The organism is Streptomyces sp. H39-S7, assembly GCF_027158205.1.
Classification (GTDB): Bacteria; Actinomycetota; Actinomycetes; order Streptomycetales; family Streptomycetaceae; genus Actinacidiphila.
The window spans coordinates 1-57671 of record NZ_JAPVLU010000040.1; the positions used below are offsets into that span (position 1 = coordinate 1).

Below are 57671 nucleotides of genomic sequence, written 5' to 3' on the forward strand. Positions count from 1 at the left end.
AGCAGGGCCTGGGCGGCCGGACCTGCCGCCACCTCGCCGTCCGCCCAGTCCACGCGGGCGACGACGACCTGCCAGTGCGGCGCGGAGTTGAGGCCGGGGACCAGGACGGGGGCGGCGACCCGCAGCCGGGCGGCGATCTCGGCCGGCGGTGAGCCGGCCTGGACCAGTTCCAGCACCTCGTGGGCGAGGCGGCGGCGCACGGTGCGCGCGGCGTCGTGCCGGTCGCGCTCGACGGCGATCAGCTGGGTGACGCCCTGGAGGAGGTCCAGCCGCTCCGCGGCCCAGTCCCCGGCGTCGGCGTCGACGGTGAGGAACCAGTCGGAGAGCAGGGTGGCCCGCACATCGGCCCCGGGGACGCCGCCGCCGGTGCGGATCGGGAAGAGCGAGTACGTGTTGCTCGCGCCGCCGGCCGTGATCGTGGTGCGGTGCGGGGAGGGCCGGGCGGTGCGCATGGCGGCCAGATGGGCGCCGGCCAGCTCGGCGCGGACGGCGGTCGGCAGCGGGTGCTCGGATCCGGCGATCTGCCGCCCGGTGGCGGACAGCACCCAGGCGCGCAGGTCCAGGTCGGTGCCGAGCAGGTCGAGCACGGCGTCGGGGCCGCCGCCCGCGGGGCCCGACGACATCAGCCGCCGGTGCCGGTCGACGACCGCGGCCAGGTCGCCGGCCCGCTCCGTGGACACCTGCCGGACGACGTGCTCGGTGATCGACGCGAAGGCGACGTTCTCGTCCACGGCGAACAGCGGCAGCCGGTGCCGGAAGCACGCGGCCACCAGATCGTCCGGGATGGAGCCCAGCTCCGCTTCCCCCGCCGCGAGTCCCGCCACACCGGCGGAGGCGAGGATTCGTACGAATCGCTCGGAGTCCTCCGCTTCGTGTCGCCAGGCGAGTCCTGTGAGCACCAGCTCACCGCCCGTGAGATAACGGCTCGGATCGCGAAGATCCGTGGTCATCACGCCACGGACCGTGCGATCGAGCTCGTCGTCACCGCCGAGCAGCCGCAGCCCCAGAACGTCGGTGTCCAGCAGTGCGCGCAGCCGCATCGTCAATCGCCTTGTCTCGAACGCTTGCCTGGTCAGAGAGCTACCAGGATGGCGCGTGGTTCGTTCCACCGGTGTTGCCGGTCCGATGCCGCGAGGTTTCGGACGGCGGCCTTTCATAGGAATCTACAAGACATGAGTACTGGCCAGCCAAGTCCTTCATGTTTTCAGTGACTGCACCCGGAAGGGTGGTGGGCCGTGTACTGGGCCCCACGCAGCGTTAACAACACGTGAACAGCCCCGCTCGAGATTCGAGAAGAGAACCCCCATGGACTTCCTGCGCCCCGCAAGCTGGGAGGAGGCGCTCGCCGCAAAGGCCGAGCACCCCACAGCTGTGCCCATCGCGGGCGGCACCGACGTGATGGTCGAGATCAACTTCGACCACCGCCGGCCCGACGTGATGCTGGACCTGAACCGGATCGGTGAGCTGCAGGAGTGGGAGGTGACCGAGGAGACCGTCCGCCTGGGTGCCTCGGTCCCGTACACCCGGATCATGGAGCACCTGCGCGCCGAACTGCCCGGTCTCGCGCTCGCCGCCCACACCGTCGGCTCCCCGCAGATCCGCAACCGCGGCAGCGTCGGCGGCAACCTCGGCGCCGCCTCCCCGGCCGGCGACTCGCACCCGGCCCTGCTGGCCGCGGGAGCCGAGGTCGAGGCCGTCTCCGTCCGCGGCACCCGGCTGATCCCCGTCGAGGAGTTCTACACCGGCGTGAAGCGGAACTCGCTCGCCGCCGATGAGCTGATCCGCGCCGTGCACATCAAGAAGGCCGACGGGCCGCAGCAGTTCTCCAAGGTCGGCACCCGCAACGCGATGGTCATCGCGGTCTGCGCGTTCGGCCTGGCGCTGCACCCCGAGACCAGGACGGTCAAGACCGGCATCGGCTCGGCCGCGCCCACCCCGCTCCGGGCCCGCGCCGCCGAGGACTTCCTCACGGCCGCGCTCGACGAGGGCGGTTTCTGGGAGAACGGCAAGATCATCACCCCGTCCATCGCCCAGCAGTTCGCCGAGCTGGTCTCCGGGGCCGCCAACCCCATCGACGACGTACGCGGCACCGCCTCGTACCGCCGTCACGCGCTGGGCGTCATGGCCCGCCGCACGCTCGGCTGGACCTGGGACGAGTACCGTGGGAACGAGAGGACGCAGTCATGCGCGTGACCTTCAATGTCAACGGCCGCCCGCAGGAGGCCGACGACGTATGGGAAGGCGAGAGCCTTCTGTACGTGCTGCGCGAGCGCATGGGTCTTCCGGGCTCCAAGAACGCTTGTGAGCAGGGCGAGTGCGGTTCCTGCACGGTCCGCCTCGACGGTGTTCCGGTGTGTGCGTGCCTGGTGGCCGCCGCCCAGGTCCAGGACCGCGACGTGGTGACCGTGGAGGGCCTGGCGGACTTCGCCAAGGACCGCGCGGCCGGCCGCTGCGGGACCGGCGCCTGCGGCACTCCGCTCGGCGAGGCCCAGAAGTGGGCCGCCAAGCCGGCCGACGGGCAGACCGGTGAGAGCACCGAGGCCGGGGACCTGTCCCCGATCCAGGAGGCGTTCATCGACGCCGGCGCCGTGCAGTGCGGTTTCTGCACCCCCGGCCTCCTCGTCGCGGCCGACGAGCTGCTGGAGCGCAACCCGTCCCCGTCCGACCAGGACATCCGCGAGGCGCTCTCGGGCAACCTGTGTCGCTGCACCGGCTACGAGAAGATCCTCGACGCAGTCCGCCTCGCGGCGGCACGCGGCGAGTCCGCCACTGCCGGAGAGGGCGTCTGACATGGGCGTTACGCGCAATCCCACCAACATCACGCAGGGCAGCAAGACCAAGGGCGGCCTCGGCGAGTCCACGCTGCGCCCGGACGGCACCCTCAAGGTCACCGGTGAGTTCGCGTACTCCTCGGACATGTGGCACGAGGACATGCTGTGGGGCTTCACGCTCCGCAGCCCGCACGCCCACGCGAAGATCCTGTCGATCGACACCGGCGAGGCGCTCAAGACGGCCGGCGTCTACGCCGTCATGACCCATGACGACCTGCCCGCCTTCACCAAGTACGGGCTGGAGTACAAGGACACCCCGGTCCTGGCCGACGGCGTCGTGCGCTACCACGGTGAGCCGGTCGCCCTCGTGGCCGCCGACCACCCGGAGACCGCGCGCCGCGCGGCCGCCAAGATCAAGGTCGAGTACGAGCTGCTGCCGCTGGTCATCGACGAGGAGACGGCGCTCGCCGACGGTGCGCCGATCCTGCACCCCCACCGCGACGACCACCACGCGGGCCACGTCACGCACCCCAACATCGTGCACCGCCAGCCGATCATCCGCGGCGACGCGAACGAGGCCGCCAAGCGCGCCGACATCGTCATCAGCGGCGAGTACGAGGTCGGGATGCAGGACCAGGCCTTCCTCGGCCCGGAGTCCGGCCTGGCCGTGCCCGCCGAGGACGGCGGCGTCGACCTCTACATCGCCACCCAGTGGCTGCACTCCGACCTCGGCCAGCTCTCCCCGGTCCTCGGCCTGCCCGAGGAGAAGATCCGGATGACGCTCTCCGGCGTCGGCGGCGCGTTCGGCGGCCGCGAGGACCTGTCGATGCAGGCCCACGCCTGCCTGCTGGCGCTCCGCACCGGCAAGCCGGTCAAGATCGTCTACAACCGCTTCGAGTCGTTCTTCGGCCATGTGCACCGGCACCCGGCGAAGCTCTGGTATGAGCACGGCGTCACCAACGAAGGCAAGATCACGCACATGAGGTGCCGGATCGTGCTGGACGGCGGCGCCTACGCCTCGGCCTCCCCGGCCGTCGTCGGCAACGCCTCCTCGCTGTCCGTCGGCCCGTACGTGATCGACGACGTCGAGATCGAGGCCGTCGCGCTCTACACCAACAACCCGCCCTGCGGCGCGATGCGCGGCTTCGGCGCGGTCCAGGCGTGCTTCGCCTACGAGGCGCAGATGGACAAGCTCGCCGCCGCGCTCGACATGGACCCGGTCGAGTTCCGCCAGCTCAACGCGATGACCCAGGGCACGATCATGCCGACGGGCCAGCCCGTCGACTCCCCGGCCCCGGTCGCCGAACTGCTGCGCCGCGTCAAGGCGCTGCCGATGCCGCCCGAGCAGCAGTGGCTGGCCGGCGACTCCGCCGGCCGCAGCACCGACGTCCGCGCGCTGCCCGGCGGTCTGTCCAACACCACCCACGGCGAAGGTGTCGTGCGCGGGGTCGGCTACGCGGTCGGCATCAAGAACGTCGGCTTCTCCGAGGGCTTCGACGACTACTCCACCGCCCGCGTGCGGCTGGAGGTCATCAACGGCGAGCCCGTCGCCATGGTGCACACCGCGATGGCCGAGGTCGGTCAGGGCGGCGTCACCGTGCACGCCCAGATCGCCCGCACCGAGCTGGGCGTCGCGCAGGTGACGATCCGCCCCGCCGACACGCAGGTCGGCTCCGCCGGCTCCACGTCCGCCTCCCGGCAGACGTACGTGACCGGCGGTGCGGTGAAGAACTCCTGCGAGGCCGTCCGCGAGAAGGTCCTGGAGCTCGGCCGCGCCCGGTTCGGCAGCTACCACCCCGCGTGGGCCACCGCCGAACTCCTCCTGGAGGGCGGCAAGGTCGTCACCGACGGCGGCGAGGTGCTCGCCGACCTGGTGGACGTCATCGAGGGCGAGGCCATCGACGTCGAGCTGGAGTGGCGGCACCGCCCGACCCAGGCGTTCGACCTGGTCACCGGACAGGGCCACGGCCACGTCCAGTACTCCTTCTGCGCCCACCGCGCGGTCGTCGAGGTCGACACCGAGCTGGGCCTGGTCAAGGTCATCGAACTGGCCGCGGCCCAGGACGTCGGCAAGGCGCTCAACCCGCTGTCGGTCGTCGGCCAGATCCAGGGCGGCACCACCCAGGGCCTCGGCCTGGCCGTCATGGAAGAGATCATCGTCGACAAGAACGCGAAGGTGCGGAACCCGTCCTTCACCGACTACCTGATCCCCACCATCCTCGACACGCCGACCATCCCGGTCGACGTGCTGGAACTCGCCGACGAGCACGCCCCGTACGGGCTGCGCGGCATCGGTGAGGCCCCGACGCTCTCCTCCACGCCCGCCGTCGTGGCCGCCATCCGCGCGGCCACCGGTCTGGCACTCAAGCGCGTACCGGTCAGGCCCGAACACCTCACCGGCACGTGATGACCTCCGGGCGGGGCGGGAAATGACGATCCCCACCCCGTCCGGGGCCACCAGGCGCCACCACCGGCCTGCGTGGCAACGGCACCCGCCCGGACCGGCCGCACCCGCGGCCGCCGACCGGTCGCCGTCCCGGCCCGTGCCCGGCTCCCGCCGCGCACCGGCCAACCGCTCCACCCCGTTCGCCTCGGGCCGTCCCCCGGGTCGTGCAGCCCACGCACCATCCCAAAACTCGCGCACCACGTGCGGGTGTCCCATTGAACCTTGGGAGTCGGCACCATGACCCAAACCCCTGTAGAGCTGAAGACCACGGCGGAGGACGCGGGCGCGGGCTCGCGCCCGCCGGCCGGCCGTTCCTGGCTCGACCGGTACTTCCACATCTCCGAAAGAGAGTCGACGATTCCCCGCGAGGTCCGCGGCGGCATCACGACCTTCATGGCGATGTGCTACATCCTGCTGCTCAACCCGCTCCTGCTGTCAGGGCCGGACGCCGCCGGGCACAAGCTCAGCCACGCGGGACTGATCACCGCCACCGCCCTCGCCGCGGCGGTCTCCACCCTGCTGATGGGATTCCTCGGCAAGGTACCGCTCGCACTCGCCGCGGGACTGAGCGTCTCCGGCGTGCTGGCCACCCAGGTGGCCCCCAACATGACGTGGCCGCAGGCCATGGGCATGTGCGTGATCTACGGCGCCATCATCGTGCTGCTGGTGGTGACCGGGCTCCGTGAGATCGTCATGAACGCGATACCGCTGGCCCTCAAGCACGGCATCACCATCGGCATCGGGATGTTCATCGCCCTCATCGGCCTGGTGAACGCCGGGTTCGTGGGCAAGGGCGACGCCAAGGGCACCGCCCCGGTCACCCTCGGCATCGGCGGACAGCTCTCCGGCTGGCCGGTCCTGCTCTTCTGCGTCACGCTGCTGCTGATCTTCATGCTGCAGGCCCGCAACATCCCCGGCGCGATCCTCATCGGCATCGTCGTCGGCACGGTCCTGGCGGTCATCGTGAACTCCGTCGGCGGCCTGACCGACAAGGACTGGGGCGGTGCGTCCCCGGAGCTGAACGGCAGCGCGGTCTCCATGCCCGACTTCGGACTCTTCGGGCACGTCGAGTTCGGCGGCTGGGGCTCCATCGGCGGTATGACCGTCGGCGTCATCGTCTTCACCCTGGTGCTGGCCGGCTTCTTCGACGCGATGGCCACCATCATCGGCGTCGGCACCGAGGCCAAGCTCGCCGACGAGCAGGGCCGCATGCCCGGCCTCAGCAAGGCGCTGTTCATCGACGGCGCGGGCGGTGCGATCGGCGGCGTCGCCGGTGCCTCCGGCCAGACGGTCTTCATCGAGTCGGCCACCGGAGTCGGGGAGGGCGCCCGTACGGGTCTGTCCAGCGTCGTCACCGGACTGCTCTTCGCGGCCGGCCTGTTCTTCACCCCGCTGGCCCAGATCGTCCCGGGCCAGGTCGCGGCGGCGGCGCTGGTCGTCATCGGCGCGATGATGATGAGCAACGCCCGGCACGTCGACTGGTCGGACCGCGCGGTCTCGGTCCCGGTCTTCCTGACCGTGGTCCTCATGCCCTTCACGTACTCCATCACCGCAGGTGTCGCCGCGGGCGTCATCTCCTACACCGCCATCAAGGCGGCGCAGGGCAAGTGGCGTGAGCCCGGCATCTTCATGTGGGTCCTCACGGCGGTGTTCTTCGTGTTCTTCGCTCTCCACCCCATCGAGAGCTGGCTCGGCGTCAAGTAGAGGAGCTGTTCACCATGCTGGACATCGCTGACGAGCTGCACCGCTGGTGCCGGCAAGGGCGCCCGTTCGCCGTCGCGACCGTGGTCGCGGTGGGCGGGAGCGCGCCCCGGCAGCCCGGTGCCGCGCTCGCCGTCGACTCCGACGGCACCGCGATCGGCAGCGTGTCCGGAGGGTGCGTCGAAGGAGCCGTCTACGAGCTCTGCAGGGAAGCGCTGGAGTCGGGGGACTCGGCGGAGCCGGTGCTCCAGCGCTTCGGCTACTCGGACGAGGACGCGTTCGCCGTGGGTCTCACCTGCGGCGGCGTCATCGACATCTTCGTCCAGCGCGTGGACCCCGGCGTGCGGCCGGAGTTCACGGCGGCGCTGGCCGCCGCGGCCGCGGGGGAGACGGCCGCGGTGGCCAGGATCGTCGAGGGACCGGCCGAGCTGCTCGGCCGGGCCCTGACCCTGCGGGCCGACGGCGGCCTGGAGGGCGGCCTCGGCGACCCCGGGCGGGACCGCACGGCGGCGGCCGAGGCCCGCGGCCTGCTGGAGACGGGCCGCACCGGCACCGTCTCCGTCGGCGCGGACGGCAGCCGCTGCGGCGAACCGCTGACGCTGCTCGTGGAGTGCAGCGTGCCGGCCCCCCGCATGATCGTCTTCGGTGCGATCGACTTCGCGGGCGCCGTCGTGAAGGTCGGCAAGTTCCTCGGCTACGAGGTGACGCTCTGCGACGCGCGCCCCGTCTTCGCCACCCGCGCGCGCTTCCCGGAGGCCGACGAGGTCATCGTCGACTGGCCGCACCGCTACCTCGACGAGACCACCGCGGCGGGCCGCATCGACGGACGTACGGTGGTCTGCGTACTAACCCACGACGCGAAGTTCGACGTACCGCTGCTGGAGCGGGCGCTGCGGCTTCCCGTCGCCTTCGTCGGCGCCATGGGATCGCGCCGCACCCACCTGGACCGCCTGGAGCGGCTGCGGGAGGTCGGCGTCACCGAACTCGAACTGGCCAGGCTGCGCTCGCCGATCGGCCTGGACCTCGGCGCACGCACCCCCGAGGAGACCGCGCTGTCCATCGCCGCGGAGATCGTCGCCCACCGGCGCGGCGGCAGCGGAGTGCCGCTGACCGGCGCGCACACGCCGATCCACCACGAGGCAGAACCGCCGATAGCCCGGCGGGCCGGCTTCTCGGCCGCGTAGGCCTTTGCGGACCGAAACCGTCCGCGAGGCGTCGTAGCGTAGGCGGTATGCCGACGACGACGCTGGACCGCCGCGCGCTCAACCGCGCTCTGCTGGAACGCCAACTCCTCCTCGAACGGGCGAAGACGCCCGCCATCGAGGTGATCGAGCGCCTGCTCGGCATGCAGTCCCAGGCGTCCAACGCCCCGTACATCGGCCTGTGGACCCGGCTGCGGGACTTCTCCTTCGACGAGCTCGCGCAGTTGATGAAGGACCGGGGCGCGGTGCGGCTGACGCTGATGCGCGGCACCGTGCACCTGGTGAGCGCGGCCGACGCGCTGACGCTGCGGCCCCTGCTGCAGCCGGTGTTCGACCGGATGGTCAGGAGCGCGGCCTGGGGCGGCGCGGCGCTGAACGGCGTGGACCGCGACGAGCTGGTGGCCGCCGGGCGCGAGCTGCTCGCCGAACGCCCGCGCAACCCCCGGGAACTGCGCGAGCTGCTCGCCGTCCGCTGGCCGGACACCACGCCCGAAGCGCTGGAGAAGGCCCTGCGCCTGTGGGCACCGCTGGTGCAACTGCCGCCGCGCGGGCTGTGGGGCGAGAGCGGGCAGCCCATGTACGCCACCGTCGAGGAGTACCTCGGCGCGCCGCTCGCCGCCCCCGACCCCGGGCCGGTCGTCGAGCGCTACCTGGCGGCGTTCGGTCCCGCGAGCGTCGCCGACATCCAGAAGTGGTCGGGTCTGACCGGGCTGCGCTCGGTGGTGGCGGGCCTGGACCTGCGTCCCTACCGCGACGAGGAGGGCCGGGAGCTCTACGACCTGCCCGGCGCGACGCTCCCCGACCGCGACATCCCGGTCCCGGCCCGGTTCGTCGCCGACTTCGACAACCTGCTGCTGTCGCACGCCGACCGGACGCGGATCGTCGCCGACGAGCACCGGAGCCGGGTGATGACCGTCAACGGCATCATCCGCGGCACGATCCTCGTCGACGGCTTCGTCGGCGGCACCTGGCGGTTCGACCGTACGAAGGCCGGCACCGCGGTGAGCGTCACACCCTTCGCGCCGCTGACGGCCGGCGACCGCGACGCCCTCCTGGAGGAGGGCGCGCGGCTGCTGGCCGTCAGCGATCCGGCGGCGGCGAGCCACGAGGTCCGGATCGGACCCGTGGACTGACGCCGCCCCTCCTCAGCTTCCCGGGACGGTGTCCACGTGCGTGGTGTGCGCCGCCCGGTAGGCGGCCACCTGGGCCTGCACCTGGGCCGGGCTCAGCACCTGGTCCTTGGCGAAGTAGACGTAGTCGACCTTCTGGTTGTACGAGCGGGGCGTGCTGCCGGTCTGCCCGGCGAGGTCGATGAGCCAGTGGTTGAAGTCGATGAACATCGGCGTCTCGGGGAGGTACGGCTCGCCGTGCGTCCCGAACAGCTGCCCGTCGATGTAGTACTTGATGCTGGTGCTGTCGACGGTGACGACCAGGTCGTGCCAGCCCTCGTAGCTCTGCCGGCTCTCGGTGTGGGCGTTGACCGCGTTCCAGGGGTCGTTCTGGTAGGTCTCCCACGAGGTGGTGTACATGATGTTGCCGGTCTCGCCCCAGCCGCCGTTGGGCAGGTACTCGAAGTCCAGCTCCCCGTAGTCGGGGTCCATGTCGTGGGCGAGCGGTGTGAAGGCGAAGAACGTCTGGTTGACGTGGTCCCCGTCGGGGCCGCTGGCGGGGGTGTCGTTGAACTTCACGCGCGCCGCGTACGTCCCGTTGCGGAACTTGCGCGCGGTGGTCTGGATCTCCGTCTCCTTGGTGCCGGCGGCCGTCCCGTCGGTGGTGAGCTTGAGGTTCATGATGCTGTTGCCGTTCTCCGGCGCGAACGTGACGTCCTGCGGTGACCAGGTCGCCCCCGGCACACCGGGCCCGCCCTGTCCGGACTTCACCGTCCAGCCGTGCTGCTGCACCAGCGGGTCGCTGCTGCTGGTGTAGTTGAAGTCGTCGAAGAGCGCCGCGCCGTTCGGGTTCGGCGGGGTGGTGGGGGGCGTCGTCGGCGGGTCGGTCGGCGGCTGGGTGGGGTCGTTCCCGGCGGGCGCGGTGCCCCACAGGACCGTCGCGCCCCGCTGCACGGTCACCTTCGACCAGTTGGCGTACGACGTCTGGGCGCCGTTGAACGAGTAGTCGTCGCTCTGCCGCAGCGTCGCCCAGTTGGACCGGTAGAACCGCAGCTGCATGTCGCTGGTGTCGGCGCCGGGGGCGAGCGAGCCGGCGCCCGCGGTGAAGCCGACCTCCAGGTAGCGGTCGGCGGTGGCGGTGGGGTGCGCCAGGGTGCCGAACGTGCCGGTGATGTTGGCGCAGCCCTTCACCGCCCAGGAGCAGGCGAAGCGGTACGAGGAGTCGGCGGTGTCGGCCTTGAAGTAGTAGCGCACTGTCACACCACTGAGCGGCACGGTCGTGCTGCCGGTGTTGGTGACCTTCAGCCACGGCTCCGACTGGTCGGCGGTGGCCCCGGTCGCGCTGGTGCGGTACTGCGCGCTGAGGGAGTCCTGCGCCGCTGAGGCCGGCATCGCCGTCAGCGCGGCACAGGCGAGCCCGGCGGAGGCGCACAGGGCCATCGCCGTACGCACGCGGACGGGTATACGTGATCTTTCGGACACGGTTGATCCCTTTCCAGGTGGGGGGTGACACAGGGGGAGGAGCTGGAAGGAACTACAGGTGGAACATCTGAGGGGCGGGCCCTAGCGGCGGGTGCCGAGTGCCGCGAGGCGGGCCTCGTGGTGGCGCATGGCGGGCAGGAAGTCGGTGCTCCAGTCGCTGCGCGGGTTCCACGCGCTGTCGGCGAGCGCCGACAGCCGGGGGAAGGCCAGGTACTCGATCTGGGCCGGCGTGGCGGCGAACTCCGTCCACAGCTGCCCCTGGGTGCCCAGCACCCGGGCCGCGGCCGCCGGGTCCCACTCCGGCGGCGCCGGATCGTTGCCGTGCACGGCCCGCAGGTCGACCACGGCGCCGGACTGCCCGAGCGGCTCGCCCGGCCGGTCGGTCTGCGGGTAGTCGAGGTACGTGGAGCGGAACGGCGCCATCACGACGTCGTGGCCCCGGCGCGCGGCGGCCAGCCCGTGGCCGGAGTCCCGCCACGGCATGACGGTGAACTCCGGCGGCAGGATCCCGCCGTCCTCCGCCCAGCACAGCGGCTTGCGCCCCTCCCGCAGCAGGAACTCGCCGATCCGTCCGAGGAACCAGCCGTGCAACGCCTTCGGCCCCGCCAGTCCCTCCTCGACGGCCCGCTGCCGGGCCCGGGGGCTGTCCTCCCACTCGACGGTGGGGCACTCGTCGCCGCCGACGTGGATGTACGGGGACGGGAAGACGTCCAGCACCTCGCCGAGCACCGTGCGGCAGAACTCCAGCACCTCGTCGTGCACACCGAGCACGTTCTCGCACACCCCCCACTGGGTCCACACGTCCAGCTGCCGGCCGGGGACGTTGCCCAGGTGCGGGTAGGCGGCGAGCGCTGCCCGTGCGTGGCCCGGCATCTCGATCTCGGGCACGACGGTGACGCCGCGCTCGGCGGCGTACCCGACAAGCGCGCGCAGTTCGGCCGCGGTGTAGGCGCCGCCGTGCGGGGTGTCGTCGTAGCTGGTGCTGCCGGCCCGGCCGGTCATGCTGCGCGCCCGCCGGCCACCGGTCTCCGTCAGCAGGGGGTACCCGGGAACCGGCATCCGCCAGCCCTGGTCGTCCGTGAGGTGCAGGTGCAGGACGTTGAGCTTGTGGAAGGCGAGCAGGTCCACGAAGCGCCGCAGGAACGACACCGGCTGGAAGTGCCGGGCCACGTCGAGCATCGCCCCGCGCCACGGGTACCGCGGCACGTCCGTGGCCTGCACGCACGGCAGCCGCCACGGCACTCCGGCGACCGGCACCGCCGACAGCGCCTCGGGCGGCAGCAGTTGACGGAGCGTCTGCACGCCGTTCAGCAGTCCGGCCGCCGTCCCGGCCCGCAGCAGGATCGCGTCGGGGCCGACGGTCAGCCCGTACCCCTCCGCGCCCAGCCCGCCGAGCTGCGGGTCCAGGGCGAGGATGACGTGGCCGTCGGGTGAGGAGCGCAGCGGGAGCCCGGTGGCGGGGCGCAGCAGGGTGCGCAGCAGCCGGGCGGCGTCCTCCGCGCCCTCGGTGGCGCGGATGGTCGTGTCGTCGGTGAAGGTGAAGTGGCCCGGGATGCGGACCAGATGGCTGGGGTGGGGAATGATCACAGGTCGGCCTCCAGGCCCGTACGGGAATCGGGTCGGTCCGTTCAGCACGCGTCAGCCCTTGACCGCGCCCGCGGTCATCCCGGAGGTGACGCGGTTCTGCAGGGCGAGGAAGACCACCAGGACGGGGAGCATGAAGAGCGAGGAGGCGGCCATGGTGGCGCCCCAGTCGGTACCGAAGACATTGCTGAACGAGGAGAGCCACACCGGCAGCGTCCTGGCGTCCTGGTTCTTGATGATCAGCGTGTTGGCGAACGCGAACTCGTTCCAGGCGGTGATGAACCCGAACAGCGAGGTGGAGAGCAGCCCGGGGGCGAGCAGCGGGAACGTCACCCGGCGGAACGCCTGCGGCCGGGTGCAGCCGTCGACCAGCGCCGCCTCCTCCAGCTCCACCGGGATCGCGGCGAGGAACCCGCGCAGCGTCACGATGGTGAACGGCAGCGTGGTGATGAAGTAGACCAGGGTGAGCATCGACAGCTTGTCGAGCATGTCGGTGTCCCGGGCGATGACGTACATCGGGATCAGCAGCGCCTCCCAGGGCGCCATCTGCGCGGTGAAGACCATCAGGATGAAGGCCCGCCGGCCGCGCCAGCGCATCCGGCCGACCGCGAAGGCGGCCAGCAGCGCGACGATCAGCGAGAGCAGCACCGCGCCGAGGGTGACGGTGAGGCTGTTGCGCCAGAAGGTGCCGAAGCCGTCGGCGTGCACGGCGGCGGAGAAGTGGTCGAGGGTGAGGTGCCGGGGCCAGAACGACGGGGTGTCGGCCTGGATGTCCACGGTCGGCTTGAAGGCGGTCAGCACCATCCAGTAGACGGGGAAGACCGACACCGCCAGGACGAAGAGCGCGGCGAGGTTGAGCGGGATCCTGCGCAGTGACCGGGTCACAGGTTCTCCCCTTCCTGCTGGAACATCCGGCGCAGATTGAAGACGAGGGCCACGAGGAGGATCAGCACGGTGAGCGTGGAGACCGCCGAGCCGACGTCGTACTTGTGCAGTGACTGCGCGATCTGGAAGGCGTAGACGGGCAGGGTGGTGGTCGCCCCGTTCGGGCCGCCGCCGCTGATCACCCAGATCTGGGCGAAGCACTTGAAGCACCAGATCACCTCCAGCGAGGTGATCAGCGCGAACAGCGGCCGGAGCATGGGGAACGTGACGTGGCGGAAGACCTGGAAGCCGCCGGCGCCGTCCAGCCGGGCCGACTCGTACAGCTCGGCGGAGATGGTGGTGAGGCCGCCGTAGAGGGTCAGCGCCGCGAAGGGCACCGACTGCCAGACGATCAGGGTGACCAGGATGAAGAAGGTCGAGTTCCCGTCGGCGAACCAGGAGTAGTCGCGGTAGGACTCGAACCCGAGCTCCACCAGCACCCAGTTGACGACCCCGAAGCGGGACTGGAAGAGCCACTGGAAGACGGTGGTGGCGGCGATCACCGGCGTGGCCCAGGTCAGGACGAGCCCGCTCATCACGGCCAGCCGCATCCGCTTGCCGAGCCGCGCCAGCATCAGGGCGACCAGGGTGCCGATCACCATGATGAGTACGACGTTGAGCGTGGTCCACCACAGGGTGCGGCGCACCACCGTCCAGAACTCGGGGTCGTTCAGCACCTCCGAGTAGTTGTCGAACCCGACGAACGCGGCGCCGCCGCGGATCAGTTCGCCCAGCCGGAAGTGCTGGAAGGACATCACGGTGTTGCGGATGAGCGGGTAGAGCAGGAGGAAGGCCGTGCCCACCACGGTGGGAGCGATCAACAGATACGGCCAGACGGCGCCGAGTACGGGCCGCCGCCGGCGGCGGGGTGCCGGAGGCGGATCCACGAGGGCCTGTTGAGGGGGGCGCCGACGGGCGGCGGGGGGTGCAGCGGGCACGGCACTTCTCCTGTTGTCCTGGTGGTGTCTGTCTCGTCAGGCGGGGGCGGCCACGTGGGCTCGCGCGGACCGGTCCCCGGTTCAGGAAGCGGTGTTGAGGGCCTTGGTGATGGCTTCGGACGCGGTACGGGCGGCCGAGGCCGGGTCGGCTCCGGTGAGGTACTGCGTCATGTACTGCTTGATCGGGTTGTTGGCCTCGACGGCCGCCCAGTTCGGGGAGTTGGGGGTGCCGTGGCCGTTGGCCGCGCCGACCGCCATCACGGCGCCGCCCTCGTTGCCCGCCAGCACGCCGGCCAGCGACGTCCGGTTGGGGACGTAGCTCATCTCCTTGGCCATGTCCGTCTGCCACTTCTCACCGGCCAGCGCCTTGACGACCTCGTAGGCCGCGTCCTGGTGCTGCGAGGCCTCCGGGATGATGAGGTCGGAGCCGCCGGTGAAGACCGCGCCGGGTTTGTCGGCGGTCTTGCCGGGGATCGGGAAGAAGCCGATCTTGTCCTTCATCGCCGGGTTGGCCTTGATGATCGCGGCCGCGCCACCGGGGACGGAGATGATCTGCGCGCTCTTGCCCTTGGCGAAGACCTCGGCCTGGAGCGGCTTGGCCTCGTCGGAGTCCTTCGGGCCCTTGCCCAGTGCCTGGAGCTTCTTGTAGAACGCCATGCCCGCCTGGGCCTGCGGGGTGTCGAGGGTGCCCTTCCACTTGTCGCCGTCCTTGACGGCGAACTCACCGCCCTCGTCCCAGACGAAGCCGGCCAGCGCGTACCAGGTCTGCCCGGTCAGGTAGATCCCGTCGTTGCCGCCGGTGTTGAGCTTGGTGGTGTCGGCGATCCACTCGTCGCGGGTCTTGGGCGGGGTGGTGATGCCGGCCTGGGTGAAGAGGTCCTTGTTGTAGACCACCACGCGGTTGGCGGCGTACCAGGGGATGCCGAACTGCTTGCCGTCGATCTTGCCGGGCTCGGCGAGGCCCGGTATCCAGTCCGTACCCTTGAGGTCGGTGATCTTCGCGGTCAGATCCTTGACCCCGCCGCTGGCGGCGTACTGCGCGACCTGGGTGTTGCCGACCTCGATCACGTCCGGCGCGTCCTTGCTCGCCAGAGCACTGGTGATCTTCGCGCCGATGCCGTCCCACTCCTGGATCTGGATCTTCAGGGTGGTGCCGGAGTGGGTCGTCTCGAAGTCGGTCTTGAACCGCTGGAGGAAGGGGTCGGAGACGCTGCCCTTCATGATCCATACGGTGAGCTCGGCGGGGCTCTTGCCGTCGCCTGCGGTGTCCGACGAGTCGGAGGAGCTACAGGCGCTCAGGCCGGCTACGGCGATCGCGAGTGCCGCGGTGCCTGCAAGGAGTCTGGTTCTCACGGGGTCTGTCACCTCGAATAGGAGCGGCGGAACTTACCACTTCACAACTGGTCTGGTGCTGGTTGGAGAAGGTGGCATAGACCAGTGGAGCCGTCAAGAGGTCGCGCAGGCAAAGGCATGTGGGGCTGTATACGATGGATCCAGCCCACCGGGAAGGGACTGGCCTGGCGTACTGGTCAGGATCTGGATAGCCTCCAGGGGAGGGACTGGACAGGACGGCGGCCCGGACGCGCCGGGGCGAAACCCGGACGGCACGAAGGAGTGAGCATGGGAAGCGAGTCGCCACGGTCGGCGCTCAAGCGAGAACGGGTGCGCGACTACCTGTTGGAGCTCGTCGAATCCCAGCTGCCCGGCGACCCGATCCCCTCGGAGCGGACACTGTGCGAGCAGCTGTCGGTCTCCCGGCCGACGCTGCGCTCCGCGGTCGACGAACTGGTCAACACCGGGCTGATCGTCCGCGAACACGGGCGCGGGATGTTCGTCGCCCCCACCAAGATCACCCAGGAGCTGGTGGCGGACGAGCACTCGTTCTCGGTGCCGAAGGCGGCCGGCGCCTGGTCCAGCCGGGTGCTGGAGCTGACCACCGTGCAGGCGGGGGCACGGGTGGGCCGCAAGCTGCACATCTCACCGGCGGCGGAGATCACCTACATCGCCCGGCTGCGGCTCGTCGACGGCGAGCCGATGGCCATCGAGTACCTGCACGTGCCCGCCGTGCTCGTGCCGGGGCTGCGCCCGGCGGACATGGAGGCCGGGGACTTCTACCAGTTCCTGCGCGACCGGCACCGGGTGCGCATCCACGAGGCGGTCCAGTCCATCGAGCCGACCGTCACCAACGAGGTCGAGGCCCGGCTGCTGGGCGTGCCGCTGCTCTCCCCGGCGCTGCTCTTCGAACGTCTCACCAAGGACGACACCGGCCGCCCGGTCGAGTACGTCCACTCGCTCTACCGCGGCGACCGCTACCGCATCGTCTCCCGGCTCGCCCTCGGCGAGGCCGGAGCCCCGGGCCCGGACGCCGCCGCCCGGCACCACCCCGGCATCCCGCCGGGCGACCTGGCGAGCCGCGGCGACGTCCCTTCCTCGATGGTGGGCGACGTGCAGCCCGCGGTGTGAAAGGGCGTGAACGGGCTTCCCCTCAAAGGTAATTCGGCTCAGCGGTAGTTCAGCTCAGCGGTAGTTCAGCTCGGACAGCTCGGTGGTGAGCCGGGTACGGAAGGCCGGGATCCGGCTGACCACCGGCAGCACCAGATTGCGCACGGTGCGCAGCACGCGGCTGCGGGTGGTGGCGATCCGGGTCATCCGGTCGGTGAACGCCACGACCCGCTCGGCGACCGGGCGGCGCTGCGCCTCGTAGCCGTCCAGCCGGTCCCGTGCGATGGCCCGGCCGAGCGCGAAGGCGTCCTGGATGCCGGTGTTCATCCCCTGGCCGCCGGCCGGGCTGTGCACGTGCGCGGCGTCCCCGGCGAGCAGCAGCCGGCCGTTGCGGTAGGAGTCGGCGATCCGGTGGTGCACCCGGAAGCGTGAACTCCACACCATCCCGGTGATCTTCGCCTGGCCGGGCGCCCGCTCGTCGAGGATGCGCTGGACGTAGTCGGCGTCCGGCTCGCGCGGGGCGTCGTCGACGGTGGCGACGACGCGGTAGCGGTCCTGCGGCAGCGGGGCGATGACGATCAGCCCCGCCGCGTGGAACTGCAGCGACACCGCGTCGCGGCCCGGGGCCCACTCCATCGTCACGTCGGCGAGCACGAACGACTGCTCGTACGCGCTGCCCGAGAACCCGATGCCGGCCGCCTCACGGACGATGCTGTGCATGCCGTCCGCGCCGACCGCGTACTCGGCGCGCAGCGTCTCGCCGGTGGCCATCGTCAGGGTCACCCCGTCGTCGTCCTGCTCGGCCTTGACGACCTCGTAGGGGCGGTGCACGTCACCGCCGAGTTCACGCAGCCGCGCCAGGAGGACGGCCTCGGTGTCGTACTGCGGCACCATCAGGGTGTACGGGTGCGGGGTCGGCAGCCGGCTGAAGTCCAGCGCGGCGAGCTTGCGCGCACCGTCGCGGACACGGAACCGGTCGATGACCAGTCCGCGCTCGATCAGGGCCGCCGAGGCTCCCAGTTCGTCCAGCACCTCGAGCGTCCGGGCGTGCACCACCCCGGCGCGGGAGGTGTTGGCGCCCTCGGCGAGCTTGTCCAGCAGGACAGAGCCGACACCGGCCTCGGCCAGTGCGACGGCCAGTGCGAGCCCGGTCGGCCCGGCGCCCACGATCGCGACCCGGGTGGTGGCGGGGAGTGCGGCGGCGTTCATGTGGAGCCCCCTTCGACTGCGATGCCAACACGCGTTGGCCAACGTCTGTTGACATGATGCGCCGGACGCCGCTGGCTTGTCAACGCTTGTTGGCCTACGCTCGTTGATGTGACCGAACCAGAGAAGCCGCGCCGCTCGGACCAGACGAAATCCGCCATCCTCGCCGCCGCCCGGGATCGCTTCGCCGGCCACGGTTACGAGCGCACCACCATCCGGGCGGTCGCGGCCGACGCGGACATCGACCCATCCATGGTCATGCGCTACTTCGGCAGCAAGGAGGGCCTGTTCGAAGCGGCCCTCGCCATCGACCTGCACCTGCCGGACCTCACGGCCGTTCCCCCCGCCGAGCTGCCGCGGGTGCTGGTCCGCCACTTCCTCGACCGCTGGGAGGGCAACCCCACCGGCGACGCGCTCCTGGTCCTGCTGCGCTCGGCCGTCACCAACGACCAGGCCGCCGCCCGCATGCGCGACATCTTCGCCCGCCAGGTGGCCCCCGCGCTCGTCCCGGCCCTGGCCGCGGCGGGCCCCGGGACCGCCCGCCGGGCGGGTCTGGTCTCCGCCCAGCTCCTCGGCCTCGCCCTCACCCGCTACCTCGTGCGCCTGCCGGCCGTCACCGCCCTCACCCCGGACGAGATCGAGGACTCCTACGCCCCGGCCATCGCGGCCGTGCTGGGCCAGGGGCAGTCCGTCGGATAATCCGTTGCCCCAACGGGCGCCGCCCGGCACAGTGGTGACACCACCGACGAGGCGAGAGGGGAGCGCAGGATGAACATCCAGGCCGGTCTGTCACAGGCGTATCAGCGCTCTTCGAGTACCCGTTCCCAGCAGGGGAGCCCCGGGCAGGCCACGTAGCCGTCGCTGACGGAAGTCGCCGAGCCGCCCGCGGGAAACCCCCGACAGGGCGGCTTTTCTGTCGCCGCCCGACGTCCGTGCCGGATGGTGCAATGGCAGCACGCCTGATTCTGGATCAGGAAGTCGAGGTTCGAGTCCTCGTCCGGCAGCTTGGCCGTGTCCGCCGGGCGCGGCCGAGGAGAGTTGGCCGAGTGGTAAGGCAGCGGCTTGCTAAGCCGTAGTCGGGTGCGAGCCCGCGCGCGTTCGATCCGCGCACTCTCCGCGTATGTCCTGGAGGAGCCAGCCGATAGGTGGCGCCGGCCGCGGTCCCGAAAACCGTTGGGGTGCGTGAGCACCCGTGTGGGTTCGACCCCCACCTCCTCCGCTCCGGGCGAACCGGGAATCGGTGATCCCAAGGGCTTGTAAAGCCCCCGCTTCGGCTGTGGAGGTTCGAATCCTCCTTCGCCCACCCGGAACAGACGGCGCGCCGTCAGCGCTTGATCGTGTGGCCGCCGATGCCCATCAGCCGGCCGGGGCCGCGGACGCCGTCCTCGTACCACCAGAAGCTCAGCCCGACGGCGGCGACGATGAAGCCGCCGACGGAGCCCAGGGCGAGCAGTCCGGTGAGGCTCTCGCCCGGCTCGCCGAGGCGGCCGCCGAGGTGGTGGATCGTGAGCCCCGAGACGAGCATCGAGGCGCTTCCCATCAGCGTGGTCAGCAGCCACGCCCAACGGCGCGCCCTCGTCGCGGGGATGGAGAAGACCGTGTATGTGAGGGATGTCCGGCAGGTCTCGCAGGCGAGGGTGCACGACTGGCACCCTTTGGTGGGCCGTTCGACGGGGATCTCGAAGGTCGCCGGCCGGTGCTCCGTGTAGTTGCCGCTGCGTTCGGAGGAGAGCAGATGTGTGTAGCGGGACTGAGGATATTGTCCTAATTGGCGCTTGCCCACCGCGACTCCTTGGCGTCTGGTGCTGCGGGCAAGAGTAGGCGTCAACATCCCTGTGGCATAGGGAAGTTGAGGATTGAAGTACGCGGCGCGCGAGGTATGGGCGGACACGCGAGGTATCGCCCTGGACGGACCCGGCGCGGGCCGCGGTCAGTCGCTCCGGCCCGTCACCGCGACCGTGACGCCGAGGCCGATCATCGCCAGTCCGCCCGTTCCGCCGATGGCGGCGAGGCGGCGCGGGGAGCGGGCGAACCAGGTGCGGGCGGCGGAGGCGGTGAGCGCCCACAGGCTGTCGAAGACCAGCGCGGTCAGGCTGAACACCATCCCCAGGATGAGCAGTTGCAGGTGCACGCGGCCCGCCGACCGGTCCACGAACTGCGGGAGCACGGCGGCGAAGAACACCATCGTCTTGGGGTTCGTCACGCCCACCACGAACCCCTCCCACAGGGTCCGCAGGCCGCCGCGCGCGGCGCTGCCGGGGACGTCCTGCTCCATGGCCAGGTCGCGGCGGTGCCGCAGCGCCTTCACCCCGAGGAAGACCAGATACGCGGCGCCTCCCAGCTTCAGCGCCAGGAACACCGCCGCGGAGCCTGCCACGAGCGAGCCGAGCCCGAGGGAGACCGCGACGACGAGGACGTAGGAGCCCACCGTGTTGCCGAGCACGCTCTCCAGGGCCGTGCGGCGGCCGTGGGCGAGGGCCCGGCCGAGGACGAACAACACGCTGGGGCCCGGTATCAGGACCAGCAGCAGGGACATCGCGGCGAACGCCAGCAGGCGGTCGGTCGACACCATCACCATCACCTCCGGGACGAGCCGTGCCGGGCTGCAGCGACCCGATCGGGTCGGCCCGATCGGCTCAGCCCGATCGGGTCAGGGCAGCAGCCCCGCCCGGCGCGCGGACACTACCGCCTCCAGCCGGGTGTGGGCACCCAGTTTTCGCATCGCCGAGCGCAGATAGCTCTTGACGGTTTCCGGCCGCAGCCCCAGCCGCCGCCCGGCGGCCGCGTTCGTCGCGCCCGAGGCCACCGCCGCGAGCACGTCGATCTCGCGCGGCGTGAGCGGGGAGACGGGTGCCGTCGGCGGCAGGTACTCGGAGACCTCGGAGACCTGGGCGTCCCGCCCGGCCGCCCCCGACGCGGCGGCGATCCGCCCGCAGGCGGTCAGCAGCGCCTGCCGCAGCCGGGGGTCGGTGATCAGCGGGGCGAGCGCGCGCAGTTCGCCGTGTGCCTCGCGGACCTCCTCCCAGGCCTGCGGGTCGACGGAGACCGGCTGGTGGAAGAGGGCCAGCAGCCGGTGCGCCTCGTCACGGACGGCGAGGGACTGCTCCAGCTCCCGCGCCGCGTCCACGGCGGCGGTCAGCGGCCGGTCCCCGAGCGTCATCGGCTGGCGCAGCGCGCCGTACAGCACGCCCCGGACCCTGCTGCGGACCACCACCGGCACCGCCAGGACGGACCGCAGGCCCTCGGCGGCGACGGCCTGGTCGTACTCGTGGCTGATCACCCGCGACGCGTGGTAGTCGGTCACGGAGAACGGCCGGGACAGGGCGATGGCCTTTCCGCCCAGGCCGTTGCCCGGGGTGATGGCCAGGGTGCGCAGGGCGGAGGTCTCCGTGCCCGCCAGCTCCGAGATCCGCAGTTGGCGCCCGGCCGAGAGCAGGCCGCCGAAGGCGACCGGCAGCCCGCCGGACCGCCGCATGCGCAGCAGGGCCGCCCGTACGTCGACGGCTTCGCCGGATTCGCTCACGTCACTCCTTCAGCCCGACACCCCCGTCCGGGGGTGGTGAGACCCGGGTCACTGGATGGACGATGCTACTCAGCGGTCAAGCACGGAGGAGGGCACATGGCGGCGATCGGTGCGACGACCGGAGGGGCCGAGGGGCCGACGGGGGAGTTCCGGGCGGCCCGGGACTTCCTGCTGCGGCACCGCGAGGAGTACGCGACGGCCTACGCGGGGTTCCGCTGGCCCGAGCCCGAGTACTTCAACTGGGCGCTGGACTGGTTCGACCACATCGCCCGGGACAACGACCGCACGGCGCTGTGGATCGTGGAGGAGGACGGCTCCGAGGGCGTCTACTCCTTCGCGGAGCTGGCCGACCGGTCGAACCGCGTCGCGAACCACCTCAGGGGCCTGGGGGTGCGGGCCGGCGACCGGATCGTCGTCATGCTCGGCAATCAGGTCGAGCTGTGGGAGACCGCGCTCGCCGCGATGAAGCTGCGTGCCGTCGTCATCCCCGCTACCCCGCTGCTCGGTCCTGGCGACCTGCTGGACCGCATCGAGCGCGGCGGCGCCCAGCATGTCGTGGTCAGGGCCGGGGACGCCGCCAAGTTCGACGAGGTGCCGGGGGACTACACCCGCGTGGTCGTCGGCGGCGAGGCCCTGGACTGGCACCCCTACGAGGAGGCGTACGCGAGCCCCGCCTCCTTCGAGCCCGACGGCCCCACCCGGGGCTCCGACCCGCTGATGCTCTACTTCACCTCCGGCACCACCGCCCGGCCCAAGCTCGTCGAGCAGACCCACCTCTCGTACCCCGCCGGGCATCTGGCCACCATGTACTGGATCGGCCTCCAGCCCGGGGACGTCCACCTCAACATCTCCTCGCCCGGGTGGGCCAAGCACGCCTGGAGCAACCTCTTCGCGCCGTGGAACGCCGAGGCGACGGTCTTCATCCACAACTACACCCGCTTCGACGCGGCCCGGCTGATGGCGGAGATGGACCGCTGCGAGGTGACCAGCTTCTGCGCCCCGCCGACCGTGTGGCGGATGCTGATCCAGGCGGACCTGAGCGCGCTGCGCACCCCGCCGCGCGAGGTGGTCGCGGCGGGTGAGCCGCTGAACCCCGAGGTCATCGAGCACGTCCGCAGGTCCTGGGGCGTCACCATCCGGGACGGTTTCGGCCAGACGGAGACGGCGGTGCAGGTCGCCAACAGCCCCGGCCAGCCGCTGAAGACCGGCTCGATGGGCCGCCCGAGCCCCGGTTACGTGGTCGCGCTCGTCGACCCCGTCACCGGAGAGCCGGGCGACGAGGGCGAGATCTGCCTGGACCTCACCCAGCGCCCGGTGGGGCTGATGACCGGCTACGCGGGCGACCCCGATCGCACCGCGGCGGCGATGGCGGACGGCTACTACCGCACGGGCGACATCGGTTCGCGCGACGCCGACGGCTACATCACCTACGTCGGCCGCTCCGACGACGTGTTCAAGGCGTCGGACTACAAGATCTCCCCGTTCGAGCTGGAGAGCGTGCTGCTGGAGCACGAGGCGGTCGCCGAGGCCGCCGTCGTCCCGGCGCCCGACCCGCTGCGGCTGGCCGTGCCGAAGGCGTACGTCGTGCTCGCGGCGGGCTGGGAGCCGGGCGCGGAGACCGCGAAGGCGATCTTCGCGCACTCCCGCGCGGCGCTCGCCCCGTACCAGCGCATCCGCCGCCTGGAGTTCGCGGATCTGCCCAAGACCGTCTCCGGCAAGATCCGCCGGATCGAGCTGCGCGAGGCCACCGCCCGGGACGGCGGCGCCGAGTACCGCGAGGAGGACCACCGATGACGGCGACCGAGCGGATACCCCCGGCCGAACTGTCCTACGCGAGCGGCACCGGCACCACCCCGCTGCTCGGAGACACCATCGGCCGCAACCTGGACCGGGCCGTCGCCGCCCACCCCGGGCGCGAGGCCCTGGTGGACGTGCCGACCGGCCGCCGCTGGACCTACGCCGAGTTCGGCCGGGCGGTCGACGAGGTGGCGCTGGGGCTGGCGGCCAAGGGCGTGGCCCGCGGCGACCGGGTCGGCATCTGGGCGGTGAACTGTCCGGAGTGGGTGCTCGTCCAGTACGCGACGGCCCGGCTCGGCGCGGTCATGGTCAACATCAACCCGGCCTACCGGGTGCACGAGCTGGAGTTCGTCCTCCGGCAGGCCGGCATCGGGGTGCTGATCGCCTCGACCGTTTACAAGGCCAGCGACTACCGGGCGATGACGGAGCAGGTGCGCGGCGGCTGTCCGCTGCTGCGGGAGGTCGTGTACATCGGCGACCCGAGCTGGGACGAGCTGCTGGCGGGCGGGTCGGTGACGCCCGCCGGGCACCTGGCGGCGTGCGAGGCGGCGAACAGCTGCGACGACCCGGTCAACATCCAGTACACCTCGGGCACCACCGGCTTCCCCAAGGGCGCCACGCTCTCGCACCACAACATCCTCAACAACGGGTACTTCGTGGGTGAGATGGTCGGCTACACGGAGCACGACCGGGTGTGCCTGCCCGTCCCCTTCTACCACTGCTTCGGCATGGTGATGGGGAACCTGGGCGCCACCAGTCACGGTGCCTGCATCGTCATCCCGGCCCCCGCGTTCGACCCGGTCGCCACCCTGCATGCGGTCGAGCGGGAGCGCTGTACCTCGCTCTACGGCGTGCCGACGATGTTCATCGCCGAGCTGGACCTGCCGGACTTCGCGACCTTCGACCTGTCCTCGCTGCGCACCGGGATCATGGCCGGGTCGCCCTGCCCCGTCGAGGTGATGAAGCGGGTGGTCGCCGAGATGCACATGGCCGAGGTGTCCATCGCCTACGGCATGACGGAGACGTCGCCCGTCTCCACCCAGACCCGGCGTGAGGACGATCTGGAGCGCCGCACCGCCACCGTCGGCCGCGTCCTGCCGCATCTGGAGGTGAAGGTCGCCGATCCGGCGACCGGCGCGACCGTGCCGCGCGGCACGGCGGGTGAGCTGTGCACCCGCGGCTATTCGGTGATGCTGGGGTACTGGGAGGAGCCGGAGCGGACCGCGGAGGCGATCGACGCCGCGCGCTGGATGCACACCGGCGACCTCGCGGTGATGCGGCCCGATGGCTATCTGTCCATCGTCGGCCGCATCAAGGACATGATCATCCGGGGTGGGGAGAACGTCTATCCGCGGGAGATCGAGGAGTTTCTGTACACCCACCCGAAGATTGCCGACGTGCAGGTCGTCGGGGTGCCGGACGAGCGGTACGGCGAGGAGATCCTGGCCTGTGTGGTCCTTCGCGACACCGCGGAACCGCTCACGCTGCAGGAGCTCGACGCCTTCTGCCGGGGCCGGCTCGCGCACTACAAGATCCCGCGCCTGCTGCGCCTGCTGGACGCCTTCCCGATGACGGTCAGCGGCAAGATACGCAAGATCGAGCTGCGCGAGGAGGCGGTCCGCCGGATGTCATCCGAAGCGGGCGGCCAGCCCCTGCCCCAGTAGACCGAAGGCCCGGTCGAGCTCCGTGACCGCCTCGGGATACACCTCGTCGGCGCTGCGGCCGTCCGCCAGCTTCCGCGAGTTCGCCAGAGCCAGGACCTGGCGCACGGCGATGATCTGCGCAGCCGCCAGGTGCGGCACCAGGTCGTCGGGCGCCGACGAGGCCTCCCGCAGCGCCCCGGCCAGCGCTTCCTGGTCCCGGCCGCTGTACTCGGTCATCCGGGCCACCAGGCTGGGCGCCGAGTAGAGCATCGCGAGGTACGCCAGCACGCCGGGGGTGTCGTTGAGCCCGGTCACCGGATCGCGGGCGTCGAGCCCCGCCGCCCAGTGCAGGCGCAGCGCAGTGAGCGGTGCCCGGTCCGCGGGGCGCTCCCGCACCACCCGGGCGAACTCGCCCTCGTGATCGGCGAACCGGTGCAGCGCCAGGTCCTCCTTGGCGGGGAAGTACCGGAAGAGTGTCGGTTTGGACACCTCGGCCGCGGCGGCGATCTCGGCGACCGGTACCTGGTCGAACCCGCGCCTGAGGAACAGCTCGATGGCGGTGTCGGAGATGTTCTGCCGGGTTCGGGCCTTCTTCAGTTCCCGCAGTCCGCTCGGCGGCCCGGGCCGGTTCTCGTCCATGGCGCCGATCCTAGCTGAAGTGCAACGAAGTCAGAAACGTTACTGGGTTGTATTTGTGACTCGGTCATGTTTATATCGTCGTGTCGCTGTTGCTACGGACAGCGACCGAGCGTTGAGGAGAGGACAGCCGATGAGCAGCGTGCTGATCGTGGGAGCGGGACCGACCGGGCTGACGCTGGCCTGTGAACTGGCCCGGCGCGGAACCGCCGTCCGGATCGTGGAGCGGTCCCCGGAGCCGCAGAGGGGTTCACGGGGAAAGGGGCTCAACGCGCGCAGCCTGGAGGTCTTCGAGGGCATGGGGATCCTCGACCGCCTCCAGGCGTTCGGGCGCGACGACCTGTTCTTCCGCAAGTACCGTGACGGCGAGGCGGTCTCCGACACCGACCCCTTCGAGAAGTTCGCGCCGGCGCCCGGCACCCCGTATGTCCGCGGGCTGCTGATCGCGCAGTGGAACGTCGAGCGGGTGCTGCGGGACCGGCTCGCCGAGTGGGGCGTGCGCGTCGAGTTCGGCACCGAGCTGACCGGGTTCGAGCAGGCCGGCGACGTGGTGACGGCCACGCTCGCGGATGGTGAGCGGATCGAGGTGTCCTACCTGGTGGGGTGTGACGGCGGCCGCAGCGGGATTCGCAAGGCGCTGCCGATCACCTTCGAGGGCCGGACACTGCAGGAGCAGACGATGGTCATCGGTGATGTCGAGGCCGAGGGCCTGAGTCAGGAGCTCTGGCACCAGTGGATCGACGCGGACGGCGGCATCATGCTCTGCCCGCTGCCCGGCAGCTCGGTGTTCCAGCTCCAGGCGTCCCCCGAGCGGGACGCGGCGGGACTGCGGGTGGAGGCATCGCTGGAGAGCTTCCAGCGCCTGTTCGACCGGCACGCGCGGATCCCCGGCATCAAGCTCACCAACCCCGCCTGGATCTCCACCTACCACGTCAACGAGCGCATCGCCGACCGGTTCCGCGTCGGCCGGGTCCTGCTCGCCGGGGATGCCGCCCATGTGCACTCCATAGCGGGCGGCCTCGGCATGAACACCGGTATCCAGGACGCGTACAACCTCGGCTGGAAACTCGCGCTGGCGGCCGCGGGCCGGGCCGGCGACGGACTGGTCGACACCTACGAGGAGGAGCGGCTGCCGATCGCGGCCTGGACGATCGACACCAGCGGTGAGCTGTGGCGGGCGGTCTCCCGGTCGATCAGGACCGCGGGCAGCGGAACGGAAGGTGTGATCACGCCCGACATCCTCGGCCTGCGACTGGGCTACCGCTGGGGTTCGCTGGCCGTGGAGCGCGACGCGCGGACCGACGACGCCCCGCTGCGCGCCGGGGACCGCGCGCCCGACGCCCCGCTGCGGGACGCCGACGGCGCCGCCGTCCGGCTTTTCGAAATCTTCAGCGGCACGCACTTCACGCTGCTCGGCTTCGGCGCCGCCAGCGCGGCGGCGCTCCGGGAGAGCACGGAGCGGCACGGCGACTCGGTGTGGAGCTACCTGATCGGATCGGGCCCCGGCGCCCTGGACGACTTCGAGGGGCACGCGGCCCGGGAGTACGGCGTCACCGGCGACGCCCTGGTGCTCGTCCGCCCGGACGGCCACATAGCGCTCACCGCCCGGGCGGGCGACGCGCGGGCCGTACACGACTACCTCGGATCGCTGCGGGGTTAGAGCGCGACACGACCGCGCCCCCCGGGTGGTCAGGTCGCCGGGGGGCGCGGTCGGGCACGACGAGTGCGGCGGGATCAGACGAGCGGCAGGACCGCGGTCGGGGCGTGGCCCGGCTCGGTGGCGACGTCTTCCCACTCGTTGACGCTGGCGATGTCGCTGCCGCTCATCGAGATGTTGGTGATGCGCTCCAGGATCGCCTCGACGACCACCGGGACGCGGTACTCCGCGGCCAGCTTCTTGGCCAGCTCGAAGGCGGGCAGCAACTGGTCCGGCTCGGTGACCCGGATCGCCTTGCAGCCCAGGCCCTCGACGACCTTGACGTGGTCGACGCCGTAGACGCCCAGCTCCGGGGAGTTGATGTTCTCGAACTCGAGGTTGACCTGGAAGTTGATGTCGAGGTTGCGCTGCGCCTGGCGGATCAGGCCCAGGTACGCGTTGTTCACCAGGACGTGGACGTACGGGATCTTGTGCTGCGCGCCGACGGCCAGCTCTTCGAGCATGAACTGGAAGTCGTAGTCGCCGGAGAGCGCGACGACCGTTCCCTCGGGGTCGGCCTTGGCGACACCCAGCGCGGCCGGGATGGTCCAGCCGAGCGGGCCGGCCTGGCCGCAGTTGATCCAGTGCCGCGGCTTGTAGACGTGCAGCATCTGCGCGCCGGCGATCTGGGAGAGGCCGATGGTGGTGACGTACCGGGTCTCCGGGCCGAAGGCGCGGTTCATCTCCTCGTAGACGCGCTGCGGCTTGATCGGCACGTTGTCGAAGTGCGTACGGCGCTGGAGGGTGGCCTTGCGGTGCTGGGTGGACGCGGCCCACTCGGCGCGGTCGGGCAGCCGGCCCGCGGCCTTGAGCTCCTTCGCGACCTCGACGAAGAGCTCCAGCGCGGCCTTGGCGTCCGAGGCGATCCCGTACTCGGGCGGGAAGATCTTGCCGATCTGGGTGGGCTCGATGTCGACGTGGACGAACTTCCGGCCCTTGGTGTAGACGTCGAGCTTGCCGGTGTGGCGGTTGGCCCAGCGGTTGCCGATACCGAGGACGAAGTCCGACTCCAGCATCGTCGCGTTGCCGTAGCGGTGCGAGGTCTGCAGGCCGACCATGCCGGCGTTCAGCGGGTGGTCGTCGGCGATGATGCCCCAGCCCATCAGGGTGGGGATGACCGGCGTGCCGGTCAGCTCGGCGAACTCGACCAGCAGCTCGGAGGCGTCGGCGTTGATGATGCCGCCACCGGCGACGATCAGCGGGCGCTCGGACGCGAGCAGCAGCGAGATCGCCTTCTCGATCTGGGCACGGGACGCGGTCGGCTTGTAGACGGGCAGCGGCTGGTACGTCTCGGGGTCGAACTCGATCTCGGTCAGCTGCACATCGATCGGCAGGTCGATAAGGACCGGTCCCGGCCGTCCCGAACGCATCAGGTGGAACGCCTGCTGGAAGACACCGGGGACCTGCGCGGCCTCCAGGACCGTGGTGGCGGCCTTGGTGACCGGCTTGGCGATCGAGGCGATGTCGACGGCCTGGAAGTCTTCCTTATGGAGCATCGCGACCGGGGCCTGGCCGGTGATGCACAGGATCGGGATCGAGTCGGCGATCGCCGAGTAGAGCCCGGTGATCATGTCGGTACCGGCGGGGCCCGACGTGCCGATGCAGACGCCGATGTTGCCCGGGCTGGCGCGGGTGTACCCCTCGGCCATGTGGGACGCGCCCTCGACGTGGCGGGCGAGCGTGTGGTCGATGCCCCCGCCGGCCTTGAGCGCGGCGTAGAAGGGGTTGATCGCGGCGCCCGGCACACCGAACGCGTCGGTGACGCCCTCGAGCTTGAGGATCTCCACGGCCGCACGGGCGGCAGTCATACGAGGCATCGAGTACTCCTGGGTCGGACTGTCGGGATGGGCTCTTGCTGCGAGGCCAGGGCGCCCGGTTTCCGTCGTACTAGTTTCCGTAATGTGGAAGTCTAGTTCTGCTATATGGAAGTAATCTAGAACGAGGCCCGCAACCCGTCAAGGCGGAGCCGCCCTCCGACCCGTCCCGAACACCAAAAAGCGGGCTGCCGACCGGCAACCCGCTCTCGTGACACGTGCATTCGCGGAAGGTCAGGTGATGGCGGGCCCTGTTCGCATGAGGCTGTCGGCCGCGTCGTTGACCGGCTGGGGGGTGCCGGTCAGGTCCATCACGAACAGCGGGACGCCCAACTGGTCGGCGCGCAGGCGCGCGTCGTGCGCGTAGCCGGCCAGCGAGAAGAAGGCGCCGACGGCGTCCTCGTTGAGGCAGTTGAGCCACAGGCACTCGATGTCGCGCAGCGCGGTGGGCTCGGTGGTGGGGTCGATCTGGGCCACGAGGTCGTCGCCGCGCAGGTCGATGCCGTTGGCGGCGTGGTCGCCGGCCACCCGGACGCCGGCGAAGCCGAGCCACTTCAGGTACTGGGCGGCGGCGGTGAGCGCGTCACGGGCGGTGCGGATGGTGACCGGGCGGAACGGCGGCCGGCGGACGGGCGGTGGCGGCCCGGCGACCGCGGTCAGCGGGCGCAGGGCGGCCGTGGCCGGACCGGGGGGAGCGAGCGCCGCGGTGTCGACCGGCATCCGGATCACCGAGCCGCAGTCGCAGCCGAACTCGGGCTGCGGCCACTGGTCCTGCCGGCCGCAGTCGGGGCAGCGCATGCTCACCCAGGAGTCGTCCCACGAACGGTGCCGTATCTCGACCGGGATTCCGCCGCGCAGCAGCGGGAGCGTCAGCGGCGTGCCACAGGCGCAGGGGTAGGTGGTGGTGCTGAACGCGTGCTCGCGGCGGCAGGCCGGGCAGCGCACGGGCACACTCTCTGCCATGGTTCGTACTCCAAGGCGGGCTCCGGCAATGGGTATTACCCCATCTTGCAGGAGATTGGAGCCGCCCGGCGACGCAGTTGGCGCGACAGGACAGTCGTCGCGCCGCCGGGCGGATTCCAGAGCCCGCGCCACCGTGACCTACCCCTCAGAAGTTCACGGTGGCGCGGGCCGGTCTGTGGGTCAGCCCTCGCGGATCGCGCGGACCGCCGCTTCCACGCGCGCACCGTACTCGGTGTCCGCGGCGTGGAAGTGGGCCAGGTTGCGGTCGATCACGTCGTCGCGGGTGACCTGGGCGAGGAACCCGGAGATGTTCGCGATCAGCCGGGACTTCTCGTCCTCCGACATCAGCCGGTAGAGTTCGCCGGCCTGGAAGAAGTGGTCGTCCTTGACGTGCAGCGGGGCCTCGTGGGTGCCGGTGTGTCCGGACACCGCCTGCGGGGCGGCCAGCGCCAGGTCTGTCTGCGCCGGGCCGTCGTACGAGTTGGGCTCGTAGTTCTTCGGGCCGCGCTTGCCGTTGCGGGTGGCCGCCAGGCCGTCGCGGCCGTAGTTGACGGCCTCGGTCGCCTTCGGCGCGTTGACCGGCAGCAGGGTGTGGTTGACGCCCAGGCGGTAGCGCTGCGCGTCGGCGTAGGCGAAGAGCCGGCCCTGGAGCATCTTGTCCGGGGACGGGCCGATGCCGGGCACGAAGTTGTTCGGGGAGAACGCGGCCTGCTCGACCTCCTGGAACACGTTGTCCGGGTTCCGGTCCAGCACGAGCCGGCCCACGCGCTGCAGCGGGTAGTCCGCGTGCGGCCACACCTTGGTGACGTCGAACGGGTTGAAGCGGTACTCCGCCGCCTCGGCCGCGGGCATGATCTGCACGTGCAGCGTCCAGGACGGGTTCACCCCGCGCTCGATGGCCTGCACGAGGTCGCGCTGGTGGCTGTTGGCGTCCGCGCCGACCTGCTCGGCGGCCTGCTCCGAGGAGAGCGAGCGCACGCCCTGGTTGGTCTTGAAGTGGTACTTGACGAAGAACGCCTCGCCCTGCGCGTTCGTCCACTGGTACGTGTGCGAGCCGAAGCCGTTCATGTGGCGGTACGAGGCCGGGATGCCGCGGTCGCCGAAGAGCCAGGTGATCTGGTGGGTCGCCTCGGGGGAGTGCGACCAGAAGTCCCAGACGTTGTCGGCTTCCTGGATGCCCGTGAACGGGTCGCGCTTCTGCGAGTGGATGAAGTCCGGGAATTTGATCGGGTCCTTGATGAAGAACACCGGGGTGTTGTTGCCGACGAGGTCGTAGTTGCCCTCTTCGGTGTAGAACTTCAGCGCGAAGCCGCGCGGGTCGCGCACGGCGTCGGCGCCACCGAGGCTGTCCGCGACGGTCGAGAAGCGGATGAATGTCTCGGTGCGCTTGCCGACCGTGTTGAGGAAGTCCGCGCGGGTGAAGCCGGTGACGTCGTCGGTGACCTCGAAGTAGCCGTAGGCGCCGGAGCCGCGGGCGTGCACGACGCGCTCCGGGATGCGCTCACGGTTGAAACGGGCCAGCTTCTCGATGAGCTGCTGGTCCTGGATCAGCAGAGGGCCGCCGGCGCCGGCCGAGGCGGAGTTCTGGTTGTCGGCGACTGGGGCGCCGGACTCGGTTGTCAGCGTGTGCTTGGGCATGGCGGCCTTCCGTAACTACCAAGGGAAGCGAAAGCGTGTGGGTCGGTAGACCGGACAGTAAGGACCGGCCCCGAGGGATGTCAACAGTTTGTTGAAGTTCCTGGTGGCGCAAGGTTTGGCGCGAGGTTCGGCGCAGGGCTTGGCCAAGGTGTGGTGAAAGGCTTGGTCAAGGTGTGGTGCCGCCCGGCGGTGCGTTTGGGCGCGACAGGACAGGTCACGCACCGCCGGGCGGAATCGGGGGCGAGGCGGGGCCTCGCGGGCCGGCCGGAGCCGGCGGGGAACGCGTCAGTCGTTGACGGGCAGGCCGGACAGCCGCTCGACGCCGCGCAGCAGCGCCGAGTGGTCCAGGCCACCGTCACCCTGGGCGCGCAGCGAGGCGACCAGGTTGGCGACGACGGAGCCGACGGGCAGGGCCGCGCCGACGTTGCGGGCGGCGTCGGTGACGATGCCCATGTCCTTGTGGTGCAGGTCGATCCGGAAGCCCGGGGCGAAGTCGCGCTTGAGGAAGTTGTCCTTCTTGCGGGTCAGCACGGTGGAACCGGCCAGCCCGCCGTTGAGGACCTCCAGCGCGGCCTCCAGGTCCACGCCGGACTTCTCCAGGAAGACCACGGCCTCGGCGCAGGCCTGGATGTTGACCGCGACGATGAGCTGGTTGGCGGCCTTGACCGTCTGACCGGAGCCGTGCGGCCCGCACAGGACGATGGTCCTGCCGAGCTTGTCGAGGATCGGCTTGGCGATGTCGAAGTCGGCCTTGTCGCCGCCGACCATGATCGACAGCACGGCCTCGATGGCGCCGGCCTCGCCGCCGGAGACCGGGGCGTCCAGCACGCGGATGCCCTTGGCGGCCGCGGCCTTCGCCAGGTCGACGGAGGTCTGCGGGGTGATCGAGGAGGTGTCGATCAGGAGCGCGCCGGACTTGGCGTTCTCCAGGATGCCGTTCTCGCCGTAGGCGATGGCCTCGACCTGCGGGGAGGCCGGCACCATCGTGATGATGACGTCGGCGTCCTTGACGGCCTCGGCGATGGAGGCCGCGGCGGTGCCGCCGGCGGCCGCCAGGCGGTCCAGCTTGTCCTGCTCAAGGGTGTAGCCGGTGACGGAGTAGCCCGCCTTGACCAGGTTCTCGGCCATGGGGGAGCCCATGATGCCGAGGCCGATCCAAGCGACCTTGGGAAGGGAGGAGCTCATGATCTGCGACCTTTCGGATCAGTGGGCGGAGAGCCACTGGAAGTTGTCGGCGCTCGGGCCGGTGGGCTTGTACTCGAGGCCGACGTAGCCGTCGTAACCGGCCTTCCGCAGCCGGCCCACGAGGTCGTCCAGCGGCAGCGTGCCGGTGCCCGGAGCGCCGCGGCCCGGGTTGTCGGCGATCTGCACGTGGCCGGTCCTGTCGGCGTAGCGGTCGATGACCTCGTCGAGGTCCTCGCCGTTCATCGACAGGTGGTACAGGTCCATCAGGAACTTGGCGTTGCCCAGTCCGGTGGCCGCGTTGACCTGGTCGACGACCTCGATCGCCCGCGGTGCGCTGACGATCGGGCACAGCGGCGACTCGGGCTTGTTCAGCGCCTCCACCAGGAGGATGGCGCCGACCCGGTCGGCGGCGCGGGCCGCCAGCACCAGGTTCTCCAGCGCCAGGGCGTCCTGGACCTCGGGGGCGACGCCCTCGACCCGGTTGCCGTAGAGCGCGTTGAGTGCCTTGCATCCGAGCGACCGGGCGAATTCCGCGGCGACCTCGATGTTCGCGCGGAAGCGGTCCGACTCCTCGCCGGGGATCGACAGCGCGCCCCGGTCGGGGCCTGGCAGCTGCCCGGCGTAGAAGTTCAGGCCCACCAGCTGGGTGCCGGCGTCGTTCAGCGCGTCGCGCAGTGCGTCGAGTTCGGCCTGGGCGGGGGTGGGTGTTTCGATCCAGGGCCACCACAGCTCGACCGCCGTGAAGCCGGCCGCGGCGGCTGCCGCGGGGCGCTCCAGGAGCGGGAGTTCCGTGAAGAGGATCGAGAGGTTCACATCGAAGCGCGCTTCGGAGAGGCTCACTAGCGTTGCGCTCCTTCCGTATTGCGGAAGTTAGTTTCTGCTTAACGGAAGACTGAACGAACCCCATGTCAGCTGTCAAGTGCGGATGTCGCCACCTGAGGCCGACCGGTTAGGTTGGGCCCGTGAAACTGAGGCTGGAATTCACCACGGAACCGTTCGACCTGGACGAGGCTCCCGCCCACGCGCTGGTCGCCCGGGAGGTCGTCGGGGCGGCGGACCTGGACGCGGTGGACGTCGGACCGTTCGGCAACACCGCCGAGGGCTCTCCCGAGGCGGTGGTGGCCGCGGTGGCGGAGCTGCTGCGGCGCACCGTCGACGCGGGCGCCACCCGGGTCTCGCTGCAGGTGAGTGTCATCGGGGAGGGTGATCAGTGACCGGGACCGGGGGGCACGCGTTCGCCGATGCGGTCAAGCCGCTGGTGGACGCCATGGGGGCCGAGCTCGTCGCGCCGGACCAGGCGCGTGGCGACGATGTGGTGCTCAGCTGGGAGGGCGAGGCGGTGCTCGCCGTCAGGCTGCCCCATCTGGCCGATTCGCTCGATCACATTCTTGCCGACCTCCAGCGCCGGCACGGCACGCTGTCCGAGCTGAACCGCAAGGACAAGCAGGGCGTCGTCCGGATCCTGGAGGAGCGCGGCGCGTTTTCCGTGCGGCACGGGGTCGAGACGGTCGCTTCCGCCCTGGGCGTGAGCCGTTTCACCGTCTACAACTACCTGAACAGGGAGAACGCGGCGAAGGCCGCCGAGTGACCGCCGAGCGGACTCTCCCGTAACTTCGCGGCCACCTTTGTTACGGGAAGTTTTCAACAAAGTGTTGACGTGGCCCGATCCCGGCTCTTAGCTTGCGGCTGTGACTTCCAGCGCTTCGCCGGGCCTCGCCCGGCTCAACTCAGCCACCGCGTCCGACGCGGCCGGACTGCTGCACGAGGTGTGCGCCAGCCGGTCGTGGGGCGCGGCGGTGACCGCCGGCCGGCCGTACCCGGACCTCGACGCGCTCTTCGCCGCGAGCGACGCGGCCATGGCGGGACTGACCGCCGACGACCTCGGCGAGGCGATGGCCGGACATCCGCCCATCGGCCGCCCCAAGCCGGGCGACCCGACCTCCGAGCGGGAGCAGGCCGGCGTCCAGGAATCGGTGCGCGAGGAGCTCCTGAAACTGAACCTCGCCTACCAGGACGCCCACGGACACGTCTTCCTGATCTGCGCCACCGGACGCACCGGCGACCAGATGCTGGCCGCCCTCAAGGAGCGGATCGGCAACGACACGGACACCGAACGCGAGATCGTCCGTGCCGAACTGGGCAAGATCAACCGTATTCGGCTGAATCGCCTCGCGGAGGAACTCGCGGAAGAACCCGCGGATGAACCCGCAGCAGAACTCGCAGAAGAGGGAGACCCGTCATGACGGAGACCTCCGTGTCCACCCACATCCTGGACACCAGCGTCGGCCGCCCCGCCGGGGCCGTCCCCGTGGAGCTGTCGGTCCGCACCGGCGTCGACGACCTCTGGGCGCCGCACGGCGCGTCCACGACGGACGCCGACGGCCGCTGCAAGGACCTGCCGCCCCTGCCGGAAGGCACCACACACGTACGGCTCGACTTCGCGGTCGAGCAGTACTTCACGGCACCAACCATCTCAGCCGAGGAACAGCAGGACGCCCCCCGCGCAAGGGACAGCGGCGCGTTCTTCCCGGAGGTGGCGATCACGTTCGCCGTCAAGCCGGGTGAGCACTACCACGTACCGCTGCTGCTCAACCCGTTCGGCTACTCCGTATACCGAGGGAGCTAGCACCGACATGCCCACGATTCTCGGCCAGAACCAGTACGGCAAAGCGGAAAACCGCGTCGTCAAGATCACGCGGGACGGCGACACCCACCACATCAAGGACCTCAACGTCTCCGTCGCCCTCTCCGGCGACATGGAGGAGGTCCACTACTCCGGCAGCAACGCGAACGTGCTGCCGACCGACACGACCAAGAACACCGTGTACGCCTTCGCGAAGGAACACGGCATCGAGTCGGCCGAGCAGTTCGGCATCCACCTGGCCCGGCACTTCGTGACCAGCCAGGAGCCGATCAAGGTCGCGCGGATCCGGATCGAGGAGTACAGCTGGGAGCGCATCGCGACCAGCGACGGCAACTCCCGCTTCATCGGTGCCGATGAGGTCAACCACTCCTTCGCCCGCACCAACCAGGAACTGCGGACCACCCAGATCACCTACGACGGTGAGAAGTGGGAGGTCATCTCCGGCCTGAAGGACCTGAAGGTCATGAACTCCACCAACTCGGAGTTCTGGGGGTTCGTCAAGGACAGGTACACGACGCTCAAGGAAGCGTACGACCGCATCCTGTGCACCGAGGTGTCGGCGAAGTGGCGCTACAACTGGACCAGTGACGACGAGCGCATGCCCAACTGGGAGAAGTCCTACGAGCAGGCGCGCAAGCACATGCTCCAGGCGTTCGCCGAGACCTACAGCCTCTCGCTGCAGCAGACGCTCTACCAAATGGGCGCGCGCATCATCAACAGCCGTTCGGAGATCGACGAGATCCGCTTCTCGCTCCCGAACAGCCACCACTTCCTGGTGGACCTCGAACCGTTCGGCCTGAAGAACGACAACGAGGTGTACTTCGCCGCCGACCGGCCCTACGGCCTGATCGAGGGCACCGTCCTCCGTGACGGTGTCGAGGCCCGCATCCCGGTGGATCTCACCAACCTCTAGTACGTCTGCCTCGTCCCCCGACGCGCGCGCCGGCGTCACGGTCCCCGCACCCCGGTGCGGGGACCAGGGGGAGAGCGGGGGCATCTGCGCAACGAAGCACCGCGGGCCCGGTCGTCACCCCGCTCGACCCCCGGGCCCGTCCATCGAGAAGGAAGCACGAGGAACTGCCATGGCAGCACCGCGCATCGTCATCGAGAACTGCGCTATCGCCACCGTGGACGCGAACGACACCGAGTACGCCTCGGGCCATGTCGTCATCGCGGGCAACCGCATCGAGTCGGTAGGCGCCGGCGCTGCCCCCCAGGGACTGGAGAACGTCGTCCGCCGCGTCGACGGCACCGGCCATCTGGTCACCCCCGGCCTCGTCAACACCCACCACCACTTCTACCAGTGGCTGACCCGGGGCCTCGCCCAGGACAGCAACCTCTTCAACTGGCTCGTCGAGCTGTACCCGACCTGGGCACGCATCGACGAGGAGATGGTCTACGCGGCCGCCCAGGGCTCCCTGGCGATGATGGCCCGCGGCGGCGTGACCACCGCGATGGACCACCACTACGTCTTCCCCAAGGGCTCCGGCGACCTGCTGGGCGCCGAGATCCGCGCCGCCAGGGAGATGGGCGTCCGCTTCACCGCCGCCCGCGGCTCCATGGACCGCGGCGCGTCGGACGGCGGCCTGCCGCCGGACTTCGCCGTCGAGACCCTCGAAGGCGCGCTCGCCGCGACCGAGGAGGCCATCGACACGCACCACGACGCCTCGTTCGACTCGATGCTGCACATCGCCGTCGCCCCGTGCTCCCCCTTCTCCGTCTCCACCGACCTGATGCGCGAGGGTGCGCTGCTCGCCCGCCGCAAGGGCGTCCGCCTGCACACCCACGGCTCGGAGACCGTCGAGGAGGAGAAGTTCTGCCACGAACTCTTCGGCATGGGCCCCACCGACTACTTCGAGTCCACCGGCTGGCTCGGCGACGACGTGTGGATGGCGCACTGCGTCCACATGAACGACTCCGACATCGCCGCGTTCGCCCGCACGAAGACCGGCGTCGCGCACTGCCCCTCCTCCAACGCCCGCCTCGCGGCCGGTATCGCCCGCGTCCCGGACATGCTCGCCTCCGGCGTGCCGGTCGGCCTCGGCGTGGACGGCACGGCCTCCAATGAGTCCGGTGAGCTGCACACCGAACTGCGCAACGCGCTCCTGATCAACCGCCTCGGCGGCGGGGAGCGGGCGCTCAACGCCCGCCAGGCGCTGCGCCTGGGCACGTACGGCGGTGCGCAGGTCCTCGGCCGCGCCGACCAGATCGGCTCCATCGAGGCCGGCAAACTCGCCGACCTGGTGCTGTGGAAGCTGGACGGCATCGGCCACTCGTCCATCGCCGACCCGGTCGCCGCGCTGGTGATGGGAGCGGCCGCCCCGGTCACCCTGTCGCTCATCAACGGCAAGCCGGTGGTGGAGAACAACCACCTCACCACGGTCGACGAGGACGCCATCGCGCGGCTGACCCGCGTCCAGGCCCAGCGCCTGGCCAGGATCGCGGGCCTCGCCTAGGCCCCACGGCCCAGGTTTCCCCAGAGCAACCGGTCAGGGAGGGACGGCCCCTGACCGGCCGCCGGTCCCGCGTTCGCGCGGACCCGGCAGCGCCGCCCCCGGCCCGTGGACCACGGTCGGTCCCGGATCGCCGGGGGCGGCGTTTTGTGTACCCGCACATGACGAAGTACCACCACCGCCGCCACCACCCCTCTGCTTGATGTCAGGCCCGTACATGCACCTCCCTGAAACCCGCAGTGCGCTTCGCGTAACCGACAGGAGGAACCGTGGTCGCTCAATCCGTGGACTCGGATTCGGTACATCCCGTGGACCAGACGCTGCCCCCGGGCAAGCTCCTCACCAGCGGCCTGCAGCACGTGGCCGCGATGTACGCGGGGGTGGTGGCGCCGCCCCTTGTCGTCGGAGCGGGCATAGGCCTGTCCACCGCCGACATCACGTTCCTCATGGGGGCCAGCCTCTTCACCGCGGGCCTCGCCACCCTCCTGCAGACCCTCGGCATCTGGAAGATCGGCGCCCGGCTGCCCTTCGTCAACGGTGTCTCGTTCGCCGGGGTCGCCCCGATGCTCGCCATCGGCAAGTCGGCGGAGCCCGGCCACGCCCTGCCCGTCATCTACGGCGCGGTCATCGTCGCGGGGGTACTGGGCTTCGTCCTCGCCCCCTACTTCTGCAAACTCGTCCGCTTCTTCCCGCCCGTCGTCACCGGCTCGGTGATCACCCTGATCGGGATCTCCCTGCTGCCGGTCGCCATCAACTGGTCGCAGGGCGGGGTGGCGACCGCCCCCGACTACGCGTCGGTGTCCAACATCGCACTCGCCGCCGCGACGCTCGCCATCGTCCTGGTCCTGCGCCGGGTGCTCACCGGCTTCCTGCAGCAGATCGTCATCCTCATCGGCCTGGTGCTCGGCACCCTGCTCGCCATCCCGATGGGAAAGTCGGACTTCAGCCCCATCAAGGACGCGGGTCTCGTCGGCTTCCCCGACCCGTTCCACTTCGGAGCGCCCGAGTTCCAGATCGCGGCCATCATCTCGATGTGTGTCGTCATGCTCGTCTGCATGACGGAGTCGACCGCCGACATCCTGGCCCTCGGCAAGATCGTGGACAAGCCGGCCGACGAGAAGATGCTGGCCGCCGGCATCCGGGCCGACGCCCTCGGCTCGGCCCTGAGCCCGGTCTTCAACGGCTTCATGGCCAGTGCCTTCGCCCAGAACATCGGCCTCGTCGCCATCACCAAGGTCCGCAGCCGCTTCGTCGTCGCTGCCGCGGGCGGCATCCTCATCCTGCTCGGCCTGTGTCCCGCGCTGGCCTCCGTCATCGCCCTCGTACCGCAGCCGGTACTGGGCGGCGCCGGCATCGTGCTCTTCGGCTCGGTCGCGGCCAGCGGCATCAAGACCCTCACCGAGGCGGACCTCTCCGACGGCAACAACCTGCTCATCGTCGCCACCTCGGTCGGCGTCGGCGTCATCCCGGTCGTCTCACACACCTTCTACGCGCACTTCAACGACCACCTGAAGATCATCCTCGACTCCGGCATCAGCACCGGATGCCTGGTCGCGGTCGTCCTCAACCTCGCCTTCAACCACCTGGGCCGCAAGCCCGCCGCCGAGGACCCGGACGAGCGGATCGATGTCGGCGCCGCCTCCGACTCCGATGATCAACAGGCCGTAGCAGAAAGGTCGTTGACCGTTCACTGAGCTCTCCGCGAACGGAGGGGCAGCTCGATCCCGAGCCGCCCCTCCGCGTGTCAGGATGTGCCGATCACGGCACTCGGAGGGGGACGGGAATGAATGAGTCGGGTCGGGTCGAGGCGTTCAGCGACGGGGTGTTCGCCATCGCGATCACACTGCTCGTACTGGAGATCAAGGTCCCGCCGCACGCGGGGGACCACCTGTGGTCCTCGCTCGGCGAGATGTGGCCGTCGTACGCCGCCTACGCCGTCACGTTTCTGATCATCGGCATCATGTGGATCAACCACCACACGATCTTCCAGTACATCGCCCGCGTCGACCGCACGCTGCTCTTCCTCAACCTGCTGTTGCTGATGTGCGTGGCCGCGCTGCCGTGGCCGGCCGGGCTGATGGCCGAGTACCTGCGGGACGGCCATGCCTCGCACGTGGCCGCCGCTGTCTACAGCCTCTTCATGGTCGCCCACGCGGTGGCCTACCAGGCGCTGTGGTGGCACCTGACACGGACCGGTCACCTGTTTGACGGCCGGGTCGACATCGCCGCAGCCCGGGCCACCCGGCGGCGGTTCGCCGTCGGGTCCGTGGTCTACCCCGTCACGGTCGGCCTGGCGTTCGTCTCGGCCCCGCTGACGCTGGCGGTGCACGGCGCGCTCGCCGTGTACTACGCGTTCAACCAGGTGCCCGTCCCGACGCGTGAGCAGGAGCCGGCGGTGGCCGGGGCCGACGGGTGAGGCGGCCCCGGCCGGCCGTCACACCCCCAGGCGGCCGCGCAGCTTCCGGCTGCCGAGGATGAGCGCGGCGCCGGCGAGCAGCGCCGGGATGCCCAGCGCCAGGTAGTAACCCGCGCCCGGGGTGCTGGTCTTGGACAGCTGCACGGCGTGCCCGCCGACGCCCGCGCCGAGGGCCGCCGCCAGCCAGAACAGGCCGATCATCTGGCTGACGAACGTCCTGGGCGCCACCTCGGTGGTGACGCTCATGCCCACCGGGGCGAGCGCCACCTCGCCGCACGCCTGGAGCGCGTACGCCACGATCAGCCAGAGCGGCGACACCAGGTGGCCGTCGGAGCCGACCACCGTGGCCACCGCCATCAGCAGCAGGCTCACGCCCATCAGCCCCAGCCCGATGCCGAACTTCGCGGGCGCGCCGAGCCGGTCGCCCAGCCGGACCCACAGCCAGGCGGAGACCGGTGCGGCGGCGAGGATGAACAGCGGCACCAGCGACTGGAACCAGCTGGCCGGCACGGTGAAGCCGCCGATGGTCCGGTCCGTGCCGACCTTCGCGAAGAGGCTGAGTACGGTGCTGCCCTGGATGTAGAGCATCCAGAAGAACGCGGCCGACAGGAAGAGCCAGATGTAGGACCTGATCCGCTCCCGCTCGCGTGCGGTCACCACCGGATTGCGCAGCAGCCGGCGGAAGCAGACCACCGGCAGGACGATGGACAGCAGGCCGCCCAGCGCCAGCGCGTGGCGCAGTTCGAACGTGCCGGCGGCACCGTCCGCGCCGTACACCACGGTCAGTACCGTCAGGACGACGGCGGTGCGGCGCTTCACCCGGCGCCACACCTCCGGGCTCGCGGGCCGTTCCGGGTGCTGACCGATCTCCCCGAAGTACTTGGTGCCGCGCAGGAACTGGGCCAGCCCCAGGAGCATCCCCACGGCGGCGGCGCCGAAGCCGAGGTGCCAGTCGACGGACTCACCGAGCGCGCCGCACACGATGGGCGCGGCGACCGCGCTGACCTGGATGCTCATGTAGAAGATCGCGAATCCGGCGTCCCGTTCCGCCCGGGAGTCGCGGGCGTAGCAGGCGGCCAGCACCGTGGCCAGGTTCGGCTTGAGCAGTCCGGTGCCGGCGGCGATCAGGCCCATGCCGACGTAGACGGTCGGCACCGCGGGCAGTGCCATCGAGCAGTGCCCCAGCGCGATGAGGACGCCGCCGTAGAGGGTGGCCTTGCGGGCGCCGAGGATTCGGTCGCCGAGCCAGCCGCCGGGGACCGAGGCGAGGAAGACCGTCGCCAGGTAGACGCCGAACAGCGCGGTGGCGGTGTCCTCGGACAGGCCGAGGCCGCCCTCGGCCTTGCTGGCGGAGGCGTAGAGGAAGAGGATCGCGGCCATCCCGTAGAAGCTGAAGCGCTCCCACATGTCCAGGCCGAAGAGCGTGGTGAACCAGCGGGGCCGGCCCAGGAAAGTACCGCCGGGGGGCGCGGCGGATTCCTCTCCCGCAGTGGCCGTCGTGGTGGGAGCCGCCATGGGACCTCCTCCGGGCAGGGCCGGGCGGGAGCGCGGCCAGTGTGTCCGGTGAGGTTGCCAGCGTCCGATCGGGGACGGCTCAAGGACGTTCCAGCGGTCCCCGATCGCGGTCGGCTCAGCAGAGGTCAGGGACGGGCGACGGGCGGCTTCCAGACGTACGGGGTCGTGGTGGTGACCGGCAGCAGGCCGAGCCGGGCCAGGATCGGGCGGCTGTCGTCGGACGCGTCGACCTGGAGGTAGCGCACCCCCCGCGTCACGGCGAGTCGGGCGCGGTGGGCGACGAGCGCGCGGTAGATGCCCCGGCCGCGCCAGGCGACGAGGGTGGAGCCGCCCCACAGCGACGCGAACTCCGTGTCGGTGTGCAGTCGCATCCAGGCGGCGGAGACGACCTCGTCACCCGCCTCGGCGACGACCACCACGGCCGGGTCGCCCTCGCCGTTCAACTCCCGCTCCAGGGCGTCCGGCAGCCAGGTGTGGTCGAAGCCCCAGACCGCCTCCTCCATGGCCTGGATCCGCTCCAGATCCGCCCGGGAGGTGACCTCGCGCAGCGTCACGCCCTGCGGCGGCGCGGGTTCCGCGGCCAGCTCGGCGGCCTCGCCCACCAGAACCGTCTCCCGCTCCTCGGCGGTGAACCCGGCGGCCGTCAGGCGCTCGGGGAGGTCGGCGGGCAGGTCGTGGCCGTGGTACTTCCACTCCACGGACTCGCCCAGCGCGGCGAAGTGGTCGCGCTGCGCGGCGATGAACGCGTCGAGTTCCGCGCCCTCCAGCCCGCCGAGGTCGCGGTAGGTGATGAGCCCGCCGTGCCCCGCCAGGACCTGCCGGACGACGGGGCCGGACCGCTCCGCCGCCTCGCGCCGGACCCCGCGGGCCCGGAGCTGCCCGTCGTACGAGTCGCGGTACGCGAGGGCGCGTTCGCCGATGGCCATCGTCAAAGCCCCCGGTACATGATGTGCAGTCCGACGTAGCCCTCGTCCGGATGCAGGAAGCCCTCCGGGACGGTGCCGAGGACGGTGAAGCCGAGCGACTCGTACAGGCCCACGGCCCGGACGTTCGACGCGACGACCGCGTTGAACTGCATCCCGCGGTACCCCTCGGCGCGCGCCCAGCGCAGCGCCTCCTCGGCGAGCGCCCGACCGGCGCCGCGCCCCGTGTGCTCGGGGGCGACCATGAAGCTGGCGCTGGAGATGTGGGAGGAGCCGCCCATGTGGTTGCGGTTCATCTTCGCCGTCCCGAGCACGCTCCCATCGGTGTCGACGGCGACCACCGTGCGCGAGGGAGCCGACAGCATCCACATGTCGCGCGCGGTGGCCTCGTCCAGGTCGCGGGGGTAGGTGAAGGTGTCCCCCCGCTCCACGATGCCGTGCAGGAACGGCCAGATCTCGGGCCAGTCGTCAGGAGTCACATCTCGGATGAGCATGACGGACATCATGCGGGCACGGGGCGGCCGAATGCCAGTCACTTTCGGCCGCCCCGGGCCGGTCGACGTCAGACCGGGTGCACCGTCCCGGCGTAGCGCTGGGCGAAGCGCGTGCCGGTGCCCGCCGTGGCGGTGAGGTCGTAGCGGCCCCCGCTGGTGGGCCACACGATCTCGCCGGTGGCGCCGGGGTCCACCCAGGCGGTGCGGGCGGCGCCGCCGAAGTCGTTCGGGGCGACGGTGAACAGGACGGGCTCCTTGCCGTCGTTGGACAGGGTCAGCGCGACGGAGGTGCCGCGCAGGGCCGCCCGCACGGCGGGAACGGCCACGTCGTCCTGCCCGGCCGGGACGACGGCGCCCGCGAAACGGCGGACGAAGCCGTCGGCGCCGTGCACGGTGAAGTCGTAGCGGCCGTCGGTGCGCGACGCGTCCCAGGTGTAGGCGGCCGAGGCGCCGGGCGCGACGGTGAACGGTGTGCCGGAGAACGCCAGCTCGATGTTGGGATAGACCGTGTAATGGAAGCCGGTGGAGCCGGTGTTGGACAGGGTGCAGACGACCTTGCCGGTGGCGCGGTCGACCACGGCGTCCGCCCACGGGCGGTAGGGCAGCGGCCGGTGCGGGCGGGTGCCCGGCTCCTGGGACGGCATGCTCTGCGCGCCGGTGGCGGGCAGCTTGACCGCGGGCAGTGACTTGTTGGCGTCGGCCTTGGCCATCAGCGCGACCGTGTCGGGCAGCGCCGGTACGGAGTAGTCGGGGTGGGCGAAGTCGAAGCAGCTCGTCAGGTCGCCGCAGACCGAGCGCCGCCAGGCCGAGATGTTCGGTTCCTGGACGCCGGTGACGACTTCGAGGAACCGCAGTACGGACGTGTGGTCGAAGACCTGCGAGTTGACGTATCCGCCGCGCGACCAGGGCGAGGCGGCCCACAGCGGTACCCGGTTCCCGAGGCCGATCGGGCGGCCCTGGGCGAACTCCTCGGCGGTGCCCGGCTCGGGGGACGGCGGGACGACGTGGTCGAAGTAGCCGTCGTTCTCGTCGTACATCACGAGGAAGACGGTGTTCCTCCACAGCGCGGGGTTCGACATCAGCGACTGCAGCGCCGTGTTGACGTAGTGCGCGCCGTAGTCGGGGCTGGCATTGGGGTGTTCGCAGAACAGGTAGGGCGCGACGAGCCAGGAGACGGTCGGCAGGGAGCCGTCCTTGCAGTGCTGGTCGAAGGCGGTCAGGTCCCACTTGGTCATGGCGTTGACGTAACGGGGGTCGTCCGCCGCGAACGTGTGGAACTGCGCGAAGTAGGCGAGCGCGTTGTCGTCGTAGTCGCCGTACCGCTCGTCGAGACTCGGGTTGTGGTAGACGCGCCAGCTCACCGCGTGCGCGGAGAGCCGCTCGGCGTACGTCGTCCAGTCCGCGACCGGGTTCTCGGGCAGCGGGGTGTTGTCGATCCAGGGGCCGGTCGTGCCGTCCTTGCCGGGGCCGGCCGTTCCCGACCACAGGTAGAGCCGGTTGGGGTCGGTGGGCCCGGCCATCGAGCAGAAGTACGCGTCGCAGAGGGTGAAAGCGTCGGCGAGGGCGTACTGGTAGGGCAGGTCCTCGCGGGTGAAGTAGCCCATCGAGCGCTCGCCCTTGGCGGCCACCCACTTGTTCATGGCGCCGCCGTTGATGGCCTGGTGGCCGCTGCTCCAGTCGTGGGGGAGCCCGCCCGCGTTCTGGGCGTTGTACTTGGTGCTGTCCATCCGGAAGGGCAGCATCACGTTGCCGTCGCTGCGGCCGGGGTCGGGCTGGCGGAAGACGTCCCCGCCGCCGGGGAACTGCAGCCCCTGCTTGTCGTCGAAGCCGCGGACCCCCTTCAGGGCACCGAAGTAGTGGTCAAAGCTGCGGTTCTCCTGCATCAGGATCACCACGTGCTTGACGTCGGCGGGAGTGCCGGTGGGGGCGGTCCCGGCTGCTGCGGAGGCCGCGGCCGTTCCGGCGCCGCCGGTCAGCCCGACGGTGGCGGCCGCGCCCGCGGCGGCGGTGGCTCCGACGAAGGAGCGGCGGCTCAGCGGCGTCATGAGGAAGCCTCCAGGGTGAAGGTGGCGACGGCGGCGGCGCAGTCGGAGGGCCAGCCGTTGGCGGCGGTGTCGGGAACGGGCCGCGGCCAGCCGGTGACGAGGGTGTGCGCCTCGACGAGGGTCAGCGGGCCGGCGAACCGGACCTGGTCGATACGGTCCTGCGGCTCCTGGCCGCTGCCGCGCACCTTGCGCACCGGCGACCAGGTGTTTCCGGGCGAGGTCAGCGGATTCGGGTGCGCGTAGCGGTAGGCGTCGGTGAGGCCCGCCTGCTGCAGGGCCACCGTGACCGGCCAGGCGACCGGCCCCACCCCGCTGTGCGCCGCGGCGGTGGCCACCGTCCAGTCCAGGTGCGAGGGGGAGGCGAGCCCGGCGGCCAGCACCACCGGGGTTCCGGAGGCCAGATCGGCCTTCATCGCGGCGGTCAGCGCCTGCGCCTGCCGGAAGCGGACCCCCGCCTGTTCCGCGGCCTCGATCTGTGCGGCGGTCTTTCCGTCCTGCGCCGCGTAGGGGCCGTAACCGCCCTCGTCGAGCTGCGCGGCCCACAGCCGTACGGTGCGGCCCGCGGCGAGCTGCACGGTCACGCCGGCGGCCGGGAGGGCGGTGGTCGGCGCCGTCACGGCGGACAGCGGATAGCGGCTGACGACCCCGAGGCTGCCGGGGGACTGGTACGCGAACCAGCCCAGCGCGTCCGCGAGCGCCCTGGCGGCGGTGCCGCCGGTCTCCTGCAGGGCCAGCACGTCCAGGCCCTGGGTGAGGACGGTGCGCAACTGCTTCTCCAGCGCGCCGTCGATGTGGGTGCCCGCGTCCCACAGGTTCCAGGACGCCACCTTCAGCCGCCGGGCGGCCATGGCGGCGCGCACCGGGACCTGGACGCTGAGGGTGTCGGAGCCGCCCGCGCTGTCCTTGACGGCGACGGTCAGCACACCGGGCCGCGCGGGGGCGGTGGCCGGGGCGGTGCCCGTCACGACGCCGGCGGCGCTGACGGACAGCCAGGAGTCCCCGCCCGTCCGGCTGAACACGGCGCTCCCGGCGGGGGTGCCCGGCGGCCGTATCCACAGCCCGGCGAGCTGGACGGGGACGGCGCCGCCGGCGGTGACGGGCCCGGTGGTCAGCGCGTCGACGACGGCGTGCGGGCGCGGGGCGGCCGGCTTGGGGCGGAAGGAGAAGGCGGCGGTCTGCGCCAGCACGCCGTAGCCGTCCTTGGCCAGCAGGTACGCGGTGTAGGGGCCGCCGGTCAGCGTCGAGGTGTCGAGCACGACATCCCCGGAGGACCCGGATACGTACTTCCACACGAGGGAGGATCCGGTGCCGGGCCGACGGGCACCGTCGTAGACGCCGATCCAGTTCTTGGCGTCCGGCGTGTCGGTGGCCCAGTGGAAGGTGAGGCGGTCGCCCTCATGGGGGTCGGACGGGGAAGCGAGCGCGAGAGTACTGGGTGGCACGGGGGAGGTTCCTCTCCGCCCGGGGGCACGCCAGCCTCACGGGCCGACCGGGCTGCACAAGTTGGCTGAACAACTTGAGCTATTCAGTCGGCCCGCGGCACACGCGTCAAGAACTCCGGACGACCGGGAAGGGGCGTCCTGAGGAACTCGCGCCGGTGACGTCAGGTCCAGTACGGAGGGGATTGCGGGAGTACGTCCGGAACCTCTGCGGGCGGTGCGGGCGCGGGCTTCGGGAAGCACTTGAACTCGAGCTTCTCCAGCGCGCGGACCATCTGGGCGGCGCTGAAATCGCGCGGATCCTGACGGGTGATGATCGCGCCCACCTGCTTGACGGGGTAGGTCTTGTTACCGATCTTCACAGACTCGCCGGTGATGGGTTCGGGCTTGATCCCGCTCATCTTCTGCTCCACCTCGCTTGCCTGCAGATAGAAGGAGACTCCAGCGATGGTGCAGCGGATCATCATGCCTCAGCAAGGGCAGAAGGGACGTAACAGGAACTCCCACGTTGTCACATACCGGCACGATGGCACAGCTCCACCGGATAACGAAGCGGGCCCCGACCCTGTGGACCGGGACCCGCTCAGGCGTGCGAAAACCTGGGAAACGGGAGGTCAGCCCAGTAGTTCGTAGGCCGGGAGGGTGAGGAAGTCGACGTACTCCTCGTCGAGCGCGGTCCGCAGCAGCAGGTCGTGCGCCTCGGTCCACTTGCCCGCCGCGAAGGCCTCCTCGCCGACCTCGGCGCGGATCGCGGCCAGTTCCCGCGCGGCGACGCGCCGGACCAGGTCGTGGGTGGCCTTCTCGCCGTTCTCGAACACGACGCCCGCGTTGATCCACTGCCAGATCTGCGAGCGGGAGATCTCCGCGGTGGCGGCGTCCTCCATCAGGTTGAAGATGGCGACGGCGCCCAGGCCGCGCAGCCACGCCTCGATGTAGCGGGTGCCGACCTGGACCGCGCTCACCAGGCCGTCGTAGGTCGGCTTGGCGTCCAGCGAGTCGATGGCCAGCAGCTGGTCGGCGGTGACGTGGACGTCCTCGCGCAGCCGCTCCTTCTGGTTCGGCCGGTCGCCGAGGACCGCGTCGAACGAGGCGCGGGCGATCGGCACCAGGTCGGGGTGGGCGACCCAGGAGCCGTCGAAGCCGTCGGCGGCCTCGCGGTCCTTGTCGGCCTTGACCTTCTCGAAGGCGACCTTGTTGACCTCGGCGTCGCGGCGCGAGGGGATGAACGCGGCCATGCCGCCGATCGCGTGCGCGCCGCGCTTGTGGCAGGTGCGCACCAGCAGTTCGGTGTACGCGCGCATGAAGGGCGCCGTCATCGTCACCGCGTTGCGGTCCGGCAGCACGAACTTCGCGCCGCCGTCGCGGAAGTTCTTCACGATCGAGAAGAGGTAGTCCCAGCGGCCGGCGTTCAGGCCCGCGGCGTGGTCGCGCAGCTCGTAGAGGATCTCCTCCATCTCGAACGCGGCGGTGATCGTCTCGATGAGGACGGTCGCGCGGACGCTGCCCTGCGGGACGCCCACGTACTCCTGCGCGAAGACGAAGACCTCGTTCCACAGCCGCGCTTCGAGGTGCGACTCGGTCTTGGGCAGGTAGAAGTACGGGCCCTTGCCCTTGGCGATCAGCCGCGTCGCGTTGTGGAAGAAGTACAGCCCGAAGTCGACGAAGGCGCCGGGGACGGGCTCGCCGTCGACCGTCAGGTGCCGCTCCTCCAGGTGCCAGCCGCGCGGGCGCATGACGACGGTGGCGAGCTCCGCCTCGTCCTTCAGCGCGTACGACTTGCCCTGCTCGGTGGAGAAGTCGATCCGGCGCTCATAGGCGTCGATCAGGTTGATCTGGCCGCTGACGACGTTCTCCCAGGTGGGGGCCGAGGCGTCCTCGAAGTCGGCGAGCCAGACCTTGGCGCCGGAGTTCAGCGCGTTGATCGTCATCTTGCGGTCGGTGGGACCGGTGATCTCGACGCGGCGGTCGTCGAGCGCGGCCGGGGCCGGGGCCACCCGCCACTCCGCCGCGCGGACATGTGCGGTGTCCGCGAGGAAGTCCAGGGTGCCCGTACGGGCGATCTCGGCGCGGCGCTCCTTGCGCAGCGCGAGCAGTTCGGATCGGCGCGGGGTGAAGCGTCGGTGCAGCTCGGCGATGAAGGTCAGAGCCTGCTGCGTCAGCACCTCCTCCGCGCGGGGGACGGGGGGCGCGTCGTCGGCGACGACGGCCGCCGAGGACGGCACTGCTGCGGACATGGCTGACTCCTCCAGGGGACAAAGGGTGCCGGGCGCCCGCTGGGTCGTGGCCCGTGGCACGGGGTGCCGGGCCGTACCGGAATACGGGCGCTTCTGCGAGGTGGAGCATAGTATCCGCATTGCGGAAGATCAACGTTTTGTGGCACGCCGTGCAGCGGGTTCGTTCCGCGGCTCGCTCGCGGCCCGCAGAAGGTGCAGGTCATCAGGGGTGTCGATATCGGCGGGGTCGGCGATGTCACCACACTCGACGAGGGTGATCGCCTCCTGGTGCAGCCTCAGGTACTCCCGGGCGCCCTGATCGCCGGTCGCCAGGTCCGCGATGTCCGCCCAGCGGTCCGCGCCGAACAGCACCGGGTGGCCGCGCCGCCCCTCGTACGCGGCCGCCGCCAGGCTCGCCGGGTCCCGGTACGCGTGGATCACCCGGGCGACCGCCCCCGCGCCGATCCCGGGCTGGTCCACCAGCGCCACGACGACCGCCCGCGCGCCCGTACCGGCGCGCTGCGCCTCCGTCTCCGCCAGCGACCGCAGGCCCGCGCGCAACGATGAGCCCATGCCGCCCGCCCAGTCCGGGTTGTCGACCAGGACGCACCCCTCCAGGTCGGCCCGCTCGCGGACCTCGCCGGCCGCCGCACCGAGCACGATGTGCACCGGCCCGCAGCCCGCCTCGTGCAGCCCGCGCAGCGCGTGCTCGACGAGCGGGCGGCCCGCGTACTCCAGCAGCGCCTTCGGACGGCCGCCCAGGCGCCGCCCGCCCCCCGCCGCGAGCAGCAGACCGGCGATGGAGGGAAGAGTGGCGGAATCGCTCGGTGCGATGGGTTTCATGACTCCTGCCTACAGGACACGGCGGCCGGAGGCGAAGAGGGGCACATGGGGCGTTTGGGCTCATGGCGGCGGGCGGAGTGCGGGCTTCGATAGGCTCGGCGCCGTAAGGGACGGGTATCCGCAGGCCAAGGGGCAGACGTGACGAATCATCAGCAGGACCCGGTGCCCGCCACCGTGGCGGACACCTCGGTCCCGGATCCTGAGGTTTTCCAGCCGCTGACGGACGACGACCCGAAAACCGTCGCCGGATACCTGCTCAGCGCCCGCCTCGGCGCCGGCGGCATGGGCAAGGTGTACCTGTCCTACACACCCGGCGGCCGACCGGTCGCGATCAAGGTGATCCGCCCCGAGTTCGCCGAGGACCCCGAGTTCCGCCGCCGCTTCCGCCAGGAGGTGCAGGCCGCCCAGCGCGTGCAGGGCCTCTACACGGCGCCGGTGATCGACAGCGACACCGACGGCCCGCGCCCGTGGCTGGCCACCGCCTACGTGGCGGGGCCCTCGCTGCACGCGGCCGTCGCCGACCACGGGGCGATGCCGGTGGCGTCGGTCCTGCTGCTCGTCGCCGGGATCGCCGAGGCACTGCAGGTGATCCACCACGCCGGCATCGTGCACCGGGACCTCAAGCCGTCCAACGTGCTGCTCGCCGTGGACGGGCCGCGCGTCATCGACTTCGGCATCGCGCGGGCCGCCGACACCACCGCGCTCACCGGCACCGGCGTCAGCGTCGGCACGCCGGCCTTCATGTCCCCGGAGCAGGCGGCCGGCACCAGTTGCACGCCGGCCACCGACATCTTCGCGCTGGGCCAGATCGCCGCCTTCGCGGCGATGGGCGGCGCGGCGTTCGGCAACGGCCCCTCGCACGCGGTCCTCTACCGGATCGTGCACGAGGAGCCGGACCTGTCCGAACTGCCGGGCGAACTGCGCGAGATCGTCACCCGCTGCCTCATCAAGGACCCGACGCTGCGGCCCTCCACCGCCCAGATCATCGCCATGTGCGGCCAGGCGTCCAAGGATCCGGCGCTGCGCCGCCCGGACGGCTGGCTGCCGCAGTCGTACGCCGCCGACCTGACGCAGGCGGCCGCACCGGCGCCGCAGCCGAACCATCCCCCCGCCCCGCCGGTGGTCCCGCAGCCCGGTCATCCGCCCACACAGGCGGCGCCGTCGACCGCGCCCCCGCTCCACCCGCCGACCCAGCCGGTGAACCATCAGCCGGTCCACCCGCAGCAGGCCCACCACCAGCCCGGCGGACAGCCGCAGTTCCCGCAGCAGACGCAGCCGGTGCACCCGCAGGCGATGCACCCGCAGCAGCCCAGGCCCCCGGTGGGCGGCTATGCGTACCCGCCCACCGGCGGCCCCGGCAGGCCGGGAGGCTTTCTGCCGCTGCCTCCGAAGAAGAAGAAGCGGACGGGTCTCGTCATCGCGGGGGTCGTCGTCGCCCTCGTGGTCGGCTCCGCCGTGTACACGGCCACGCACAAGGGGGACGACAAGAAGGCGTCGAGCGACCAGAACACCAAGACGCCGTCCACCAGCGGCGGTACGACCGGGAACGAGACCGGGCAGAGCACGGCGCCGGCGGACCCGAAGCCCGTCTCGTACACCGGCATCAACATCCCCGGCAGCTACACGCTGTACCTCGCCGACGAACCGCCGCGTCCGAAGAAGGCGGAAGTGGGCACGCACTACGAGGGGGACTTCGGCTACTCGACGGACTTCATCGAGGGCGCCAACGTCTCCACCCACAACGGCAAGAACACTCTGGCGCTGGTGCAGCCCGGCGAGCCCGCGACCCTGGCCGGCTGCCGCGCCAACACGCGGTACACCGAGACCATCAAGCAGGACACGATCTCCAAGGGAACGAAGATCTGCGTGACGACCAAGGCGGGGCACATCGGACTGGTGACCATCCGCAGTTTCGGGTCCTCGGGCTCGGGGACCGGGTACGTCTCCGTGGACCTGACCGTCTGGCGCAACGCGGTCCCCGCAGGCGAGTGAACGGTTCCGCATTGGCCGCCAAGTCACCTGCCGCACAAGGAAGTTGGCGTGGATTTCGTCGTCCGTATGGCGTCCTGCGCATCGTTGCGCGTTAACTGAGCGCGCCCCGGAGGGTACCGGGGCGCGCGGGCGGCGCGCTGGGGGGCGCGCCCGCCGAGGTGCGGGAGATGGCGGAGGTGGGGGTGAGGTCTGTGGACGACGAAAGCGGTGCGGCCGCACATATGGCCGCGGACGTCCGGGCGGCGGCGTCCGGCGAGGACGATCCGCGGGTGACCGCGTTACGGCTGTCGGTCGCCCGGGTGCGCCGGGAGCTGGCCGCCCTGCGGGCGGAGCTGCCGGACCGGGCGATAGCCGAGGACGAGCTGGGGGCACTGGCCAACGCCGCGGACGCCGGGATCCTGGAGATCGACCGGATGCGGCACTCGCTGCTGCTGGTCGCGGCTGTGCTGGGTTCGGTGAGCGCGCTGGCGGTGGCCCTGGCCGAGTTGCGCAGGGCCGTCGACCTCTTCGGGTCAGGCGCCGGTGCCGGCCCCGGCGCTGGCGAGGGCGTGTGACAGCTGCCGGGCGATGTCCTGGAGGATGGGGATGATCTTCTCCGTGGCGACCTCGGTCACCCGGCCCGCGGGCCCGGAGATGGAGATGGCCGCGGCGGTGGGGGAGTCGGGGACCGTGACCGCCAGACAGCGGACCCCGATCTCCTGCTCGTTGTCGTCGACCGCGTAGCCGGCCTCGCGGATCCGCTCCAGTTCGCTTATGAAGTCGTCCGCGTTGGTGATCGTCTTCTCGGTCGCAGCGGGCATCCCGGTGCGGGCGAGCAGCGCGCGGACCTCGTCCGGCGGCACGTGCGCCAGCAGCGCCTTGCCCACGCCGGTGGAGTGCGGCAGCACCCGCCGTCCCACCTCGGTGAACATCCGCATGGAGTGGCGGGACGGCACCTGGGCGACGTAGACGATCTCGTCCCCGTCGAGCAGCGCCATGTTCGCCGTCTCGCCGGTCGTCTCGACCAGCTCGGCGAGGAAGGGGCGGGCCCAGGTGCCGAGCAGTTTGGCGGAACTCTCGCCGAGCCGGATCAGCCGCGGACCGAGCGCGTACCGGCGGTTCGGCTGCTGCCGTACGTAGCCGCAGTCGACCAGGGTGCGCATCAGCCGGTGGATGGTGGGCAGCGGGAGCCCGCTGCTGGCGGAGAGCTCGCTCAGGCCGACCTCGCCGCCCGCGTCGGCCATCCGCTCAAGCAGGTCGAAGGCGCGTTCGAGCGACTGGACGCCTCCTGCGCGGTCTGACGACACGTGCGATCTCCTCTGGGCGGTGGGCGAGCGGTGGATGATTGGGGAAGCCTACCGGCCGACCCCCGCTCATTGATCTCTCCGGGCCCGTCTCCTGTAGCTAGCTACGGAGCATGTGGCGAAATGCGAATTCCGCTTTGTGGAATCTTACATGCCCTTGACGGGCCGCCGCCCTGTCCTGCACATTCGTTCAACAGAACGTTGAAATTTGGAGGCCGCACGTGGTGGAACTGGTCCTGCGCTCGACTCGGGTCGTCACCCCCGAAGGCAGCCGCCCTGCCGCGGTCGCGGTCAGCGGCGGCACGATCACCGCTGTGCGGGCGTACGACGCCGACGTCCCGGAGGGGGCCCGGCTCGTCGACCTCGGCGACGACGCGCTGCTCCCGGGCCTGGTCGACACCCATGTGCACATCAATGACCCCGGACGCACCGAGTGGGAGGGCTTCGCCTCCGCCACCCGCGCCGCCGCGGCAGGCGGCATCACGACGCTGGTCGACATGCCGCTCAACAGCATCCCGCCGACCACGACCGTCGAGAACCTCGCCGTCAAGCAGGACACCGCGCGCGGCAAGGTGCACACCGACGTCGGCTTCTGGGGCGGCGCCGTCCCCGGCAACGTCAAGGACCTCAGGCCCCTGCACGAGGCCGGCGTCTTCGGCTTCAAGTGCTTCCTGCTGCACTCCGGCGTCGACGAATTCCCGCAGCTCTCCCCGGAGGAGCTGGAGGACGCCCTCACCGAGCTCGCCCGCTTCGACGGGCTGCTGATCGTCCATGCCGAGGACCCCCAGCTCATCGACGGCGCCCCGCAGCGCAGCGGCCCGCACTACGCGGACTTCCTCGCGTCCCGCCCCCGCGCCGCCGAGAACGCCGCCATCGAGGGGCTCATCGCCCTCGCCAGGCGACTCGACGCCCGGGTGCACGTGCTGCACCTGTCGTCGAGCGACGCGCTCCCGCTCATCGCGGCGGCGAAGCGTGAGGGCGTCAAGCTCACCGTCGAGACGTGCCCGCACTTCCTCACCCTCACCGCCGAGGAAGTCCCGGACGGCGCAACGGAGTTCAAGTGCTGCCCGCCGATCCGTGAGGCCGCCAACCAGGACGCCCTCTGGGAGGGCCTGGCCGACGGCACGATCGACTGCATCGTCTCCGACCACTCGCCGTCCACCATCGAGCTCAAGGTCAAGGAGACCGGCGACTTCGCCGCCGCCTGGGGCGGCATCTCCTCCCTCCAGCTCGGCCTGCCCGCCATCTGGACCGAGGCCCGCCGCCGCGGCCACAGCGTCGAGGACGTCGCCCGCTGGATGTCCCAGGCACCCGCCGCGCTCGTCGGGCTCTCGACGAAGGGCGCCATCGCCGTCGGCTACGACGCCGACTTCGCGGTCCTCGCGCCGGACGAGACCTTCACCGTCGACCCCGCCGAGCTCCACCACCGCAACCGCATCACCGCCTACGCGGGCAAGACCCTGCACGGCGTCGTCCGGCAGACCTGGCTGCGCGGCGAACTCATCGCCGAGAACGGCGTACCCAACGAGCCCACCGGCCGCCTCATCACTCGGGAGAACGCGTGACCTCCACTTCTTTCACTGGCGATGCTCGGCCGTTCGGTGGGGGTGATCCGTATGCGGATTACCGGTGTGCGGAGTTGCCGTTCACGGGTCTGGTGGATCTGGCGGATCGGCGGTTGGGTGCGGGGGTGATTGCGGCGAATGATGAGTTCTTCGCGGAGCGGGAGAATCTGCTGGTCCCGGAGCCGGCGCATTTCGATCCGGAGCATTTCGGGCACAAGGGCAAGATCATGGATGGGTGGGAGACCCGTCGTCGTCGGGGTGCGGGCACCGACGCCCCGCACCCGGTGGATGCGGACCATGACTGGGCGCTGATCCGGTTGGGTGCGCCCGGGGTGATCCGGGGGGTCGTGGTGGACACCGCGCACTTCCGGGGCAATTACCCGCAGTCGGTGTCGGTGGAGGCGACGGCGCATGCGTTGTCGGCGTCGGCGGAGGATCTGCTGGCGGAGGGGGTGGAGTGGACGACGATCGTGCCGCGCACCGCGGTCGGCGGCCACGCGGCGAACGGGTTCACTGTGGAGGTGGATCGGCGGTTCACGCATCTGCGGTTGAAGCAGCACCCGGACGGCGGTGTGGCGCGGTTGCGGGTGTATGGGGAGGTGGCGCCGGATCCGGGGTGGCTGGCGGAGCTGGGCACGTTCGATCTGGTGGCGTTGGAGAACGGTGGGACGGTGGAGGATGCGTCGGACCGTTTCTACTCCTCGCCGGTGAACACGATTCTGCCGGGGCGTTCGCGGAAGATGGATGACGGGTGGGAGACGCGCCGTCGTCGTGACAAGGGCAATGACTGGGTGCAGTACCGGTTGGTGGCGCAGGGTGCGATCCGGGCGGTGGAGATCGATACCGCGTATTTGAAGGGGAACGCGGCGGGCTGGGCTGCGTTGTTCGTGCAGGATGAGGGCTCAGATGCGTGGACGCAGTTGCTGCCGCGCACAAAGCTCCAGCCGGACACGGTCCACCGTTTCCTGGTCAACCCCATCCCGGCGACGCGGGTGCGGATCGACATCTTCCCCGACGGCGGTATCTCCCGCCTGCGCCTGCACGGCTCCCTGACCGCCCGAGGCGCCGAACAACTCACGGCCCGCACCGAAGAAATCAGCTGACCGCAGTCGCCAGTCGGCTGAGGTGCTCGGTCAGAGGCAGGTGCGGGTTCAGGCGAGGCGAAGTGGTGCGTCTGCGGCGCTGCCTGCGCGCCTTGACCGCGCGGAGGGGGGAGGCCCCGGCGCTGCGCGCCTGCCAGTGGGGCGGCCCGCTGCGCGGCCCGGGATGGCGAAGCGGGCCGGTTCCCCGGGCGGTCTGATGGCGGCGGCATCTCCCACCCGCGCGGCACGGCTCCCTGACCGGCCGAGACACCTCCGTGGTGAGGGGCACTGGCGAGTGACATAACCTGTGGCGCGTCGCCGAAGCTCGACCACCCGTGGGGGACCCTTTCGTGAGCACCGTCACGCCTGTTCGCATGTCCTTCGGGGTGTTGCGGAACAACCGCCGTCTGCTGGTGTTCCCGCTGCTCAGCGCTACCGCGCTGGTGCTGATACTCGGGGCGCTGGCGGTGTCGGCGTTCCTGCTGGACGGGGCCGAGTCGTCGCCGTCCACCGTGGACGTCGTCGCCTCCGGCGCCTGCTATCTCCTGCTGGGATTCGCCTTCACCATCTGCACCGCCGCGATGATCTGCGCGGTCGACGACGTGCTGCGGGGCGAGTCGGCCCGGATCGGCGCGAGTTTCCGGCGGGCCCTGCGGCACTGGCCGCGGCTGCTGGCGTGGAGCCTGCTCAACACGACGGTGCTGCTGCTCGTTCGGCAGCTGGAGCGGATACCGGTCGTCGGCTGGATGTTGAGCGCACTCTTCAGCAACGGATGGGCGGTCGCCACCTACCTGGCTCTGCCGGCCATGGTGGTCGACGGCCTCGGGGTGGCCGAGGGCACCCGCCGGTCGGCGCGGATGGTGCGCGAGACGTTCTCGCGGCAGGTGTGGGGCTCGCTGTGGATCGCGTTGCCCATGGTCCTCTCGGTGATCGTCGGATTCGTGGCCTTCATGCTCGGCGTCGAGTCGAACGATCTGGGCCCCGCCGTAGCGGGCGGTGCGTTCGCCGTCGTGATGCTGCTGGGCGCCCTCCTGGTCGGCGCCACCGTCTCTGGCATCTTCCGCACCGCGCTCTACCGAGACGCCGCGGCCACGGCCTGATGTCTCGACCCACTTCCCACTCCCCACACGCCGACTGACTCACCACCGCATCCGGAGAGAGCAGCTGGCGGCCGGCCGTGGTGTTTCGCCGGTCGCTCCAACTGAACATGGCGTAGCGCGGGTTCAGGCGGTGCGCAGCGCCGCAGACGCACCACTTCGCACTGTCGGAACCTAAGCCATGCAACAAGGCCGCCCGGTCAGAGCTCCCCGGCGATGACGCCTGCCCGGAACGCGGCCCACTCGCCCGCGTCGAACCGCAGGGGCTCCCGCCCGGGGTTCTTGGAGTCGCGGACGGCGACGGCGCCGTTGGGGAGATCGGCGATCTCCACGCAGTTGTTCTCGGCTCCGCTGGCGGAAGATTTGCGCCAGGCAGCGACGGAGAGGTCGTGCGCGTACAGCCCCGCCTTGGGTCCGTTCACTGTCTGTGGCCTTCTTCCATCTGTGCGATTCGGGCGAGTGAGTCCTCCACCGGGAGCGCTGTCGCGCGGATCCGCTCGAACGCTTTGGTGAAGGGCACAGCTTCCTCGCCCTCAACGTATGTCGCCCCGCTCAGGTTTTCCAGCAGGACTACGTCGGGGATGGGTCCCGGAAACGAGACGATGGAGAACCCACCGACGACGCCCGGGTGGGTAGCGCAGTCCAACGGCATCAACTGGATGGTCACGTTCGGCATTTCGGCGGCGTCGAGCAGGCGGCGCAACTGCTCGCGCATGGTCGCTGGGCGGACCACGAACCGCTGATGCAGTGCCGCCTCGTGGATGATGACCCACAACTCCAGCGGCTTGCCCGGGCGGGTGAGTACGGACTGGCGCGCCAGGCGGACTTCGGCCAACGCGGCGATGTCGTCCGGGGTCCGCGATGTCGTGATGCCCGCGATGTTCTCGCGCGCGTAGGCGGCCGTTTGCAACAGCCCCGGAACCACCAGGGGTGCCCACTCGCAGATCTGATCGGCGTCGGACTCCAG

Annotated in this window: 51 protein-coding genes and 4 tRNA genes (1 of these 55 running past the window's edge); 28 read left to right on the forward strand and 27 right to left on the reverse strand. The window is 70.8% G+C overall.

Annotated elements, in window-relative coordinates; all coding sequences use genetic code 11:
- Positions 1-1040: PucR family transcriptional regulator ligand-binding domain-containing protein (locus tag O3X23_RS31165; protein WP_269275459.1), on the reverse strand; the 1040-nt coding region annotated here is incomplete at its 3' end.
- A 265-nt stretch (positions 1041-1305) separates the two neighbouring features.
- Between O3X23_RS31165 and O3X23_RS31170 the strand changes: the two genes are divergently transcribed.
- From O3X23_RS31170 to O3X23_RS31195, 6 genes are all read left to right on the forward strand, one after another.
- The gene (locus tag O3X23_RS31170) at positions 1306-2193 is read left to right on the forward strand and encodes an FAD binding domain-containing protein (RefSeq protein ID WP_269275461.1); all 888 of its coding nucleotides are present in this window, start codon (positions 1306-1308) and stop codon (positions 2191-2193) included.
- A complete protein-coding gene (locus tag O3X23_RS31175) occupies positions 2184-2789 on the forward strand; it encodes a (2Fe-2S)-binding protein (protein ID WP_269275464.1) in 606 nt (201 codons plus the stop codon). Before O3X23_RS31170 ends, O3X23_RS31175 begins: the two co-directional genes overlap by 10 nt.
- Before the next feature lies 1 nt (position 2790).
- Positions 2791-5178: a xanthine dehydrogenase family protein molybdopterin-binding subunit gene (locus tag O3X23_RS31180; RefSeq protein ID WP_269275466.1), complete on the forward strand. Its 2388-nt coding sequence runs from the start codon at positions 2791-2793 to the stop codon at positions 5176-5178.
- A 276-nt stretch (positions 5179-5454) separates the two neighbouring features.
- A complete protein-coding gene (locus O3X23_RS31185; RefSeq protein WP_269275467.1) occupies positions 5455-6921 on the forward strand; it encodes an NCS2 family permease in 1467 nt (488 codons plus the stop codon).
- A 14-nt stretch (positions 6922-6935) separates the two neighbouring features.
- Positions 6936-8102, forward strand: a complete 1167-nt coding sequence (locus tag O3X23_RS31190; protein WP_269275469.1) for an XdhC family protein — start codon at positions 6936-6938, stop codon at positions 8100-8102.
- Positions 8103-8149: 47 nt separating this feature from the next.
- Positions 8150-9253 (forward strand): winged helix DNA-binding domain-containing protein, encoded by a 1104-nt coding sequence (locus O3X23_RS31195; RefSeq protein ID WP_269275471.1) that lies wholly within the window; start codon positions 8150-8152, stop codon positions 9251-9253.
- Positions 9254-9265: 12 nt separating this feature from the next.
- Here O3X23_RS31195 and O3X23_RS31200 read toward each other — a convergent pair whose 3' ends face one another.
- The 5 genes from O3X23_RS31200 to O3X23_RS31220 all read right to left on the reverse strand — a co-directional run bounded on the left by O3X23_RS31200 (position 9266) and on the right by O3X23_RS31220 (position 15510).
- Entirely contained in the window at positions 9266-10669 is a 1404-nt protein-coding gene (locus tag O3X23_RS31200; RefSeq protein ID WP_269275602.1) for a cellulose binding domain-containing protein, read from the reverse strand.
- Positions 10670-10792: 123 nt separating this feature from the next.
- Entirely contained in the window at positions 10793-12298 is a 1506-nt protein-coding gene (locus O3X23_RS31205; protein ID WP_443048034.1) for a beta-N-acetylhexosaminidase, read from the reverse strand.
- Positions 12299-12349: 51 nt separating this feature from the next.
- Positions 12350-13180 carry a carbohydrate ABC transporter permease gene (locus O3X23_RS31210; RefSeq protein ID WP_269275473.1) on the reverse strand — a complete coding sequence of 277 codons (831 nt, stop codon included), beginning with the start codon at positions 13178-13180 and terminating at the stop codon, positions 12350-12352.
- On the reverse strand, positions 13177-14157 hold the full coding sequence (locus tag O3X23_RS31215) for a carbohydrate ABC transporter permease (protein ID WP_443048035.1): 981 nt from the start codon (positions 14155-14157) through the stop codon (positions 13177-13179). Before O3X23_RS31215 ends, O3X23_RS31210 begins: the two co-directional genes overlap by 4 nt.
- Positions 14158-14238: 81 nt before the next feature.
- Positions 14239-15510 (reverse strand): extracellular solute-binding protein, encoded by a 1272-nt coding sequence (locus tag O3X23_RS31220; protein ID WP_269275475.1) that lies wholly within the window; start codon positions 15508-15510, stop codon positions 14239-14241.
- Between the two features lie 267 nt (positions 15511-15777).
- Here O3X23_RS31220 and O3X23_RS31225 point away from each other — a divergent pair, with 267 nt between their 5' ends.
- Complete coding sequence (locus O3X23_RS31225) at positions 15778-16620, forward strand: GntR family transcriptional regulator (RefSeq protein WP_269275477.1); 843 nt, start codon at positions 15778-15780, stop codon at positions 16618-16620.
- Positions 16621-16674: 54 nt separating this feature from the next.
- On the opposite strand, the gene O3X23_RS31230 is transcribed toward O3X23_RS31225, so the two are convergent.
- Positions 16675-17808 (reverse strand): FAD-dependent oxidoreductase, encoded by a 1134-nt coding sequence (locus tag O3X23_RS31230; protein WP_269275479.1) that lies wholly within the window; start codon positions 17806-17808, stop codon positions 16675-16677.
- 108 nt (positions 17809-17916) lie between these two features.
- Here O3X23_RS31230 and O3X23_RS31235 point away from each other — a divergent pair, with 108 nt between their 5' ends.
- From O3X23_RS31235 to O3X23_RS31255, 5 genes are all read left to right on the forward strand, one after another.
- A complete protein-coding gene (locus O3X23_RS31235) occupies positions 17917-18504 on the forward strand; it encodes a TetR/AcrR family transcriptional regulator (RefSeq protein ID WP_269275481.1) in 588 nt (195 codons plus the stop codon).
- Positions 18505-18738: 234 nt separating this feature from the next.
- Positions 18739-18809: transfer RNA gene (locus O3X23_RS31240), tRNA-Gln, on the forward strand.
- Positions 18810-18837: 28 nt separating this feature from the next.
- Positions 18838-18922 (forward strand) — tRNA-Ser (locus O3X23_RS31245).
- Between the two features lie 10 nt (positions 18923-18932).
- A tRNA-Ser gene (locus O3X23_RS31250) sits at positions 18933-19024 on the forward strand.
- A 4-nt stretch (positions 19025-19028) separates the two neighbouring features.
- Positions 19029-19108 (forward strand) — tRNA-Tyr (locus tag O3X23_RS31255).
- Between the two features lie 21 nt (positions 19109-19129).
- On the opposite strand, the gene O3X23_RS31260 is transcribed toward O3X23_RS31255, so the two are convergent.
- The 3 genes from O3X23_RS31260 to O3X23_RS31270 form a co-directional block, all read right to left on the reverse strand.
- The gene (locus O3X23_RS31260) at positions 19130-19588 is read right to left on the reverse strand and encodes a hypothetical protein (protein ID WP_269275483.1); all 459 of its coding nucleotides are present in this window, start codon (positions 19586-19588) and stop codon (positions 19130-19132) included.
- Between the two features lie 147 nt (positions 19589-19735).
- On the reverse strand, positions 19736-20377 hold the full coding sequence (locus O3X23_RS31265; RefSeq protein ID WP_269275485.1) for a LysE family translocator: 642 nt from the start codon (positions 20375-20377) through the stop codon (positions 19736-19738).
- A gap of 78 nt (positions 20378-20455) precedes the next feature.
- The gene (locus O3X23_RS31270; protein ID WP_269275486.1) at positions 20456-21328 is read right to left on the reverse strand and encodes a helix-turn-helix transcriptional regulator; all 873 of its coding nucleotides are present in this window, start codon (positions 21326-21328) and stop codon (positions 20456-20458) included.
- 96 nt (positions 21329-21424) lie between these two features.
- On the opposite strand from O3X23_RS31270, the gene O3X23_RS31275 reads away from it, so the two are divergent.
- Together O3X23_RS31275 and O3X23_RS31280 are read left to right on the forward strand one after the other, a co-directional pair.
- Positions 21425-23122, forward strand: a complete 1698-nt coding sequence (locus O3X23_RS31275; RefSeq protein WP_269275488.1) for an AMP-binding protein — start codon at positions 21425-21427, stop codon at positions 23120-23122.
- Positions 23119-24789, forward strand: coding sequence for an AMP-binding protein (locus O3X23_RS31280; RefSeq protein WP_269275490.1), 1671 nt, complete (start codon positions 23119-23121; stop codon positions 24787-24789). Before O3X23_RS31275 ends, O3X23_RS31280 begins: the two co-directional genes overlap by 4 nt.
- Here the strand turns inward: O3X23_RS31280 and O3X23_RS31285 are convergent.
- Entirely contained in the window at positions 24754-25407 is a 654-nt protein-coding gene (locus tag O3X23_RS31285; protein WP_269275492.1) for a TetR/AcrR family transcriptional regulator, read from the reverse strand. The genes O3X23_RS31280 and O3X23_RS31285 overlap by 36 nt on opposite strands.
- Here O3X23_RS31285 and O3X23_RS31290 point away from each other — a divergent pair.
- Positions 25406-27064, forward strand: a complete 1659-nt coding sequence (locus tag O3X23_RS31290) for an FAD-dependent oxidoreductase (protein WP_269275494.1) — start codon at positions 25406-25408, stop codon at positions 27062-27064. The genes O3X23_RS31285 and O3X23_RS31290 overlap by 2 nt on opposite strands.
- Before the next feature lie 74 nt (positions 27065-27138).
- Here O3X23_RS31290 and gcl read toward each other — a convergent pair whose 3' ends face one another.
- From gcl to O3X23_RS31315, 5 genes are all read right to left on the reverse strand, one after another.
- Entirely contained in the window at positions 27139-28917 is a 1779-nt protein-coding gene (gene gcl / locus O3X23_RS31295) for a glyoxylate carboligase (protein WP_269275496.1), read from the reverse strand.
- Positions 28918-29148: 231 nt separating this feature from the next.
- Entirely contained in the window at positions 29149-29877 is a 729-nt protein-coding gene (locus O3X23_RS31300) for a hypothetical protein (protein WP_269275498.1), read from the reverse strand.
- A gap of 180 nt (positions 29878-30057) precedes the next feature.
- Positions 30058-31515: a catalase gene (locus O3X23_RS31305; protein ID WP_269275500.1), complete on the reverse strand. Its 1458-nt coding sequence runs from the start codon at positions 31513-31515 to the stop codon at positions 30058-30060.
- Positions 31516-31800: 285 nt separating this feature from the next.
- Positions 31801-32700, reverse strand: coding sequence for a 2-hydroxy-3-oxopropionate reductase (locus tag O3X23_RS31310; protein WP_269275502.1), 900 nt, complete (start codon positions 32698-32700; stop codon positions 31801-31803).
- An 18-nt stretch (positions 32701-32718) separates the two neighbouring features.
- Complete coding sequence (locus O3X23_RS31315) at positions 32719-33540, reverse strand: TIM barrel protein (RefSeq protein WP_269275504.1); 822 nt, start codon at positions 33538-33540, stop codon at positions 32719-32721.
- 122 nt (positions 33541-33662) lie between these two features.
- Between O3X23_RS31315 and O3X23_RS31320 the strand changes: the two genes are divergently transcribed.
- The 8 genes from O3X23_RS31320 (at position 33663) to O3X23_RS31355 (ending at position 40213) form a co-directional block, all read left to right on the forward strand.
- The gene (locus O3X23_RS31320) at positions 33663-33914 is read left to right on the forward strand and encodes a hypothetical protein (protein WP_269275506.1); all 252 of its coding nucleotides are present in this window, start codon (positions 33663-33665) and stop codon (positions 33912-33914) included.
- Positions 33915-33967: 53 nt separating this feature from the next.
- Entirely contained in the window at positions 33968-34288 is a 321-nt protein-coding gene (locus tag O3X23_RS31325) for a helix-turn-helix domain-containing protein (protein WP_269275608.1), read from the forward strand.
- Between the two features lie 100 nt (positions 34289-34388).
- A complete protein-coding gene (gene uraD, locus O3X23_RS31330; RefSeq protein ID WP_269275508.1) occupies positions 34389-34943 on the forward strand; it encodes a 2-oxo-4-hydroxy-4-carboxy-5-ureidoimidazoline decarboxylase in 555 nt (184 codons plus the stop codon).
- Positions 34940-35326 (forward strand): hydroxyisourate hydrolase, encoded by a 387-nt coding sequence (gene uraH / locus O3X23_RS31335; RefSeq protein ID WP_269275510.1) that lies wholly within the window; start codon positions 34940-34942, stop codon positions 35324-35326. The genes uraD and uraH overlap by 4 nt, the downstream gene beginning before the upstream one ends.
- Before the next feature lie 7 nt (positions 35327-35333).
- Complete coding sequence (pucL, locus tag O3X23_RS31340) at positions 35334-36257, forward strand: factor-independent urate hydroxylase (protein ID WP_269275512.1); 924 nt, start codon at positions 35334-35336, stop codon at positions 36255-36257.
- Between the two features lie 169 nt (positions 36258-36426).
- Positions 36427-37800 carry an 8-oxoguanine deaminase gene (locus tag O3X23_RS31345; RefSeq protein WP_269275514.1) on the forward strand — a complete coding sequence of 458 codons (1374 nt, stop codon included), beginning with the start codon at positions 36427-36429 and terminating at the stop codon, positions 37798-37800.
- Between the two features lie 266 nt (positions 37801-38066).
- The gene (locus tag O3X23_RS31350; RefSeq protein ID WP_269275516.1) at positions 38067-39491 is read left to right on the forward strand and encodes a nucleobase:cation symporter-2 family protein; all 1425 of its coding nucleotides are present in this window, start codon (positions 38067-38069) and stop codon (positions 39489-39491) included.
- An 89-nt stretch (positions 39492-39580) separates the two neighbouring features.
- On the forward strand, positions 39581-40213 hold the full coding sequence (locus tag O3X23_RS31355; protein ID WP_269275518.1) for a TMEM175 family protein: 633 nt from the start codon (positions 39581-39583) through the stop codon (positions 40211-40213).
- Positions 40214-40231: 18 nt separating this feature from the next.
- Here the strand turns inward: O3X23_RS31355 and O3X23_RS31360 are convergent, their stop codons facing one another.
- From O3X23_RS31360 to O3X23_RS31395, 8 genes are all read right to left on the reverse strand, one after another.
- Positions 40232-41728, reverse strand: coding sequence for a peptide MFS transporter (locus O3X23_RS31360; protein ID WP_269275520.1), 1497 nt, complete (start codon positions 41726-41728; stop codon positions 40232-40234).
- A 125-nt stretch (positions 41729-41853) separates the two neighbouring features.
- Complete coding sequence (locus tag O3X23_RS31365; RefSeq protein WP_269275522.1) at positions 41854-42654, reverse strand: GNAT family N-acetyltransferase; 801 nt, start codon at positions 42652-42654, stop codon at positions 41854-41856.
- A 2-nt stretch (positions 42655-42656) separates the two neighbouring features.
- Positions 42657-43145: a GNAT family N-acetyltransferase gene (locus tag O3X23_RS31370; RefSeq protein WP_269275524.1), complete on the reverse strand. Its 489-nt coding sequence runs from the start codon at positions 43143-43145 to the stop codon at positions 42657-42659.
- Positions 43146-43213: 68 nt separating this feature from the next.
- The gene (locus O3X23_RS31375) at positions 43214-45190 is read right to left on the reverse strand and encodes a phosphocholine-specific phospholipase C (RefSeq protein ID WP_269275526.1); all 1977 of its coding nucleotides are present in this window, start codon (positions 45188-45190) and stop codon (positions 43214-43216) included.
- Positions 45187-46632: an endonuclease/exonuclease/phosphatase family protein gene (locus tag O3X23_RS31380; protein ID WP_269275528.1), complete on the reverse strand. Its 1446-nt coding sequence runs from the start codon at positions 46630-46632 to the stop codon at positions 45187-45189. Before O3X23_RS31380 ends, O3X23_RS31375 begins: the two co-directional genes overlap by 4 nt.
- 161 nt (positions 46633-46793) lie before the next feature.
- Positions 46794-47096 (reverse strand): SCO5918 family protein, encoded by a 303-nt coding sequence (locus O3X23_RS31385; RefSeq protein ID WP_443048036.1) that lies wholly within the window; start codon positions 47094-47096, stop codon positions 46794-46796.
- 147 nt (positions 47097-47243) lie between these two features.
- Positions 47244-48863, reverse strand: coding sequence for a malate synthase A (gene aceB, locus O3X23_RS31390; RefSeq protein ID WP_269275530.1), 1620 nt, complete (start codon positions 48861-48863; stop codon positions 47244-47246).
- Between the two features lie 129 nt (positions 48864-48992).
- Positions 48993-49685, reverse strand: coding sequence for a nucleotidyltransferase family protein (locus tag O3X23_RS31395; RefSeq protein WP_269275532.1), 693 nt, complete (start codon positions 49683-49685; stop codon positions 48993-48995).
- Between the two features lie 174 nt (positions 49686-49859).
- On the opposite strand from O3X23_RS31395, the gene O3X23_RS31400 reads away from it, so the two are divergent.
- Positions 49860-51677, forward strand: coding sequence for a serine/threonine-protein kinase (locus O3X23_RS31400; RefSeq protein WP_269275612.1), 1818 nt, complete (start codon positions 49860-49862; stop codon positions 51675-51677).
- Between the two features lie 191 nt (positions 51678-51868).
- Positions 51869-52231 (forward strand): DUF5955 family protein, encoded by a 363-nt coding sequence (locus O3X23_RS31405; protein WP_443048037.1) that lies wholly within the window; start codon positions 51869-51871, stop codon positions 52229-52231.
- Here O3X23_RS31405 and O3X23_RS31410 read toward each other — a convergent pair.
- Positions 52190-52963, reverse strand: a complete 774-nt coding sequence (locus O3X23_RS31410; RefSeq protein ID WP_269275534.1) for an IclR family transcriptional regulator — start codon at positions 52961-52963, stop codon at positions 52190-52192. The two genes, O3X23_RS31405 and O3X23_RS31410, sit on opposite strands and share 42 nt — an antisense overlap.
- 218 nt (positions 52964-53181) lie before the next feature.
- Between O3X23_RS31410 and allB the strand changes: the two genes are divergently transcribed.
- The 3 genes from allB (at position 53182) to O3X23_RS31425 (ending at position 56707) form a co-directional block, all read left to right on the forward strand.
- Positions 53182-54525 carry an allantoinase AllB gene (allB, locus tag O3X23_RS31415; protein WP_443048038.1) on the forward strand — a complete coding sequence of 448 codons (1344 nt, stop codon included), beginning with the start codon at positions 53182-53184 and terminating at the stop codon, positions 54523-54525.
- Positions 54522-55628, forward strand: coding sequence for an allantoicase (gene alc / locus O3X23_RS31420; RefSeq protein ID WP_269275536.1), 1107 nt, complete (start codon positions 54522-54524; stop codon positions 55626-55628). The genes allB and alc overlap by 4 nt, the downstream gene beginning before the upstream one ends.
- 329 nt (positions 55629-55957) lie before the next feature.
- The gene (locus O3X23_RS31425; protein ID WP_269275538.1) at positions 55958-56707 is read left to right on the forward strand and encodes a DUF6159 family protein; all 750 of its coding nucleotides are present in this window, start codon (positions 55958-55960) and stop codon (positions 56705-56707) included.
- Positions 56708-56904: 197 nt separating this feature from the next.
- On the opposite strand, the gene O3X23_RS31430 is transcribed toward O3X23_RS31425, so the two are convergent.
- Together O3X23_RS31430 and O3X23_RS31435 are read right to left on the reverse strand one after the other, a co-directional pair.
- Entirely contained in the window at positions 56905-57126 is a 222-nt protein-coding gene (locus O3X23_RS31430; protein WP_269275540.1) for a DUF397 domain-containing protein, read from the reverse strand.
- A protein-coding gene (locus O3X23_RS31435) for a helix-turn-helix domain-containing protein (protein WP_269275541.1) crosses the window boundary here: on the reverse strand, positions 57123-57671 show its 3' portion. 318 nt of this gene lie beyond the right edge of the window; only the last 549 of its 867 coding nucleotides appear in the window; its start codon lies off the right edge, out of view; the stop codon is at positions 57123-57125. Before O3X23_RS31435 ends, O3X23_RS31430 begins: the two co-directional genes overlap by 4 nt.

Excerpts from the sequence above, each read along its gene's own strand:
- gcl (WP_269275496.1), bottom strand. The coding sequence starts at position 28,917 with ATGCCTCGTATGACTGCCGCCCGTGCGGCCGTGGAGATCCTCAAGCTC.
- O3X23_RS31170 (WP_269275461.1), top strand. The coding sequence starts at position 1,306 with ATGGACTTCCTGCGCCCCGCAAGCTGGGAGGAGGCGCTCGCCGCAAAG.
- O3X23_RS31370 (WP_269275524.1), bottom strand. The coding sequence starts at position 43,145 with ATGCTCATCCGAGATGTGACTCCTGACGACTGGCCCGAGATCTGGCCG.
- aceB (WP_269275530.1), bottom strand. The coding sequence starts at position 48,863 with ATGTCCGCAGCAGTGCCGTCCTCGGCGGCCGTCGTCGCCGACGACGCG.
- O3X23_RS31300 (WP_269275498.1), bottom strand. The coding sequence starts at position 29,877 with ATGGCAGAGAGTGTGCCCGTGCGCTGCCCGGCCTGCCGCCGCGAGCAC.
- O3X23_RS31325 (WP_269275608.1), top strand. The coding sequence starts at position 33,968 with ATGGGGGCCGAGCTCGTCGCGCCGGACCAGGCGCGTGGCGACGATGTG.
- O3X23_RS31355 (WP_269275518.1), top strand. The coding sequence starts at position 39,581 with ATGAATGAGTCGGGTCGGGTCGAGGCGTTCAGCGACGGGGTGTTCGCC.
- O3X23_RS31275 (WP_269275488.1), top strand. The coding sequence starts at position 21,425 with ATGGCGGCGATCGGTGCGACGACCGGAGGGGCCGAGGGGCCGACGGGG.
- O3X23_RS31190 (WP_269275469.1), top strand. The coding sequence starts at position 6,936 with ATGCTGGACATCGCTGACGAGCTGCACCGCTGGTGCCGGCAAGGGCGC.
- O3X23_RS31305 (WP_269275500.1), bottom strand. The coding sequence starts at position 31,515 with ATGCCCAAGCACACGCTGACAACCGAGTCCGGCGCCCCAGTCGCCGAC.
- O3X23_RS31285 (WP_269275492.1), bottom strand. The coding sequence starts at position 25,407 with ATGGACGAGAACCGGCCCGGGCCGCCGAGCGGACTGCGGGAACTGAAG.
- O3X23_RS31265 (WP_269275485.1), bottom strand. The coding sequence starts at position 20,377 with ATGGTGTCGACCGACCGCCTGCTGGCGTTCGCCGCGATGTCCCTGCTG.
- pucL (WP_269275512.1), top strand. The coding sequence starts at position 35,334 with ATGCCCACGATTCTCGGCCAGAACCAGTACGGCAAAGCGGAAAACCGC.
- O3X23_RS31345 (WP_269275514.1), top strand. The coding sequence starts at position 36,427 with ATGGCAGCACCGCGCATCGTCATCGAGAACTGCGCTATCGCCACCGTG.
- O3X23_RS31360 (WP_269275520.1), bottom strand. The coding sequence starts at position 41,728 with ATGGCGGCTCCCACCACGACGGCCACTGCGGGAGAGGAATCCGCCGCG.
- O3X23_RS31175 (WP_269275464.1), top strand. The coding sequence starts at position 2,184 with ATGCGCGTGACCTTCAATGTCAACGGCCGCCCGCAGGAGGCCGACGAC.
- O3X23_RS31195 (WP_269275471.1), top strand. The coding sequence starts at position 8,150 with ATGCCGACGACGACGCTGGACCGCCGCGCGCTCAACCGCGCTCTGCTG.
- O3X23_RS31180 (WP_269275466.1), top strand. The coding sequence starts at position 2,791 with ATGGGCGTTACGCGCAATCCCACCAACATCACGCAGGGCAGCAAGACC.
- uraH (WP_269275510.1), top strand. The coding sequence starts at position 34,940 with ATGACGGAGACCTCCGTGTCCACCCACATCCTGGACACCAGCGTCGGC.
- O3X23_RS31290 (WP_269275494.1), top strand. The coding sequence starts at position 25,406 with ATGGCGCCGATCCTAGCTGAAGTGCAACGAAGTCAGAAACGTTACTGG.
- O3X23_RS31280 (WP_269275490.1), top strand. The coding sequence starts at position 23,119 with ATGACGGCGACCGAGCGGATACCCCCGGCCGAACTGTCCTACGCGAGC.
- O3X23_RS31185 (WP_269275467.1), top strand. The coding sequence starts at position 5,455 with ATGACCCAAACCCCTGTAGAGCTGAAGACCACGGCGGAGGACGCGGGC.
- O3X23_RS31365 (WP_269275522.1), bottom strand. The coding sequence starts at position 42,654 with ATGGCCATCGGCGAACGCGCCCTCGCGTACCGCGACTCGTACGACGGG.
- O3X23_RS31200 (WP_269275602.1), bottom strand. The coding sequence starts at position 10,669 with ATGGCCCTGTGCGCCTCCGCCGGGCTCGCCTGTGCCGCGCTGACGGCG.
- O3X23_RS31395 (WP_269275532.1), bottom strand. The coding sequence starts at position 49,685 with ATGAAACCCATCGCACCGAGCGATTCCGCCACTCTTCCCTCCATCGCC.
- O3X23_RS31230 (WP_269275479.1), bottom strand. The coding sequence starts at position 17,808 with ATGAACGCCGCCGCACTCCCCGCCACCACCCGGGTCGCGATCGTGGGC.
- O3X23_RS31225 (WP_269275477.1), top strand. The coding sequence starts at position 15,778 with ATGGGAAGCGAGTCGCCACGGTCGGCGCTCAAGCGAGAACGGGTGCGC.
- O3X23_RS31375 (WP_269275526.1), bottom strand. The coding sequence starts at position 45,190 with ATGACGCCGCTGAGCCGCCGCTCCTTCGTCGGAGCCACCGCCGCCGCG.
- O3X23_RS31310 (WP_269275502.1), bottom strand. The coding sequence starts at position 32,700 with ATGAGCTCCTCCCTTCCCAAGGTCGCTTGGATCGGCCTCGGCATCATG.
- O3X23_RS31385 (WP_443048036.1), bottom strand. The coding sequence starts at position 47,096 with ATGATGATCCGCTGCACCATCGCTGGAGTCTCCTTCTATCTGCAGGCA.